The organism is Fluviicola taffensis DSM 16823 (assembly GCF_000194605.1).
In the GTDB taxonomy this organism is placed as follows: Bacteria; Bacteroidota; Bacteroidia; order Flavobacteriales_D; family Crocinitomicaceae; genus Fluviicola; species Fluviicola taffensis.
The window spans coordinates 3,690,973-3,748,643 of sequence record NC_015321.1 but is presented as its reverse complement, the minus strand read 5'-3'; the positions used below and the strand labels follow the sequence as shown (position 1 = coordinate 3,748,643).

The window sequence follows — 57,671 nt, the reverse complement described above, 5'->3', positions numbered from 1 at the left end:
TTATTTGAATATAACTAAAGGAACACTTCTAGCAGGAATCACATTGATTTCCTCACTTTCTTTTGCTCAAAAAAGAGTTGAAACAGATGCTGCATTGGCATTCGGCAAATCAGAAGCAGCACAACAAAGCGGCGATTTAGCAGAAGCAAAAAAGCAAGTTTTGAAAGCTCGAGAGTCTATTGATATTGCAGCTGTAAATCCTGAGACAGAAAAAAGCCCAAAAACACTTTTCTTCAAAGGTGAAATCTATACAACCATGCTCATGTTTAAAATGCTTGGTGATGCAGAATTCAATAAAAGTGTTCCAGAGGATGCAAAAGATATTGCAGTGAAAGCTTACAAGGAGTCTTTTACTTTGTCACCAAAGTATCATGATCAAATTAAAACGAGTGTAGGAAATATTCAGCAAATGCTATACGCTACTGGAAAAGCTGCATTCGATGCTAAACAGTATAAATTGGCAGAAAGTGCGTTCATTACTTCATCTGAATACACTTCTACTATCAATGTAATTGATACAATGGGAATTTTTTACGCAGGTTTATCTGCAGAAAATGACACCAATTGGGTGAAAGCTGCTGAGTACTACAAAAGATGTGCTGATTTAAGCTACATGCCGAATGAAATTTACAAAATGACTGCTTTGGCTTATATCAGAGGTGGTGAGAATGCAAAAGCAATCGAATTTTTGAAACAAGCAATCCAAAAATCTCCAAAAGATAAGTACTTGTATTTTGCTTGGGGGTCAATTGCTATTGATATGAAAGATGATCAAGCTGTGATTGATAACTTGAACAAAGCTGTTGAGATTGATCCTCAATATTCAGATGCTTATTACAACTTAGGAAGTTATTTCTCTGGAAAAGGATTGGAATTACGTGAAAAAGCAAGTGGTTTACCTGCAAATGCAACAAAAGAATCCAATGAATTATTGGACAAAAGCTTAGAGTTTTATCGCTTAGCAATGGATCCGTTGGAAAAATACATTGCAATTGTACCAAAAGACACAACAGTTTTAAGTAGTTTAATGAAAATTGCTCGTGCACTTAAAATGCCAGAAAAAGAAGCAAAATACAAGCAAATGCTTGAGGCTGCGAAATAATATTCTACAACTAAATGATATAAAAGCCTCGACAATAATTGTCGGGGCTTTTAATTTTCAGACTAATGATTATCAATTATATTGATACATATTTATCCCAAATCACTTCCGCACTAACCCCGTACTTAAGGGATCGCGATTTGATCTTCAAAAGCTATGCTCTATCCCAAATTATTTCCGCACTAACGTTTGTCATGATTTGATCTTCAAAAGCTATGCTCTATCCCAAATTATTTCCGCACTAACGTTTGTCATGATTTGCTCTTCAAAAGCTATGCTTTATCCCAAATTATTTCCGCACTAACGTTTGTCATGATTTGCTCTTCAAAAGCTATGCTTTATCCCAAATTATTTCCGCACTAACGTTTGTCATGATTTGCTCTTCAAAAGCTATGCTTTATCCCAAATTATTTCCGCACTAACGTTTGTCATGATTTGCTCTTCAAAAGCTATGCTTTATCCCAAATTATTTCCGCACTAACGTTTGTCATGATTTGCTCTTCAAAAGCTATGCTTTATCCCAAATTATTTCCGCACTAACGTTTGTCATGATTTGCTCTTCAAAAGCTATGCTTTTTCTTATTTTATTATCCCTATCTTAGCCATCCAATTTTGAACGTATGAGAAATTTATTGTTTTTAATTTGCTTGATTTTTTGTCTGGACCAATCAGCATCTGCTCAATTAAGCGCTGTGAAAGGAAAAACCTTCTACAACTTTTGGCTGAACCTTCCTGATACAAGTATCTTAAACAACAACCCTCCTATTCTCATTTTCTTACATGGGAAAAGTTTGAGTGGAACAGATTTAAACAGAGTTAAAAAATACGGAGTTATTCATGAAATTGAAAAAGGAAGAAACGTTCCAGCAATTGTCATTGCCCCTCAGGTTTCAAATGGCTCGTGGAATCCAGATAAAGTTCTAGAAATTTTGGAATACGTTCAGAAACTCTACAAAACGGATACGAATCGCGTGTATGTTTGTGGAATGAGTTTGGGTGGATACGGAACTATGCATTTTGTAGGGAAACATGCTGACAAAATTACTGCTGGGGTTGCTCTTTGCGGAGGTGGAAATCCGAAAGACGCTTGTAACTTGGCGAGTATTCCCATGTGGATTCAACACGGAAATAGAGATGAGGCTGTTCCTGTTCGTTATTCGAGGGAAATGGTTACCGCAATAAAAAACTGCAACAACGGAAAAAATTTGATTTATACAGAAATTGCTGGAGCAAATCACAGTGCGTTGGAACGAATTTTTCGCGGGGACGACATGTATAATTGGCTATTCGCACAAGTCAGAACTACAGCGGGAGAAGTCGTAATCACTCCTGCTCCAAAAAAGGTTGAAGTTGTAAATTCAGATAAAGTTCAAGAAACAATTCTTGAAAATAAGCCTAAAACTATTGCAGGAAGTAATTAAATACCTACAACACAATATTATTCACTGGAGTCAATGCAGGGGGAAGATCCGTTTCACCCAACATTTCACGCAAATCGATTTCAATCGTGCGGCTAATCTGTGAAATCGGAACATCGTTTCCATTTCCAGAAATCATTCCAGGAAGTATACCAAGCTGCTTCGTAAAGCAAGGGCGGAAGGAAAATCAAAAAGATAATCTCTGGATCTATTTTCACTTTGGGAATACCAGGAATAAGACTTATCCCTAAACCAGCCAAAACCAAAAAAATGGGATAAGCAATTTTAAAGCGTTGCGCAAGCATCACCAATAAGAAAACGCCAAAAAGCAATGCCAAGAAAAACAGAATAGAATGATGCATATTTTAACGAAGTAACGAATCAAAATTAGTGTTTTCATTCCACATTTACATCCTCAAGTGTCGAACATTATCACTACTTTTACCTTAAAATTCATTTCCATGAAATTGGTTTTAAATCAGCATCAAATAGAACAAAAAATCATGCGTTTGGCGCACGAAATAGTAGAAAACACCTATGGAATTCCCGAATTATTTATTGGAGGAATTACAGGAAATGGAGAAACGTTCGCGCAACAAATCACCGAAATAATTCTCAAAAACAGTGCTCAAACGGTTACTTACTTCAAAATTGAATTAGACAAAGACCATCCCTTAGATGCAGCAATTAGTTGCTCTATTGATCCAGCCTTATTTAATGGAAAAACAGTGATTTTAGTCGATGATGTGATTAATTCAGGAACCACCATGCAATATGGAGTGCTGAAAATTTTGGAACAACCTGTACGAAGCGTAAAAACAGTTGCTTTGGTTGACAGAATGCACCGCAGATATCCCATTAAATGTGATTTTGTAGGAATGACTTTAACTACAACTTTGGGAGAACGCGTAGAAGTAATACCATCAAATGGTTCACTAGAGGCATTTCTTGTATAGTACACAATAGTTCAATAGTTCAATAGTTCAATAGTTCAATAGTTCAATAGTTCAATAGTTCAATAGTTCAATAGTTCAATAGTTCAATAGTTCAAAATTAAACTCTTTGAACCTTTTGAACACTCTTTTAACCTTTCAGAATGAAACGAATAACAGAATCAGAAAGCAATCATCACGATTTAGAGACCAAGTCTACTCGGGATTTATTGATTGGCATAAACCAAGAAGATCATACCGTTGCTTTAGCTGTTGAACTAGAAATTCCGCAAATAGAGAAATTGGTTGATGGTTGTGTAGAACGTATGCAAGAAGGGGGTCGACTGTTTTACATGGGAGCTGGAACAAGCGGTCGTTTAGGAATTGTTGATGCCAGTGAATGCCCTCCTACTTTTGGTGTTCCTCACGGAATGGTGATTGGAATCATTGCTGGTGGAGATAAAGCTATCCGAAAAGCCGTTGAATTTGCAGAAGATGATCGCGAACAAGGCTGGAAAGATTTGGAAGAATTCAATATTACTGAAAAAGATATCGTTGTTGGAATTGCCGCTTCAGGAACAACGCCTTATGTGCTGGGAGCATTGGAAACTGCCAAGAAAAACGGAATTTTAACGGGTGGAATTTCCTGTAATCCAAGTTCGCCCTTGAGTCAATTGGCTGATATAGCAATAACACCCATGGTTGGTCCAGAATTCGTTACTGGAAGCACACGCATGAAAAGCGGAACGGCTCAGAAACTCGTTTTAAATATGCTTTCTACTGCAATCATGATTCGTTTAGGAAAAGTGAAGGGAAATCGCATGGTTGATATGCAACTTTCCAACGATAAACTAGTTGACCGTGGAACTAAAATGGTGATGGAAGCAACAGGGCTGGAAGAAGAAAAGGCAAATGAATTGTTGTTGAAACACGGTTCTGTGAGAGCGGCTGTGGAGGCATTTAATCATTAGTTCATTGAAGATTATCAACCAAACAAATCTGACGCTTAATCGCCCAGAACCGATTACAGAAACGATTCCCGTTTTGGAGTATTTCAAAGAAATTGATCCCAAACACGCTGTTAATGAACTGCTGGAAGGAAACCACGTATTGATTTCTGATCAATTTAGTAGCGGACTTCTAGTCTTGAATGCCTTAAAGGAACGTTTATCCAAAAACGCCAATAAACAAACTTTCGAAGGACAGCGAAACTTTCGGGATTCGTATCGAAAAGCCAGTCAATTGTTGTTGATTGAGATTAGCAACTATCGTTTACAGGTCAAAAAAGCGCCCGAGATTGGTTGGTTTAAAATCTTGTACGCTGAAACACCTGAATTTTTGCTGCCATTTACGGATGTTCAAGGCTTAAACAGTTCTTGGCAATGGTATGAAAAAGGAATTCGAATTCCAGGATTAAAACAACTGCTTCATCCGTTTTATGGAACCTACTTTCCTACTCGTTTTGAGCACATTGAATTGTTTGTAGATTACCTGAGAAAATATAAGGGAGCAAAAGAAAACGCATTCGATATTGGAATTGGGAGTGGTGTTTTAAGTAAACTCTTTCATCAATTTGGTTTTAACGAAGTTCATGCTTCTGATATCAATCCAAATGCATTGATTGGGACATTCGAATCTGAAAAGGAATCTAATCAAAAAACCAATTTATATTTCGGAGATTTGTTTGCCCATTCAAAGATAAAATCAGATTTGATTGCATTCAATCCACCATGGATTCCACTTCCAAAAGAAGTTTCTGGAATAGATTTAGCGATTTATTACGACAAGGACTTGTTTCCACGGTTTTTCGAAGAAGCTCACAAGCATTTGAATTCAGAAGGAAATGTAGTTCTATTATTCTCCAATTTGGCTGGATTAATGGATCCAAAATTCATTCACCCCATTGAATTGGAACTGAAAAGCAAAAAACGTTTTGAATTGGTTGAAAAAACGACTAAAAAAGTGGCGGCCGCATCTTCTAAAACAAAACGCAAAGCGAACTGGCGAGATCACGAATTTGTGGAGTGTTGGGTACTCGGTTTAATTTAAAATTCATTATTTCCCACCGAGGAACGATGAACACAGAGGATAATGATTCGTTTTTTTTCTTTAACTATTTAATAAGGAGTTATTTGTTTGTGCTCGTCTGTGGCATAAAAATAACTGATTGTAACATCTTTTAAAACAAAACGCAAAGCGAACTGGCGAAATCAAGAATTTGTGGAGTGTTGGGTACTCGGTTTAATTTAAAATTCATTATTTCCCACCGAGGAACACGGATGAACACAGAGGATAATGATTCGTTTTTTTTCTTTTACTATTTAATAAGGAGTTATGTAATTGTGCTCGTCTGTGGGATAAAAACAACTAATAACTGATTGTAACATCTTCTAAAACAAAACGCAAAGCGAACTGGCGAAATCAAGAATTTGTGGAGTGTTGGGTACTCGGTTTAATTTAAAATTCATTATTTCCCACCGAGGAACACGGATGAACACAGAGGATAATGATTCGTTTTTTTTCTTTTACTATTTAATAAGGAGTTATGTAATTGTGCTCGTCTGTGGGATAAAAAAACTGATTGTAATATCTTTTAAAATAAAACGCAAAGCCGAGATAATCCAACCATCTCAGCAGAAAAGGAAATTCAACCAACAAAAAAATCCTTCCACCAAAGCGAAAGGACTTCATTTTATCAAGAATCAATTTCTATTTATTCTCAGCAAGTAATTTATTCGCCATTGCAATATAATCATCATTTTTAGCTGTTTTAGCTAATTCGATTGTTTTCTCAGCACTTGCTTTTCCTGCTTTTTTATCACCCAATTTGTATTCAATTCTCGCTTTCAAGTAGAACATGTAAAACGCTGTTGGATTTTCAGCTACTGCTTTGTCTACCCAAATTAATGCTTGTTTCAAATCTTTATTATTGTCGAAATAATAACCAGCTGCTCTGAAGTAATCTGGTTTTTCAGATTTCATAGATTCATCAATGCTTTTCATCACTTTCGCATCGATTTCAGTCGTTACTTTGAAAGAAATCACCGTGTTTTCCCAAAGCAATGTCATTACTGCTTCTGCAGGAGCTACATCTCCGATATTGATCATCAAAGATTCAATCTTCATAGGGATTTTGTTCGCTTTCACTTTGAAACGTACTACTTCATTTTCTGCTTTGTAATCTGCAACATTTCCTCCTAGTGTTAGGTCAGAATACAACATGATTTCCCAAGCATCTTTGTTTGGAATGGAATACAAAGCATACGTTCCAGCTTTTACTGCATTACCGTCTAATTTTACGTCATCTGAGAATGTAACTTTTGTTGCAGCATTTGCACCAGTTCTCCAGATTTTTCCGAAAGGAACAACGTCTCCAAAAATTGTACGATCTTTTACCGATGGGCGGGAATATTCAATAGTGATTTCCCCTACTCCAAATTTTTGAACAACTGTTTGCAAAGGACTTGGAGCAGGCATATTGATTTTTTGTGCTGTCGCTTGGATGGAAAGCATTCCAAATGCTAAGAATAAAATGGAATTTGTAACTGTTTTAATTTTCATACTTGAGAATATTACTGTAAATTTTTAAATTTTGTGTGCTAAAAATAGCGCTTATTTGGCTTGAGGAATTCTTTTTAACGTTTTATTAAGGTTAAACTTTCCTAATCTTTTTTCTTGGAAATTGATATTATTTAGACTTCATCTCTATCTATCAATTCAGTTTTTGCTTTTTTACGATTTATTTTATGAAAAAGACGAATCAGATAATCGCCCACTAAAAATGGAATAATCCAAAAAAGGCATTTGTAAAAAATTGACCGAATCATATCACTTACTGTTAGGTGACAACCTTCATTCAAATACTCCCAAAAGGTTTCATAATTTGCTTCTATCATACATTCTGGAACATTTTGCATGTCTCCAATCGACAATTCACGATTGACTTGATACAAATAAAACTGATTTCTAGTTTGTAATACATTGAACACAACAAAAACAAGTACAATTAAAATAATAACTCGTTTTTTCAAATTAAACTTCCTCACGAACAACAAACTAACTAGTGAAGCAATAACAAAAAGGAAGAATTGAATGGAATACGATCTAATCCAAATATTCAATAGCTTTTCAATCAATTTAGACAATCCGAGACTTATTTCGCCAACATAAAACGCAGAAAGTACAGCAATGATTATTAGAATGACAATTGGAAGTATTTTATTGAGTTTCATACACTAAAATTATCTCAAATAACTTATTCTGAATCTCAATACATTTCATTATTTACAATCACTATTTTTTTTCTGACCGTGAAATTATTTCCTGAAATTTGGACAATATAATTCCCCTCATTTAATTGAGAAATATCTATAAATTGAATGTTGTCGCTTTTAGTTTCTTGAACCATTCGACCTCTCATATCTATGATCTTGATCTCTGTGATAATTTGATCGTCTGCTTTCAAATACAAGCGGTCAGAAGTAGGATTGGGCCAAACTTTTGCTTCATTCACTTCATTTTCTGTTACAGATACAGTAGCGGGTAATTCATATTGACTAAAGAAACGCCAAAGCTCCTTGCCCGCATTAAAATCCAAACAAATATTACCGTTCAGAGTAAAAACAGAAAAACCAGGCCAAGTGTGTCCGCCATCAATTACTTTGAATAATTCAACTGTATTTCCATTCGTTCCTCCTGAATAAAGGTGACGTTCTGCCGTGCAATCATCTGTGGTATTAATATCTGGAATTGGAGTAATTGTTGGTGTTGTATTGCAATTATTCTGATTTACCCAATAAGTCGTTACTTCATCAATTCCCTTACTGGTTGAATTTCCAGCATACGGATTAATAGGATCAGTGGTCCCATGAAAATGAATTCTTGGCGTTGGGTGTGAAGGATTACAATTGTTGAACATGTCTATTCCCATTGTGCCTGTAATGGCTCCAATTGCAGCAAAACGATTTGTTTGACACCCCAAATAATACGCCATAAAACTTCCGTTCGACATTCCCGCAGCGTAAATTCGATTCTGATTGATGCTATAATGTGCTGAAATCGTATCAATCAATGCTTCCAAAAAACCAACATCATCTACCGTTGAACCCATGATGTTTCCATAATTCCAAAACCTTTGACTCGTAATTGGTTCGATTGTTCCATCTGGGTAAAGAGCAATAAAATTAGCAGTATCGGCTATTGGCATATAATGAGAACTCGCCATATGAGCAGTGCCACTACTTGTAAATCCATGAAGACTCATTACCAATGGAACTGCTTGACCAGGCACATAAGATGCTGGAATATAATAACTATACGTTCGCGAAATTCCATTGTGAACAAATGAACCATTCAGTGTCGTTTGAGCATGATTAACTCCCACAATAAACACAAATAAGAATAAACAGAATTGCTTACGCATAGTAGTAAATTTTACTCCAAAATAATACTTTTTCAGCTATTTGCATTTCTTTAACTCTAATGGTATCATTTTTCCAACATCCTCATCAGAAAAAACAATTCATCCTTTTCATTGAACCAATTGCTTAAAAGCTTGTATCCTTCATTATGTTATTGAACTTTGCTTTTATTTTTCGTCAACTAGCGATTTGGACTTTTTTGATCTTTAGCTCCACTTCACTCGCTCAAGAACAATGGCCTGCATTACCTTCCGAATTACCCTTAACATTCAATGATTTAGGGAGATTTGGTCTTGCACCAAAAGTTATCCTTTCACCAGAAGGGCACGTTCAATCTTATCAACGAAACATACAGTTACAACGAGAAAACGAACTCAAAAGAGGATTTAACAACATGTTATTTAAACTTAAGAAGGCTAGAACAATAACTAATGAACCTTTGCTAGATAAACTTTTTTTGTTCCAAACTCGAGAAGCAGGAAAAGACATTGCTCTTATCAATTCAAGTATTTACCCGCAGATATTGAATGATTCATTGGTATTGGTAAATCCAAAAGTAAGCTCAATAATTTATGACGGTGTCTACCAGCGGGATATTCTGCGTTCATCGTCCAATGATTCCGTGCAGATTTCTAATTGGTATGTCAAACGATTTTCAGCGATTGAAATAGCTGAAATCAGTAAAGAAAGACAATTGTTTGCCTCAAAAATAGAAGTGTTGAATAGACAAAAGCTACAACGAGAGACGAGTCATCAAAACTGGTATTCAGCACATACCGAAATTGAGAATTTGGAAAAGCAGATAGATCCATTGATGCATCTGACCGATAGCATTGATTTTCTCCTTTATCCATCCATTTATCTAGAATTAGAACCTTGGTACAAACAACGATTTCCAGGAGCAAACAACAGTGAACAATTCGATCCATTTCTTTACTTTACTTCGAAAAAGTGGTTTCTAAATTCTGTCAATTTGAGATTGCACTCGGATCCTTTTTTGAAACAGAAATTTGTCTTATCTCACGTTTTAGTGGATGATCCATACGTTAGAAAATTCATTTATCTCGGTGATTCAACAGCTATTCATGGGCAATCTATTTTCGGTTCACTAGATATTGAAGCAGCATACTCATTTTGGGATGATCCGCATTGCTCTTACTTTTCACTCCACAATACCTACTTGATTATAGTTAAAACGGAAAGCAATATTGGAGAAACATACGAAGATTACAAGTTTAGTTATTATGTCTATGAAGTGAAGAGGTAATATAGTTCCCTACAAATTCAGGATTTTCTGTTTTCGAATCAGAATTGGAAAACCAATGAAGTCCAATTCCACAAGCAATTAATATCGTTCCTAAAAAAAGGCAAAAGATTCTAACCGACTCATCAAATTTGGGAACTGTAAAGCTATACAACCCATAAATGAGTAAGATTGCACCAGCGAGAAACATCCCAGCTTCCAAAATCAAATAGAATAGTGCGCCAATTAAATCAAACATCGAATCTAAAACTAAGCTATTTCCGTATTGATTTCAATTGAATTACTGAGCATTTTATGGACCGGACAAGCATTCGCTATTTTGAACAGGCGATCCCGCTGTTTTTGGTCCAAATTGCCAAATAACTGCATTTTACGGTTAATGACCGTTTTACTTGCTTTTTCATCCCAATCTAAATCTACCTCCAACTTCACTTCCTGTAAATCCCATTCCTTCCTATCGGCATACATTCTGAGTGTTGCACTCGTACAAGCTGCCAAAGCCGAAGCCAACAATTCCGTTGGTGAAAAACCTAAATCCTTCCCTCCCATTTCAAGAGGTTCATCTGAGATGACCACATTTCCTGAGAGTGATTCAATTTCAACTCGGTACAATTCTTTTTGGATAATCGAAGAAATATTTGTCATGCTTTTCTGTTTTGGATGAGAAGGAAAGATACAAAATCTAACAGCTTCTTTTGTTAGAACTGTATTTATTTCTGTAACCTAAACCTATTTTATTTCCAAAACATTACTACCATTTATTTTTTTGAAGTACTTATCGAAATTTTCGGGAGTGATTTTTTGTAGATGCTTGTTTTTAAGTATTTCTAATTCTTGCAGATTGAAAACTCGACCATTTATAAACTCTTGTTTAGGACTTCTATAACGATCGTTATTCAATTCACCAAAAACCACTGCACAATTAACTGGTATTTCCAATTGAATTCCAGCTGAAGAAGTATCCAAGTCTATTGGGATTTGTTTCGTATCCCAGTTAATTTCATTCGAGTCATCAAGCTTATAGATTACTGGTTGATTGGTAAAGATTGGAAAACCCTTTTCTACATGGGTTAATTGATACTGAATAATTGTTGGATGTGAACTCTGATTACTAACCATGAAATATTCATTCCATGAACAAGCTGATACACTCATGAGCATCGCAATGCCAACAATCACTTTAACGAATCTATTCATATTAATCCAAATTTGTTTTTAATTCCTTATTATTCCTGCTCCATTCACTCCATGAACCTACATATAATTTGGGAATATCCAGTTCTGCATAAGCGATTGCTAAAAGCGTATGACAAGCTGTAACACCTGAACCACAGTGAATAATTATTTGATCGCTTTTTATACCCCCAAAAATCTTTTCATACGTCATTTTTAATTCTTGTGAATTCAAGAATAAGCCGTTTTCATCCAAATTACGAGTAAAAGGAACATTTATTGCTCCTGGAATATGTCCTGCAATCAAATCAATTGGTTCTATTTTTCCAGTATATCGTTCCTCATCACGAACATCAATTATGAGGTGATTTTCATCTTTGGAAGCTTTCTCTACTTCAGAAATGGTTGCCAAAGGGAGTTGCCAATCTTCTATTTTATAGGATTCTGCAGAAATGGGAATTTCTATATTTGAATTGATTGGAAAATCGACTCTTTCTGCTTCTTGAAAACCACCATTCAGCACTTGTACTTTTTGATATCCTGCAGATTTCAACATCCACCAAAAACGTGCTGCTGCATTCGATCCGTTCTTATCATCGTAAATGACTACATGACTTTTGATGGAAACACCCAAATTTGAAAGAGTTTCAGAAAATTGCTTGAGACTTGGTAATGGATGTCTGCCTCCATTTGAAAGATCATCTTTAATATCTGCCAATTGCGCATTCATATCAACGTAAAACGCTCCGTCTAAATGTCTTTTTTCGTAGTTAGCTTTGGCATCTTTACCATTACTGACATCTACCAATATCAAATTTCCTGATTGGTGAAGTCTCAGCAATTCAGCAGCTTGAATAATCGGAGAAATTGTTGGTTGATTCATTTCACTGACCAATTTTATCCAAACCACCTTCAATCGTATATTCACCTAAATTTCCAGTGACACACGGATATTTTCTAACGTCGACTTGAATATATTCGGTATCATAAAACACCTTTGAAAATGATTTTGGTTTCATCTCATTTACATTCTGACCTTCCACGTCTTCTTTGTTCATAACACTTTCCATCAACTTTCCTTCTGAAGAGGTATTCGAAATAAACGTGGTTTCCGGGTCATTCAAATCTGATTGAAAAAAAGTAGTAACTAATACATTTAGAGTATCTCCTGTTCGTAACGACTTTACGACTACCAAGTTGTAAAAATCAATTTTATGTTCCTCTGTAAGATTGCCAGAAGATCCTAAAATCAGAACCTTATCTCCGTCTTTTAGCAAATCATTATGAATCTTAAACTCAGAAATATCAACCATAAACGGCTCCAAATCTTTCGGAGAATTATCACTACATCCCAAAAGTAGTGTTGTTGCTAAAAATAGTCCTGTAAAAATCTTATTCATCGGTAATTTTTTAATAGTTAAATATATATTCTATTTGACATCAACGAATAATTAGATACGTGTTTTTAGACGAAATCGTACCCTATCAAATTCATCTATCATTTCATGACGTTCATATACTTTGATAAGTTCCAATTCACCAGTTTCCACAAAATAATTCAGGTCTTCCGATGAAATATCATTTGCAGTAAAGCTGAGTGAAGCACCCGAATAAAATTCCATAAACCAAGGATACCACATCACGCCCCAAATTTCCCAATAATAATCAAATTCATAGATTTGTTTCTCTTCGCATTGCTTTTTTAGCTCAGCAAGAATCAATTGTCTTCTTTCGTCCATCAGAAATAATTCTACTAACTCTTTGTAGGGATCTCCCTTCAATTCTAAAGCAATTCCAAATGCAGGTTCCGTTTTATGACCTTGTTTCTTTAATTCTATGATTTTCAAACGAAAAGATTCTCCTTTTTCGACCAGTAGTTTATATTCAATAAGCATGTGCCGATATCCGTTTTGGTGTTTGGTAGGAATATCCTGAGCAAAAATTTCTATCTCAAAACCATCGAGCCAAAAATGACAGACAATTGCATCGTATTCCGATCGTTTTCCGACTAAAAACCCCTCTTTATTTCCAAATAAACCCTTCATTAACTCTATGAACGAATTTTTGTCTGAGTACTTACAAATAATATCTAAATCACTGGTTTCAAGATCAATGTTTATTGGAATAGTTCCCACAAGAATCGGGTTGAATGCTTTCAAAAGAGTTATAATCTCATACTTCGTAAGAATTTCATAAGCACTTCTTTGTCGTGCGTTTCCCGATTTTAAATAGTCAATATTCTCAAAGTCTCTAATCATTGTTCTTCTAGTGATTTCCTATAGAAATTAACGTTCCCACTTTTCTTTGAAGAAATGCTTCAGCTGATTCAATTCGTGCTGATACATCGTGTTTTTTCGTGATTGTTTGAACGATCACGGAAAATACAATTTTAACTAGTCTAAATAATGCCAATCTCGGGTTCCTCCCATTCCCAATCTTTTCAAAGTTACTCCACTTTCAGTAAATTCTAAAACAATCATTGCCCCCACTTTCTCTGATAGTTTTTTCCATTTGATTTCCTGATCAATCCAGGTTTTCAGATTCAGTTTTTTAGTTTTAACATTGGTCTTGTTTTCAATACTCAACAAACAAGAGTTCCCTTCCAAATCAACAATTATCTGGAGTGATAGTTTACCTCTCAATTTACCCATTGCATCTGCTCCCAAATAATCTCCAAGCAATTTCAGAAATTCTATTGAATTCAATTTGGCAGTTGTTGTGTCATGTTCCAAGGCAAAACCATCTGTATTGCAACCTTTAAATTGCTCAGGGAAAACATTCTGAGCGAATGAATTACTCATTGTGAAAACCAGAAATACAAAAATAGATAAACTGTTTCTTTTCATTTTATTGAACTATTAATCCTTGTTTTGGAAATTATTGTTTCAGTTCCATGACCTCTGCAAGAAGTGGCGCCAATTTATTGTTTTTAACCCCATTATCATCGGTATATTGGCTCATAATACAAGCAACATAGCGTCCTCGAACATTTGCGAGCACATAATATACAATCAAAACATTACTTCCTCCCATAATCAACTGAGGTATGTGAACCTTCACTACTTGATGAATAGCAGTTACTTCCTGCCCTTCAAAAACAACATTTACCACCTTTTCCGACTGGATAGTCATATTATCATTCATTGAATTAATGAATTTTTGATTCACAATTAGTTGACTTGCTCTCAAAGAATCACTAAACTCGGACCAATTCATTTGACCATAATTTGGACATTGCAAGTTTCTTGGTCCCATCCATTTGCAGATAGTGCTTAAGTCAAGTTGACGTCCTGCAAAATAAATGGTATCAATTTCCATCGAAGTCATTATACTTTTCGGAAAACTATGGGTAATCATTGCCCTATAAAATTCTTTTTCAAAACTTGGAATTCTGCCACTACTCGTTCCGAAACAAACAACTCTCGTAAATCCATATTTATGGGATGATAAGTAATAAACATAATTCGTTGCAGCATTCCCTTCATGAACTGCATGTTCAATTATTTTGACTTTTGGGAAATCGGGACTTTCAGAAACTAGTGTTCCTTTTGGAATATCCAATTTATTCATCAGCTTTCGAATCCCTTTCTCATCAAACATTACTTCAATATCCTCTTGAGAGATATCATATCCTTCCGAATTGAAATAGGCATTACTTCCTTCTCCCAAAATACCTTGTGTATTCTGAAAAAGTGCATTTTGAGCATTCAAAGAAAATATCATGAAAGAAAAAATACCGATTAACGTAATTTTCAGATTCATATTAGCTGGCAATAATTAGTTAAGTCCACAAATTTAAACTTTATATGTCGTCGAAGGTTACTAAATCAATCAAATTCAAACCATAACTAGCATGAATTCTGTAGTAAATTCATTCATTTTAGTATTCAAAAAGCCCATCGTCTTTGGTAAAAGAACAATGGGCAGAGAGGATTTTGTGGCGGAATATCTTTATTTTAGCAAAGAAAAAGTAAAAAAAAGTACTGGGAAATAGCTAGTACTAGTGATTTTTTGATCAACGCTATGAAGAAAAATGATTTGGTATTTTATGATTCCGCGCATTCTATCTGGAAAAAAAGTGCCAATAATACATCTAAAGGTGCTGTAACAAAGCGCGATCAAATTGAAATCCTCAAAAACTCCATTTTTAAAGTGGGTGAAAGCTATTTTTTCACGTTTGATGTCAAAAATGGAGCGTTTACTTCAGTTAGTAAAGAAATTAAATCCATTTTAGGATACGATCCAGAAAATATAAGTGCCGCGTTTTTCTTAAATCAAATTCATCCAGAAGATCAACCATATTTCTTGAAGTTTGAAGCCAAGTCATCTGATTTCTACAAAAATTTACCACTTGATAAAATTGATCAGTACAAGATTCAATACGACTTCAGAATTGCTGATAGTCAAGGAAACTGGAAACGTATTTTACATCAAATGCTGATTCTCGAATTTGATGACAATAAGAATTTCGTTACTTCACTCGGTATCCACACAGAAATTAGTCATTTGAAACAGCAGGGAATTCCAATCCTTTCGTTTATTGGCTTAAATGGAAATCCTTCGTTCTACAATTATGATCAACTAGAAGATCATTCAAGCTTAGAAAAACCCGATTTCACCAAACGAGAACTAGAAATATTACGCTTAATTATAGCTAGTAAAACGAGCGCTATTATTTCAGAAGAATTGTTTGTGAGCATTCATACGGTGAATTCACATCGGAAGAATATTTTGAAGAAATCAAATTGTGCTTCTGTTACAGAACTTCTCGTCAAGGCAATTTCAGAGAGCTGGATTTAATTCTTTATTTTTCAATAAGTAAAAAATCGTATCCATTGGACTAACTGGCATTTCAGTTGGTAACGCTTCTCTTGGAATACAGACAAAATTATTTTTGGAATAAAATCTTTGGGCTGCTTTGAATTGTTCCATCGTTCCCAAATAAATGGATTTATATCCAAGTATTTTCGCCTCATTGAGTGCTATATCCAAAAGTCTTTTCGAAACATTTGACTGCGCTCCCCGATGTTCTTTCGACACAAATAAATGCCTTAAGAAAGCTGAATCATCATCAATTCGTGATACACCAATTGTACCCGCAACTTCATTTCCATTGAGAGCAATCCAAAACAGATTTTCTGGCCCAGCAATATCAGAGATTTGCTTTCCATCTGGGTTTCTGAACAGAATTTCAAATTCATCTTGAATTCCGGTCATCATCTCGCTTATTCCTTCCTGATACTTTTTTTCAAAGGGAATGATTGTATACATAATCTATTTAATCACGTTCGCTGATAAACATATTTCACCATCCGATCATCTTGGTCATAAAATACAAATAAACGGCAATCATCATTGATGATAATTCTACCCATATCAATCTGACAAATAAAAGTCATTGGTTTTCCTTTCGAATTTTTAGGAGTTTGATCGTATTGCCACCATTCTGGTTTTTCTGGCATTTCAATAAATCTCGAAATATTCCCTTCCGCCTTCAATTTTTTATAGCTGTCAAAATCCTCTTTAAAATACTCTTTAAAATCATTTCCAATTACAAGAGCGGATTTATCAAAAGTAGGCTGATACTTTCCATCCTTCATTATTTTAAATGAAAAATCATCCATATAATCTTCTCCGGGAAATTCTTTCTCTCCATCAATACCAGGATCAAAACAAACATACATAATGTGTATTTTGTCTTTAATTCCTTTCTTGATAAGATTAAGTGTTTGAATTGGAAAGAAGTTATCATAATGCGAAAAATCCGCACTCAAAATCAGTTGTCGTTCAATAGCAATAGTATCTTTCGGAGTACATCCCAAAAGTAGAATTGCGGAGATAAATAATGTGAATCTCATCTTATTTTTTCTCTTTCAAATATTCCTCCTGAAGCTTCGAAAACATCACCGAATCTTCAAAAGTACCCGAAATGTAGTAGTGATTTCTCAACACACCTTCCCATACAAAATTATTCTTTTCCAGTAATTTCAATGACGCAGCATTTTGAGGAGCAACAAGTGCCTCAATTCGATTTAGATTCATTTGTTCAAATCCATAAGCGATAATTGCTTCCACAGCTTCCGACATCAATCCTTGTTTTTTATAGGTCTCATCTTCCATTCCGTAACCAATTTCTGCACGGCGATGATCCACATTCCAATTATGCAATCCGCAACGGCCAATGATCTTATCTGATGCTTTGTCAACAAGTAGGAACAGCATGAAACTCCGGTTGTAGCTCGCATAGCCATTTTTGTATTTATGGTATTCCTTCTCATAATCCTCGTCTGAGCGATGTCCCAAAAGGATTTTGATCTTCGGTTTTAGATTCCGCTCAAAAATGGCCGTCATATCTTCGGTAGAAAGGCCTTTAAGCAATAGCCTGTCTGTTTCTATGAGTTTGAAATTCATTTCATTCTAATTTATTTGATCGTATTTCTGTGATGAAGTTATTCCTTCACAAACTCCAAAATATCTCCTGGTTGACAATCCAACACTTTGCAAATGGCTTCCAATGTACTGAAACGGATTGCTTTTGCTTTACCAGTCTTTAAGATAGAAAGATTGGACAAAGTCAGATCCACTTTTTCGGAAAGTTCATTCAATGACATTTTCCGTTTAGCCATCATAACATCCAAATTTACAATAATCGGCATCGCTTATACGGTTAATTCGTTTTCTGTTTGAATTTCAATTCCTCTTTTAAATATTTGCGCAATCACAAAAAGGATTACTCCCATGAACAGCCAAACATCCGCTCCTCCTAAACGCAAATACTCCAAATCTGGCATTTCGACTCCTTTTTCCACAAACCACTTCGCAAAATTAGCACCCATTGATGAAAGTAAACCTATACCCAAAGACAAATAAGATATGCTAAAGATAAAACGTCCCACCTCTTTATTGAAAGGCTGAAGCAGATTTAATTTTTTATCGTGAAGCAATTTCACAATCAGGTAAAAAATCCAAGCTCTCATGATTGCTACAAGACTCATCAACGAAGTTTCTACCAGATAATACCCATGATCGTAGTTGTATAGATTTGTTAGATTCACTTCCTGCCAAAAAAAGGAAGCATTAGCAGGATTAATAAACAACCTAAAAACCGTATTAAAGATAAATGCACCAGCCTCGATACATACACCAATAAAAATGATCCAAGAAAGGATATACAGGAATTTTAAAATTTGTGTCGTGTTACTTTTCATCTCGAATTATTTAAAACCACAAGACAATAATACTAAATATTTATTGATAAACAATAAATATTAGTTTTTTATCAAAAAAAATATTTCTTTTTCATTGTGAGATTTTAATCCATCGATGTCCAAATAAACACCCGATTTGAACAAATCCAAACTACCGCAATACAATCGCTTATTATTTTATAAATTCTTTGATTCATCATTTCAGTTAGCATCACTTTTATTTCAGATAAAAAAAGACTGGCGCCGCTTTTTAAACCTGATGAACCGATGCGATAACCGTTGTTATCATTTTGAATTTTTCTTCGGCCTTAAAGCAATGTAAAGTGGCTGCTGGAATGACAATTCCTTCTCCCAAACTGAGTTCGCGATCGATATTGTTAATCGTAACGGTGGCTTTTCCATCAATGATTTGAACATAAGTATCAGATTCGGTGGTTTTTTCACAGAGCTTTTCTCCTTCATCAAAAGAAGTGGCAGTAACACCACCTTCCGACTGTTTAATGACCGTTCTACTTACGAGGGAATCGGGAACGTACTCTACAATTTCAACAACCATGTGTGGTTGCGATTTAGGTAATCCACTGTTGATTACTTCTTCATCTGATATGATATTCTGTGTCTGCATTTCACTTGTAAGGTCGCAAAGTTTACTCGTTAAAATGTAACATGTGAAAAAGTTGTATCATTCACATATTTATTCAGTCAATGAGAAGATCATAGTCTCAAGAAAAAACGACTTTTTTAATAAACGTTCTAATTTTTCAACCATCCAGCAATACTATTTCTACTTCGAGTAAAAGAAGGATTAACCTCATGCTCCATCTCATCACTTCGAAACAAGACCATTCGTCCTCCAATTGGAGAAATATTTATTTGCTCTCCCACTTTGGGGTACAAAGACAGCGTCCCTCCATCTTCCTTTTTCCAAGCCTCATTGAGGTAAAGAACGATGGAATACTTTCGTCCCTTTTCATTTTTGAATTGATCGATATGTCGTTTATAAAAGCTATTCTTTTCATAAAAGGAATAGTGACTTTCAAAACTTTTTATAGCAGTGAAACAGGTTTGATTCAAATACAGAATAAACTTCTCAATCTTTTGTAAGTAGATGATTTCAAACGGATTTATACTTTGTTCTTCAATCCAAGTGATTTTATCGCCTCTAATTCTATCGTCTTCCTTGAAATCTGATTTGTTCCCAAAACCAGAAGACTTCAACTTTTCTGATTCACTCAAAAGCTGAATATTAGCACTTAATCCATCTACCGTACTGGGCAGTATAAAATCATCGCAGCAACCATATTCATTATCAATAAGCCCTTGGATTAACCCTTCAAATTGGTTCAATTCATCTAGTTGATTTTGATCCTGAATCTCTTCCTCATTCATCACATACTTTGTTACGTTTAGTAGCCTAAGTGCATGTTTTACAAAGAGGTTTTATCAAAGAACGGGATTATATTCCAACTCGTGGTAGAAACTACAATCTTTATTCTTCATCTTATCTACTTCGATTCCAATTCTTTCCTTAACTCTTCGATTTTTGCGGGTGTATTCAATCCTTTTTGCAAATCCTGCAAAGTCAAATTGTTCGATCGACTTTTGAAAAGATACGTTTTAAAGGATTTCTTATTCGCTTCCAAGGTGAAATTATCTTGGTGAATCTCCATCAGCTCTTTGGTGTACTTATCAATTTCGTCTTTGATTGTTTCAAATGAATTTTGGATGCCTTCTTTCCATGTTCTTATTTCCAGAAGGTAACTCACCACTTCCTCCTCTTCGATATAAGCCAATTTATTCAACTGTTTATCGATTTCTGAAAACCGCATTTCGTTCCAATTCTTTGCTTTTAAAACCGGAATCTGACCTTGTTTTTGTTCGTCTTTCCAATAATCTCTTTTCGCTTTCACCTGATGAATGATGAATCCTGGAAGCTCAATTGCTGTCAAATAATCTCCATGGCAAGCTCCTGTATCAATTCCATACGTATTGTTGAAGATTTTGGGTGTTGTTCCTACCACATGATGTCCATAAATAATTGGCTTTGAACCGGTGTAGAAATCGGACCAATATTTTTCACCCGGATATTTCTTTTCCAAATAACGATCTCCAGATGTTGATCCTGATAAAACTTCTTGCTTTTGATCGGCAAGTACTTTGTCGTGTTCGAAAAATGCATGAACAATGATTGCGTCTGCTGTTTCGTAGTAATAGCCAAGTGTATCCAACCAGTTTAAAAAAGATTCATACTCGTCTCCAAATTGCACTTTTACAATTTCTTGCGAATAGCTCAGTATTTTATTTTGATGTTTTCGTTCGTGATTTCCAATCAGAACAAGACTATTAGGGCGGGATTTAAAATAGTCATACACTTCTTTCGATTTGTTTCCTCTATCCACTATATCTCCCAGCGAAATTAACAAATCATCCTCTTTCAACTGAATTTTTTCAGTCAATTCTATTAATTCATCGAAGCAGCCGTGAATGTCTCCAATTACAAATGTTCTCATGTTGATTTATCTGGTTATAAGTAACTTTTCGGGTCGCCTAATTTACCAAATAAATAAATCATTTTCCTATCTGAAAATCAAATCAATTCCAATTCCCAAAATGATCGCCATAAAATAAAACACAAATGTTCCAAGTAGATAAGCACTCAAGGCTTTCAGATAACTTGTTACTTTATATTTATTATAAAACTGGCCAATGGCCCAACAAGAATAGATTAAGCTAAGTATTTGAATGATTACAAAAAGATGAAGTCCACTTAAACCCTCAATAATAGTAGCAACAGCAAAGGTCAACATCCCTATTCCCATTGTAAAACACAAAAGAATCAGAATTTCAAAAAAATTATAATCATATTTCATGAAAAACAACTTTAACCAAAGCGCAATGAACATTCCCATAATGATATTAGAATATCCATAATGATTTTCAATCCACTTAAAAATAACAACCAAGGCAGAACCTCTTACCTGTTCTTCAAGAGGTTGGACTGGTTCTACATGAAACCAATGAGAAATGATGGTATAAATCAACGAAGTTACGATGACAAAAATTACTGGTTTCACCAACCTGTTTCTGTTTTCAGCAATAAAATGCTTCACACTTTCTCCTGGCCGTATAACCAGTTCTTTTATGGTATACAAGATTCCTTTTTCAAGATGCAGAACATGGACAATTTCATGTAAAATATAGTGTCCATCAATTCGTTTAAGCTTTGTAGGTTGTCCGCAATTGCTGCAAAAATTATCGGTAATCGGACTTTTACAATTGGGGCAATTTGTCATACTATTTAGCATAATGGATAAAACTACGAGTTCTTCAAATCGCGGAATTTGATTTCATCCCTGATATTTTTCAATGAAACGAATAATGGAATCCAAGTGATGGGAAGTACAATTAAAGGAATAAATGTAATCGACTTAGCCTTGAAAAAATAGATGTAACAATAGATTAAAACCAGCAATAGGGTCATTATTGCCAAACCAATCAGAGCGCTTTTTAACTTTGCTTTATGTTTGATTAATTCATCCAAACTTAATTCCGACAGTTGTTTCATCATAAAAAAAAGATTCATTGCAAAAATGAAATAAGGAATGCTCATAACAACTACACTTTAGTGTAAATTTGTGACTCGTATCGAACCAATGAAAAACAGTATTCATTCCAGTCTACTTACCAAAAACAAAGTAGGAAACATATCTCAAGAAGATCAATTGCTCCAAAAAGATTATTTGGAAGCTGTAAAGTCTTTTGCGCGTCTAACTTACGAAAGCGTTTATGTCATCGATTACGAAAAAATGACCTTTGAGTATGTTTCTGAAAACCCCTTATTTTTATGTGGTTATTCAGCGGCGGAAGTGTTGAACCTAGGATATGAATTCTATTTCAGGAATGTTCCCGAAAAGGATTTGGAGTTGTTGGCACAAATCAATGAAGCTGGGTTTGATTTCTATGAAAAATTACCAACAGATAAGAAGAAAGAATATAGTATTACTTATGATTTTCACCTGATAAACAAGAATGGAAAAAATATTCTGATCAATCACAAGCTTACTCCTTTATTTTTAACGAGTGAGCAAAAAATTTGGAAGGCTGTGTGCATTGTTTCCATCTCGCACCATCAACAAGCGGGTAATGTTTTCATCAAAAAGCAAGGTTCGGATGAAATCTGGGAACTTGATTTAGAAAATACCATCTGGCGTAAATCTGCCAAACCAACATTGACTGAACGAGAAATTGAAATCTTACGCTTACACGCACAAGGTTTGACGATTAACCAAATTGCGGATAAAATATTTGTAGCACCCGACACAGTGAAGTATTACAGAAGACGCATTTTTGAACGATTGAGTGTAACAAATATCGTTGAAGCCCTTGCCTATGCAGTGAATAGTAAGATTATTTGATTGGTATGGCGATAGCTTTACGAATTCATAAAATCTTTAAATGCTGGATGTTTCAATAATTTATAGAGAAATAGTATAAGGCCAATTACCTTAAAAAGCATACCAAAGATTAATAATTCTTTTCCTCCAGGATAATGCATAATCTTTAGTAATGCTCCAATATAGTCTAAGACAAATCCTGTGATTAATAGTATAAGTGCATGTTTTGCTTTCATCAAGTGTGTTGTTTTGTTTGATTTTTAGGTTGAAACCATTTTGCAAAAAGGCAAAGTCGCCTTTCAAATATAAGAAGAAAAAGTAACTAGCTTTTGAAAAGTCGATTAGTTAGAACGAGTTGTTTTTGCGCATTTGTTTATTGGTTGTTAGGTGTATCCATTTTCACACCTTATTATTCGTTTATTAACTATTAGGAGACCAATGAGGATCTAGAGATTTACCATGCCCTTGTGGACATTTTCCATATCCTTGTGAACTAGTATTCCAATGTTTACTGCAATAAAAATTCTGGCATTCTACACAATAACCAGCCATATCATAAAACTGTTCTCTAATATTCACTTCATTAAATGGCGCAGTAAAGGCATTTATTAACTTTGTTTTTCGTTCTTCATCAATTGCATCCCCAATATTTCCATTACTTCCTCCAGGACCGGAATAGATTAAATAATTAGAATCAAAATTCCTGTATTTTTCATAGTCAGATAGGTCATCCAAGCTCCATTTTACAGCTTCATTTGGGTACCCATTTGGTTCTACAATTAAAATTTTTGCCGCCAAGCTATCGCATACAGAACATTCCTGACTTAGATTAATTGACTTTATATCTACTGGCTTATTCATGTTTAATTGGTCTTTATTCACCCATGTTTTTTCCAATATCCTTTGCCATAGCTGCAAAACAATTCTTCGTTTGCTTGGATATTTCTTAGAGCTTGAATGCAAACATTATCGTTCAAGTCTAGGGTAATACGGGTATTGTTTTTATAGTTTGAAGCAGAAAATCCTTCAGCATCATTGGCATATTTTGCAAAGCATTCCACGTTCTTGGAATCTAGGATAGTTCCATCTATTAAATTGATAAAATACCCATCATTTCCGGCTTCTGCTCTTGTTTTTGCTTCTAAATCGGTGAGAATTTCTCCTTTAAAAATAGCAATCGTTTCATCTTTGTAGATCTTGATTACTGTAAAAAGTCCATGTCCAGAATTGGGTATTTGAGATTGACTTTTGTATAAATAATCTGATTCTGACGCTTCAATTTGATTCGTTGAATTTTTCAATGTGTTTATTTTGAGAGAATAAAAAGGAGGATCTCAATTTTGTTCTAAAATGCGATAGCTGATAACAAATATTATTTTCAAACCGAGGAAAACAAGTAAAAATATCCGCGCAACTTTACTGGGAATAATGATGATGAAAATAATCAGAGCTATAAGTGCAAGAATGTCCATGGTCCAACCAAAATGGGTGTATAAATCGCCCACTTTTGACCAATCAGTACTTCCATCTTTTTTAAAAAAGACTGGAATAACTATTTTCTGTAAAAGAAGCCAACTTATTGATATGACATATTCTATGGCCATTAAAATCAACAGTTGATATACTGTTTTGATTGCTTTTTGACTATCCGTTTTTTGTGAATCTGACAATTCGATTTCTTGAAAATCTTTCATACTAGAATTGATAAGTTTACTTAATTAATTTAAGGAGTTTGGAAATTGAAGAATGAAAGATACTGTTTTTTTTAAGTGCTTCTAGCTTTATATCTTTCAATACTTTGAACTTCATTTAGAAAATACTATCTGGCACAAATCGGCCAATCCAATATTTACTGAACGAGAAATTGGAATCTTACACTTACAAGCTCAAAGATTAACAATTAGCAGCAATCAATATCGTTGAAGCACTTACTGATGCGATGAACCATTTATAATCTTAAACTGTTTCCAAAAAACTGATTTTTCTATTGATCTCAGCCGCCTCCTTTCCCCATTCCGCCATTGCTTTCAACAAAGGAATTAAGGTTCTACCGAATTCGGTCAATGCATACTCCACTTTCAATGGTGGTTTAGCTGCATAGACTGTTCGAGTAATTAATCCGTCGGATTCCAACTCTTTCAATTGCAAACTCAACGTTCGTTCCGTTACCATTGGAAGTTCTTTTCTCAATTCATTGTAGCGTTTTTTTTGCACTAAATGAATTAGAATGACCGCTTTCCATTTTCCACCTATATACCTCATTGTGAGACTTGTACTACATGGAAATTGCTTATTATCGATACAATACATCTGATACTATCCTTTTTGACCGTTCTTGCAAAGTTAAGTGACTATTATTATGTTTGCAACTATAAAAATGATAGTAACAATAAATTTTAGAAACAATGAACTTCTTAGACCTTGCAAACAGTAGATACACTACTAAAAAGTACGACTCAAACAAAAAAGTATCAGCCGAAAAAATTGAACAATTAAAAGAAATTTTACGCATGAGTCCTTCCTCCATCAATAGTCAACCTTGGAAGTTTACGGTTGTTTCAGATGAGCAAGTAAAAAGCCAATTAGCCGAAGTATCATATTTCAACGAACCTAAAATAAAGGATGCCAGTCATTTGGTAGTATTCAGTTCAATCGATGACATTTCAAGGTTTGAGAAGCAGATTAACGATCATCTGCCAGAAGGATCTGTAGGATATTACAATCAAATGCTAAAACCTTTATCAGAAGCAGAAATTAAATCATGGCTGCAAAATCAAGTTTATCTTTCTCTGGGCTTTTTCCTGAGTGCATGTGCATCTATGGATATTGATTCCTCACCAATGGAAGGGATTCAACCTGATGAATATGCTAAAATTCTAAAACTGGATGGATATAAAGCCTTGTTTGCAGTGGCTATTGGTTACAGAAACCCAGAAGATGCGAATCAGCCTTCTTTGAAAGCAAAATTCCGTTTACCACTAGAAAACGTGATTGAATCTATTTAAACAACGGAATTTGGAAACAGCTGTGAATGTTTTACTAACTACAAACATTCACAGACTGCTATTCCGGAATAATCATTAATGAGTTATCTTCTTTATTGTCCAAATAGAACCATTTTTGGTCGTCAATTTTCCCAAAATTCCTTTAGAAGTCAATTCGTTCAGTTTTTGTTCGCTTTCACTTCTTGGAGTGCCCGTTAATTCTGAAAATTCTTTCGCTGTTAAAGAAGGATACTTTGAAAAAGCAAATTCCCAACTTTTTGGGTAGGTGCTTTTTGCAGTTGCTGCGTCCAATTTCAAAATAGCATCTTCATACGAAGCATAAGGTTTGGAACCGTATACTTTTTCCGTTTTTCCTGTGGAATCTACAAAAAACAAGGTTGGAAATCCGCGTACTCCTAATTCTCTTCCGAATTTCAAATCGTCATCAAACAATGCTTTTGCTTTGCCTTCGTAATCAGTCTTGAATTGTTGGAGATCCAAACCAGCATTTTTGGCTGCTTGTTCCAAATATTCCCACTTGGTAATATTCTTTTTCTCCAAGAAAACCATTTCTCTGATTTCGCGAAGAAAGACAACTGCTTTGTGCTTATCCTGAATTTGAGCAGCTTTAAAAGCGATTGATGGCGGATAAGAAGAAGATAAAGGATCTACTAACCAAACGTCTCCATCTATCGGCATGTCGTAATAAACACTCACTTCATCCCAGTGATGTGCCACATCGGATGGTTTGCTTATTCCTCCACTGTTGTAATTCCAATCGGGCAATAAACCTCCCATTCGGTATTCAATTTCGATGCTGTTGCCGTATTCTAATTTCAATTTTCGCAACTGCGGTTCAATTCCCCAACAAGAGGAACAAATGGGATCTGTGTAATAAACGACTTTAATCGGTTTTTTGACAGATTGAAAAATTCCTGAGGCTGAAGTGTCTTGATCGTTTCCTGGCATTTCACATAATCCTGTTTCAATGTCACACAATAAGGGATTTGTTTTTTCTTGCATTGTTTTTGTTTGTTGAGAATTACAATTGGCTGTGCAAAAAGCGAGCACCACCACTAAAATTTGTTTTGTCAATTTCATCGTTGTCTGTTGTCAAGTGCAAATTGTTTTACTTTTGTGTAAAGTTCCGTAAAATAAACTCCAAGCGCAATAAGTCAGTTTTTTATGACTACAAAAAAAGTACAAGAAGAGAATGAAACATGTCCTGCACAAGGTCTTTTGAAGATGTTGTCGGGAAAGTGGAAACCTGAGATTTTCCGGCTGGCAGTTGATGCCCCATTGCGATTCAGTAGTTTACTTCGTCAGATAACTGGTTCGAATAAACAAACGTTATCGGTTGCTTTGAAAGAGCTGGAAGAAATTGGATTGCTCGAAAAAGTGGTGATCAAAGAAAAACCCTTACATATTGAGTACAATCTCACAGAAACCGGGAAGTCTTTGATTCCGATTTTTCAACAATTAGAGAGTGTGAGGTGATTTTTAAATGAATTTCATTGCTAAAAAAAACATATCAATAAATCTACCTCAACAATCGATTTATATTTTCAACAACAAGATTTGGCTCTTCCGTATAAACAAAATGACCTGATTTATTCGTTGTTATGTGGGTAAATTTCGTGACCCCATTTCCTAAGGAATGATGCGCTTTTATCCAATCTGAAACATTCTCAGGAGTCATTTCGCTATCTGTTTTCGTGGAAGTTATTACTGTAACAGGAATATTTGGTAAAGATGAAAGCTTCTTTAAAAATTCCCTGTTCTCAATAAGCTGAGAGCATTCATTAGCCGCTCCATTTAGTTTTTCAATTGTAAATTGTTTAACAAGCATGTCTTCGTGTTCTTGAGACATTAAGGCGTATTGCTTGAAATTTTCGTTGGTCGGTTCGATAAGTAATAATGCCTTCACTTTATCAGGATACTTAACTGCATAAGCACGAGCAATTGCACCGCCTAATGAGTGACCGACAAGTACAACTTTCCCGTTTTTTGATTTTTTAGTGATTACAACGTGAAGGTCGTTTACTAGCTCAGGTATTCCTCTCTTCTCGCTATTTTCTGTTGATTTTAGATAGCCAGAACGATTATAAGCAATAACCTGATTATCGCTTCCTAATGAATCAAAAATTCCAGATTCCAGCCAAGTTTTGCCATCAACACCTAAACCTGATTCGAAGACAATTGTATTTGCTCCTTCTCCACCAACATAGACTTCTATCTTTTTCGTCTCAATATCTAAGAAAGATGTTACACTCTTAAATGGCCTCTTATTTTCTTTGCACGAAATAAAGATCATTATAAAAAAAAGAATGGCGATGCTTTTTAAAAAATTAATAATCATACTGTTACCATTTAAAAGAAGATTCAATAATAGTTAAAACACATTATTCTTATTTAAATTCAATCCTCAATCGCTTCAATTCCTTGTTGTTTCAATCGTTCTAAATTGTCTTTCATTGCTTGCAGCTGTTCAGGGGCATGTCCTTGCCAATCCAAAACCTCTCCAATTACCTTAAATGCATATTGAGAACAGTATGATTTCGTGGGGTTTCCTGGAAATTTTTTGTCTGTTAAATTGGGATCGTCTTCAATGGAACCAGTTGGCTCTACGATATAAATCCGACCTATTCCTTCTCCCAAAGCGAGCTCTGCTCCCCAAATAGCTGCATCCAAAGTAGCAGTGAGATAAATGTATTTCGCTTTTTTATTGTTGCCGTAATTTGAGTTGAAACCAGGTTGAATTAAATCTCCGTGTTTCAGATCCGCTTTTGTACCATGATAAAAGGTTTCTGAAGTCTGATTATTCATATTTTCTTTTTTTGATTTATCAGTTCGACTTTTTGCTTTCCCAGTGTATCCTTTTCAATTCAAACCAATCTGTCGGGTCGCCTTCATAGTCAAATGTCTCTTGAAAATCAAAACCGAGTTTGGATAACACTTTTTTAGAGTTCAGATTTCCTGAATCAGTAATCGCAAATATCGAATCTACATTCAAATGCTCAAATCCATAGTCTAATATCGCCCTAGAAGATTCCGTAGCAAATCCTTTTCCCCAATGCTTTTTCTTAAACCGATAACCCAATTCATAAAAATGGATATGCTCATTTAGAGGTTCATTAAAATACTTTAATCCTGACCACCCAACACATTCGTTTGTTGTTTTGTCAACTACAGCCCAACGTGCAATTCCATTTTCCACATATTGCTTTTTAAGGATTCCGATTACTTTTGTGATTTCCGCTATTGATTTTACAGGATTATTTTCAATATACAAATGAACTTCTGGATCAGAGTCCATTTCGAATAAATCGTTTTCGTCCGTGTATTCCAATTCTCTTAAAATTAGTCGTTCCGTTTCTAACCTAATTTTCATACTATTTTCAGTTATTTTACCACTCATTCAACTCAACATCCTGTTGGTGGAATAAAATGGAGGTTCAGTACAACCAATTTTCCAGTATCAATTCTCTTCCCTGTTATACGCAGGTCAAGTCTTGAAACAAAAATTTCGCAAGGCATTTCATGAACCGATTTTAATTCACCTAAAGTGTTGGTTCCACACCTCTTAATTAATTCGTTTTTCACTTCTTCTAGTGGAATGTTAAAAAATTGCTCTTCTTTATCGCTATATGCTGAATAAGTAAACTGATTCAACGAATTTAACTTTAAACTTCTCCATTTTGAATAGTCATTTTTCCAATCTTCCAAGGAACAGGATCCAGCCTCACCGTCTTTCATGTAAACTCCGATAGATGTTTGAATACGTTGTTCTATCTTCAAATTATTTAGCGAATTTTTAGTAATTGAAACGATCTGATTTTCAATCGGATCACTGTCATACCCTAAATAAATATACAAGGTGTTTTCTTGAACCTGACTGAAATCTATTTCACTTTCTTCAGAAATGAATGAATGGATGGATAAACTAATGTCTGTAAAATAAAGACTTGTAATCGATTCACTAGAAGTCGTTTTAGGTTTGTTTTCTTCTTTTGAGTAGTCCTCGGAGTGTTTATTTGAAGAACCAATAGATGAGTCGCTTAATTTCTTGCGACTCTCATTATTGGTTTGTGTATTGCACGAAAGAATAAGAGTCGTTGTCAGTACAAATCCTGTTTTTAGAAAAACCTTCATAATTTGGATGTTTATTATTCTAATCTAACAATCAAATTGGATTGCAATTTCAGAAACTTTTTGAATAATTCCTCCTTCCTTTGCTTTGGATGAAAGATACAAAACCACTCGCTTCTCTTCGTAATCTCTACTCGCATCAAAAATAAAATCCAGCTTTCCATCTCGATCGATATCTCCTACAAAAAGGAGTTCCACAAAGCTATCATTGAATGATTCCTCTTCTAAAAACAAAATTTCTGAATCATTGTTTGTAGAAATATAGAGCTTGTAATTTTTGACATCTTGAAGAATCTCTTCTCCTTCGTCTGATAGTATTTTATCCGATGAGACGAAATCACCTTCGGCACGTATTGAATAATTGATATTGTTATACTGAAACGTGATTTTTTCTTTGGGCCAGATTTTGGATTTATCCAATTTCAATGCGTCTACTTCTCCCAATTTCAGATCGGAATATTCGAGAAAAAGCACTGTTTTATTTTTTGATGTTACCATTCGAGTAGATTCTCCAATGCATTCATCGTATCCTTTTTCAATAGTAAAATCTGCTTTTCCCAAGTAATATTTATCGCCTCGCTTGTATAAATCAAACCAGTCTTTTGTGATTTTATTTGCTGGGTTTTCACCTTCCCAATAGCGATAACTATTAACCAAAAGAATCTCAAAATCATTTTTAGAGACAACCTTCTCACTGGAAACAATTGGATTTGGAGTGATTTCTTGAGAAACGGTATTCACGGAAGCAATCTTTTTCACTTTAGTTACTGATGAATTTCCACAAGAAATAAGGACAAACGTGAGTAAAACAATACCTATAATTTTCATTCTATACGAAGCATTTATTCTTTAATGATTTTTAGAACAGTTTTTTGATTTTTCTGATCAGATATTTCTAATAGATACACACCGCTTAATTCATTCATTTGGATTTCTACTTGATCTTTTGTTCTTATACTAGTCACATTCACTATTTGCCCCTGTATGTTTCTAAGAACAATGTTCACATCCTTCTGTTCATCTTCAAATTGAACGACAAATTTTCCGTCATTTGTTGGGTTTGGATAGACTTGAACCTCCTCTTTCAAACTAGTTGAATGAAGTCCTAAAACACTATTTAGACTTAATTTATGGATAAAAATATCATAACCTATAGCTGGACTAACTAGATTAAAAATCGCAGAAGAAGGATCAAAGTCAGCTGTTTCATTAAAATAGCCCGCTGTATAAATATTATTATTCATGTCTACTGCTATGGAATTGGTCCAAACTTGATTTGTTCCTGTTAATAGACCAGCCCAAACGAAATTACCCAATGAATCCAACTTACTTATGAATGAATCAGAATCTCCTCCTGTAAGATTAAAAACTCCCAATCCTGGATCGAAGTCATTTGTACCAAAACAAAGTCCTGTAGTGTATACATTTCCCATATTGTCAAGCGCTATGGATTTTCCGTTCAATCCACCATGTTGTTTAGCCCATAACAGATTGCCAGCTGAATCATGCTTATTGATAACTGGTACATATCCAGAAGGAACCCAAGCACTCGAATAAATGTTATAATTACCGTCTAATACAATGGCAGAACCCTCACCTGGTCCCATTGCTTTTGCCCAAACGAAATTACCCAGCGGATCTAATTTACTCAAATAAATTTCCGTTTGAAGAGAAGCTGATGTTGTCAAATAAAAAGTACTTGGACTTGGATCAAAATCTACTGTTCCACCAATAGTTCCAGTGGAATATACATTCCCGCTTCCATCTATAGCTATTCCATAACCAACTCCACCTCGCATTTGCGTACCCGTAAATTGTTTCGCCCAACCAAAGTTGCCGTCAGTATCTAGTTTACAAACAAAAATATCACTCGCATTATATTGAGAAGTCATATCGAAAACAGAAACTGGATGCGGATCAAAATCTATTGTTCCATCAAAATAGCCTGTTAGAAATATATTTCCACTGGCATCAACTGCCATGGCATTGCTATGAGATGGTGTTGCATAAGTAGGGACAAATGGTCCGCCTATTTGTCTTGCCCAAATAAAGTTGCCGTTTGCATCTAATTTTTGAACAAAAGCATCTCTATCCATTCCTTGGGAAGTTAAAGGAAAACTTCCTACTCCAGGATCAAAATCTACGGTACCTAAAAACGAACTAGTAATATAGAGATTTCCTACAAGATCTATTTCAAGAGAACTTTTGTCAATAAAAGCACTGTCTCCATATTGTTTCGCCCAGACAAAATTACCCGCAGCATCCAATTTGCAAATAAAGACGTCATTTTCTCCAACAGAAGTAAGATTGAAAACACCTATTCCAGGATCAAAATCTACCGTTCCAACAAAAAGACCTACTGTGTAAACAGCATTATTTTGATCCGTTTTTATAGAAGTTGCTTCGTCCCAACCAGCAGCACCTATCTGTTTTGCCCACTGAAAATTTTGACCAAAAGAATTTGAGCTTAACCCAGCAAGAATTAAAGTACTTAGCCCAATAAAAAGAAGATTTTTTAGTGACATAGTTGTTATTTTAAAAAGTTAGAAGAAATGAGAAATGGTCAACAATTAGCGGAATTCAATTGTTCATTTTATGATTCAACTACCTTTTTATTGTCAATAACGCTTTCCAATTGTACTATATTATCTGCAATATCAGAAAGTGTTTCGATTTGTCCTTCATTATCAAGCATTTCAAACAGAATAAATTTAGTGAAATTTCGATGAATATACTCCAATGCGTTTTTTAGTGTTGTTAATTCTTCTTTTGTTGTTTCAAAAATCAGAGTTTTAGAGCCGTAAGCATTTCTTAAATCTGCACTTCCATTCAATTCGCTTTCGGTAACAATTGCCGTTAATGCAATTACAGCATCTTCATAATGAACAAACTGCTCAAAATCCGAATTCTCAAGTTTCACATTATTGTCTGTACGTTGATTTAGTAACTCTGGTTGATCAAAGTACTTTTTTAAGTCACAACGTTCATAAATATCTGTAAGTGTTAATTTAGCTTTCGGAATCTTTTCCAAAAAGGTTTGAAAGTCGGCACCATAATCACTTCCAAATGCGGTGTCTTTCCATTTTTCGATAAACATATTTTCGTGTTTTTTGTTAGTGCTGTTGCTTTGGTGTGAATCTAAAAAAAGGGCTATTTGTCATAAAACGCCTTGAATTTCAAATTACTGATATATCTTTAGCTGATACACTTTCCTCGGTTTAGAAAAAGTATGGTGTTCTATTATCTATTCAAACAATTCCTCCAACCCACTAGCAGGTGGATAACCTAACCTCTTGCTTGTTTTTAGAAAATCAACACACAACTTTGCAATAACTGTATTCTGTTCAAAGAAGGCATCTTCAGTTTTCAGTTGCATTAATTTCTCAAGTTGTGGATGACGTCGTAAATCATAATGAATACTTGAATACATTCCATCCAGCTCCCAATACAAATCTTTAATGTTCAGTTGTTTTTCTAATGCCTTTTCTTGGTAATGAAGAACAAAATCGTGCTCGATTTCTTCAATGAACTTGTCCTTTTTTACGTCGTCATACTTCACCCATGCGATGAGTAAAAAACAAACTGTAAAGAAACTTACCACGCCCAGTGAAAGCTTAGCGGGATCTGCACTTCCATTATTCTTAGCAAATCGATATATAAGAATTCCCATTCCAACAAAAACAATCCAAACGCCTATTCCACCTATCACAAATCCTTCTTGATAACTCATAGAACGGCCACGAACCCAACCAAGATGAAAATATGCTCCAGCTAAAAAGCTCCACACCGCTACTAATGCGATCCAAAATATATTTCTGATTAATTGCTTGTTCATCCTAATTCATTTTTCCGAACATTTTGTACTATTTTGAATACTCATCAGAAAATGAGTTTATTTTCAATCTTATTTGGAACGTTATGACTTTTGGTGTCCTTATCGATTGAAAACTTCCTATCTATATACCAAAGTCAACAAAATTTACTGGACAGATTCCTGAAACCGCTAAAAATTCATCCAGGATCTTTTTTTAATCTTATTAAGTGCTCTTATTAAAACTCTCGTTCGTAAGGCACTCCGTTCAATACCATGGTGAATTTTGAGGGATCTTGGGAATCTTGCAAAGGTTCCTGATCAATACTGAATTTCTTCGTAAAGATTTTCATTGTTCCTCCATTAATTTTGGCTTTTCCTTTTACTGAAACTGAAACTTCTCCGTTAAACGTTTCGTAAACAGCCTTACTATTCGATTCAATCGATAAGGAGTAATCTTTGTCAGAATCATACCCAGACCAATAACCAACATAATTCTGGTTAACATCTGCTGCTTTCTTCTTGCACGACAAGGAAAGTGAAAGCATTAAAATCATACTGAATGTGTAAATGATTATTCTCATAATTAATAATGTAATAAAATAATAAACTAGAGAATTTAAAGGTGGTTATTCAAATTCTGGACTCAAAGCTAAAAACTTTTTTCAAATAGATGAGAGTGTTCAATGAACAGTGTCAATCTTCCATTCTGATCCGTTTACATAACAGTATAAAACGGCAATTCCGCCAATAATGAAATGAGTGTTGTTAGTCATAAATGTTTATATATTAATTATTTGAGTGATTTTTGACAGTTTTAATCTAATCCAATTCCGTCGAATTCTCCCAAACATAATAAAACATTGCAGTGGATTACCCCGAAAACACTGTGTTTTTAAACAATTTTGATCGTGTTGTTGATTTTTTCATTTATTTTTTTGTGCCCGAAAATTATTTCTAAATTAAAGTTTATTCATAAAAAAAGAGACCAGCACGTTCATACGATCAATAGTTTTGAATCTTGATAGTTATCGTGAAAATTAAAAAACGAATATATTCTGTCTCTAGACGAATCTCAAATAAATCCTATCTAATATTAATTCATCAAATATTACTGACACCTGCCCCTTTGAAAGGTTTATTTTTGTCCTAAGTGATAGGAAAAATCCTAACCAAGAGCAAGTATGAGCCGGACAAGAATAAATATTGAAAGAAAAGAAAACATTTTCTAGTCAGATCTCCCCAAATTGGTATCGCAATTTCTCTATTAAGAATCGTACTTTTGCACGATTTATTTTTAAAATTAAACTTATTACCTCCCGATGAAACACTCATCCTTTATTAAACTATTCCTTATCTTTTGCTTGATAATCAGTTGTGCAAATTCATTTGCAGCAAGAATATATGTTAAACAAAATGCAATAGGTGCTAACAATGGTACTTCCTGGACAAACGCTTACACGAGCTTAGAATGGGCCCTTGCCTTTGCTGCCAGTGGCGATGAAATCTGGGTTGCTTCTGGAACCTATTACACGTCCGATATGAATGACCCGAATAACAGCTTCGTATTGGGTGACAACGTGAAACTTTACGGGAATTTCGCAGGTACGGAAACGAATATCAACCAAAGAGTTGACTTAACCCCTGCGACTTCTGGAGCGAACCGTACAAACGAGACTATTCTTTCAGGAGATATTGGTGTGGTTGGTAACAATTCGGACAACGCTTACCGTGTTATGTACCTAGTCGGAAACACGACTTCTGTTTTTATAGACGGGATTAAGATTGTGGGGGGGTAACTCGCGTGCCGGTGTGGTACGTGGAAAAGGTGCTGGAATTTTCATCCAGAATGGAGGAACTGTTCAGTTGAGCAACTTAATCATTGCAGACAATAACTGTTTATCAGAAGGAATGACAGGTGGTGCAGGTGCAGGTTTATATATCGAGAGTAGTGGTGCCCTAACTTTAACAAATTCAGTTGTCCGCAACAATAAGCTGGTAGAAGCCAATGTTTATTACAATGGCGCAGCTTTCCTTGGAGGTGGCGGGATTTATTGTGGTTCAGCTTCTGTTCAGATTACGAATACTATCGTTTCGAATAACTCTGTAACATCAGGTGGTTATGGTGATGTTTACGGAGGTGGGATCTGTCTGAACCGCACTGGTGTTTCCAACGTGTTTGTGACAAATTCTCAAATTCTAAACAATTCCATTGCAAAGAACGGATCACTGGGTACTTATTCTTACGGAGGTGGGTTCTACTGCAGTGGAACAAATGCGAATACCTTATTACTAACTGGAACAAAAATCAATAATAATTCAAACCTAGCAATTGCTGCGAACTCCTCTTATGGTGAAGCAAATGGCGGTGGGCTTTATTTCTATGGAGATACCCTGCGTATCTCGAACAGTGAGTTTCTGACTAACTCTGCTACAGGAGGAATTACTACATCGGGTGGAGGTATCTATACTACTCAAACCAAAAAAGCTTATATCTCAAACTCTCAATTTAATTACAACACGCTGAATTCAGGCAGAACGAATTCCGGAGCAGGAGGCTTTCTCGGAGGCACTTCTGGTTCGTTGCCCTTTGAAGTCAGCAACTGCGAATTTTCATACAACTCCATTCTTTCTACTAAATACACTGTCACTGGAAGAGGAGCTGGATTAAACGGAAGCGCTCCCTTAACAATTACTGGTTCTGACTTCAGTAACAACAACATCTCAGTTACCGCTAACAATAACACCACTACTTCAGCTGCACAGGCCGCAGGATATGGAGGGGGAATCTGCACCGGAAGCACACTCGACGTGGACAATTGTACATTTAATAATAACGTACTGAATTGTACGATGAATTACGATGTGCAGAATACTCAAACATACAATAACCAACATGCAATTGCTTACGGGGGTGGAATCTATACAACTACTTATTTTAATGTTCGGAACTCCTCATTTTACAATAACAATAACCAGGGAAATGCGAATGCAATGTATACTGGTTATTCTGTTCAGGGATTAACCAAAGGCGGTGGTTTCTGTTCCGAATTCTCATCAGCACCTTCAATAGGTCCGTCCAAACTCCTGAACTGTGAATTTGCAGAAAACCAAGTATACTCAGCAGCTTATTCCGACATCAACCAAAGTGCTACCAGAGGTGGAGGTGTTTCAATCGAAACCACACCAACAACTTATCAGGTTCACATTGATGGCTGTACCATCACAAACAACACTGCCTACATGGGTAATCCCAATTCTCCTACAACTTATGGAGGTGGAATCTACTTTTCCAGCGCAGGACACATTTTCCGCACGAAAATCTCCCTGAATACTGCACAGGCAAGCAAAGGTGATGTTTTCGGAGGTGGCGCTTACACAACTGGTACAGGATTCGTTTCCAACTGTCTGATTACGGGTAACCATGTAATTAGCCCCAACAAAGCTTACGGAGGTGGAATCTATAATGCAGCAACAACTACCATGTCGAGCCTTACGGTTGCAGAGAACAAATCTACCAGCAGCGTCAGTGCAGACGACAAAGGCGCCGGGGTATACAACAATTCCACCAAAAGCCTTTACAACTCTATTGTTTACTACAATGAGGCAACAGACAATTACTTTGGACAAGCTTCTTACTTGCCCTTCAACTCGATTATCCAATATTTCCCGAATGGCGCAACGAATTACAACCTCCCTCCTTTCTTTGTAGATACAGCGGCAAATGATTTTCACGTGGCGGCGAACTCTATTGCTATCAACCATGGAAACAATACCTATATCCCAGCTGGTGTAACCCTTGATCTAGACGGTAATACGCGCATTCAAAATACAACAGTAGACATCGGTGCTTACGAGTTGGATCCATGTATTAACCAGACAATGGTTACAGCGTCTATTTGTCCTGGTGGTTCCTATTCTTTTAACGGAATGACCTTAACGGTTGCTGGAGTTTACAAAGACACCTTATTAAATGTATCAGGGTGTGACAGTATTGTTACTTTGAATCTGACTATAAGCACTGGAACAACTTCCAATACGATCCTTGCAGTTTGTAACAGTTACATCTGGAATGGTACAACTTATATAAATTCAGGTACATATACTTGGTCTGGCACGAATGCCAATGGATGCGACTCTACTGCAACACTGAACTTGACCATCAAGCAACCAACGACTTCCATAGCTACAGTGAATGCTTGTACAAGCTATTTATGGCATGGGACAACTTATACTTCCAGTGGAACTCATACTTGGACAGGAACAAATGCTGCAGGTTGCGATTCGGTAGTAACATTGAACTTAACTATTAAGCAAGCAACAACATCTAATAGCTCTCTATCAGCATGTGGAAATTATACTTGGCATGGAACAACCTACACAACCTCTGGTTCATACACTTGGACAGGAACAAATACTGTAGGCTGTGATTCAGTGGTAACATTGAATCTTACGATCAAACAAACAACGAGTTCAACCACTACAGCTAATGCGTGTGATAGTTATACATGGCACGGGATTACATATACAGCTTCCGGTTTGTATACCTGGACAGGAACAAATGCTACTGGATGTGATTCGGTAGTAACGTTAAATTTGACGATTAATCAATCGACGACATCAAGTAGTTTCATTACAGCATGTGGAACGTATACGTGGCATGGAATATCGTATTCAACCAGCGGTACTTACACTTGGATTGGCACCAATGGATCAGGCTGTATTGTAACGGAAACACTAAACTTAACAATCAAGCAGCCAACAACATCAAGTAGTTCTCTATCAGCATGTGGAACGTATACGTGGCATGGAACAACATATACTTCCAGTGGAACTCACACTTGGACAGGAACAAATGCTGCAGGTTGTGATTCGGTAGTAACATTGAACTTAACTATTAAGCAAGCAACAACATCTAATAGCTCTCTATCAGCATGTGGAAATTATACTTGGCATGGAACAACATATACTTCCAGTGGAACTCACACTTGGACAGGAACAAATGCTGCAGGTTGTGATTCGGTAGTAACTTTGAATCTAATTATTAAGCAAGCAACAACATCTAATAGCTCTCTATCAGCATGTGGAAATTATACGTGGCATGGAACAACCTACACAACCTCTGGTTCATACACCTGGACGGGAACAAATGCTGCAGGTTGTGATTCAGTGGTAACATTGAACTTAACAATCAAGCAGCCAACAACATCAAGTAGTTCTATTTCAGCATGTGGAACGTATACGTGGCATGGTACAACGTATACTTCCAGTGGAACTCACACGTGGACAGGAACAAATACTGCAGGTTGTGATTCAACAGTAACATTGAACTTAACTATTAAGCAAGCAACAACATCTAATAGCTCTGTATCAGCATGTGGAAATTATACGTGGCATGGAACAACGTATACTTCCAGTGGAACTCACACGTGGACAGGAACAAATGCCGCTGGTTGCGATTCGGTAGTAACATTGAACTTAACAATCAAGCAGCCGACAACATCTAATAGTTCTATTTCAGCATGTGGAACGTATACGTGGCATGGAACAACGTATACTTCCAGTGGAACTCACACTTGGACAGGAACAAATGCCGCTGGTTGCGATTCGGTAGTAACATTGAACTTAACAATCAAGCAGCCGACAACATCTAATAGTTCTATTTCAGCATGTGGAACGTATACGTGGCATGGAACAACGTATACTTCCAGTGGAACTCACACCTGGACAGGAACAAATGCTGCTGGTTGTGATTCAGTGGTAACATTGAACTTAACTATCAAGCAGCCAACAACATCAAGCAGCTCTGTTTCAGCATGTGGAACGTATACATGGCATGGTACAACGTATACTTCCAGTGGAACTTATACATGGACAGGAACAAATGCTGCTGGTTGTGATTCAGTGGTAACATTGAACTTAACAATCAAGCAACCGACAACATCTAGTAGTTCTATTTCAGCATGTGAAACGTATACTTGGCATGGTACAACGTATACTTCCAGTGGAACTCACACGTGGACAGGAACAAATGCCGCTGGTTGTGATTCAACAGTAACTTTGAATCTAACAATCCTATCAGTTAATATATCTGTAACTCTAATAGATGGTACAATGACTGTAGGGGAAACTGGTGGAACGTATCAATGGGTGAAATGCAACGGTTCATTCTCTCCAATTGATGATGCAACTTCCCAAAGCTACACCCCACAATCGAATGATAACTATGCCGTAATCGTTACTTCAGCTAATGGTTGTACAGACACCAGCGCTTGTATAAGCATCATGAACGTCGGATTGGAAAGTAATTCTTTTGGACCGGAGCTCAAAGCATACCCCAACCCTACTTTGGGCCCTGTAAAAATTGACTTAGGTGAAACTCATCGTGGCATCACTGTTACATTGCGTGATGCACTTGGAAGAATGGTTGAGCAATATCATTATGAAGAAATGAAGTTGATTAACCTTCATATTATACATGCACGTGGTGTTTATTCACTTACGATAGCAACCAACGAAGGCAAATCTGCTACACTGCAAATTGTGAAGCAATAAGTAGTATTTCAATCCGATAATCATCATGAAAGGCATTCCTGTGGGATGCCTTTCATGATTAATTTAAGTTCATCAGGAAATTTTCATGGCCCAAACATGTTTATTCTGTTACAAACTCTATATCTGTAACTATCTCAAAAAAACACTAAAACAACAAGCCCATCAAAACTTATGAGTCTTGTTTAGTCATCCAAACAAGAGAACTTTCGAACTTTTTGATTGAAAGTTTAAACAATAGTACTCATAGTGAACTGTTTAAAAAAAAAATGTGCGTGCATAAGGAATTATAAAGTTAGTTTTTAAACGTAAAAAATTAGGCCAGCTCTATAAAATGTACGTATTTTTGTGCCCTACAAAACGAAGAAAAAATAATGATTAGAAGGGCAGCATATTATTCCTTTCACGTATCTGAGTTGGTTTATCTTTTTCAAATGAAGAAAGAATTTAAACAATTCAAGCCTTCAGAGTACCGTTTGAAAGATTTATCCAAATCCACAGATGATTTAAGTTATTGCTATGAAGCGCTTAAAAAAGTTTCACGTTCCTTTGCTGTCGTTATTCAGCAATTGCCAGAAGATTTGAAAAACCCTGTTTGTTTGTTTTACCTCATTTTGCGAGGCCTTGATACCATTGAAGATGATATGAATATCGACAATACTGTCAAGAAAGACATGCTACTAACGTTTGCTGACCGCATCAATAAAGAAGAATTTACACTTGAAAATGTTGGAGATACTCAGGACTATCAAGATTTAATGCTTCATTTTGACAAAGTAATTCGTGAATATCAAAAGCTTGGATCGGAATACAAAGCCGTTATTACTGAGATAACCAATGAAATGGCAATCGGGATGAACAAGTATGCGCATAAAACCGTTGAAAGTTATGAAGACTGGAACGATTACTGTTATTACGTTGCCGGATTGGTTGGAATTGGTTTAAGTAAATTGTTTCTTGCCTCCAAATTAGAGACAAGTGTGAAGCTCTCTGACAAAAGTCTGAGTAATGAAATGGGATTGTTTCTTCAAAAAACAAATATCATTCGTGATTTTGCAGAGGATTTGGAACAAGGACGTATTTTCTGGCCAGAGGAATCCTGGAAAAATAAAGCAAGAACATTAAACGAGTTGCAAGCGGATGAAAAAAGCGGGCTTTCTGCATTGAATGAAGTGGTAGTCAATGCACTTGGGCATGTTCCTGCCTGTCTTGAATTTTTAGACTGCTTAGACGATCAGAAAGTTTTTCGTTTTTGCGCAATCCCGCAATTAATGGCTATCGCAACATTGAAAGAATTGTACAATAATCCAGATGTCTTACACAAAAATGTGAAGATCAGAAAAGGAAAAACTGCTAAATATTTCATTGCAATTCAGGACTTCAACAATACGAAAAAGGAATTCATCTCTATTCTCAAAAACTTAGAGAAAAAAGACCATACAGGTAAAATCAAATCAATATTAGCCGAAATTCAAAAATGAGCACCCATGAATTTGATATCATCGTTATAGGTGCTGGAGTTGCCGGAGGGGTATTTGCTGCTTCTCAACCTGCTAGCACACGTATCCTTGTAGTGGAACGAGACCTTTCAGAACAAGAAAGAATAATCGGTGAATTAATGCAACCTGGAGGAATTCAGGCTTTAAATGAACTGGGACTTTCTCATTTATTGGAGGGAATCGACGCACAAGAAGTCAATGGCTATAATCTGATTAAAGGAAACGAACGCTTCACAATCAACTATGATGAAGTTCAGAAAGGAATAAAGGGAATTGGTTTGAGAAACGGAAAATTTCTGACAAATATTCGAAAAGAGCTTGAACAAAGAGAGAATATAACCTTGGTTCAAGGAAATGTTTCCCAAATTTTGGAGAACAATAACACCATTATTGGTGTTAGCTACGTGCAAGAAGACGGAACCACTATTTCACAGTTTTCAAAATTGACAATTGTTTGTGATGGACCAATGTCCGTACTACGTGATAAGTTGAGTAAAGTAAACAAGAAAGTAACTTCCTATTTTATGGGATTGGTTCTAAAAGATTTGGAATTAGAATTTCCTTCTTATGGCCACATGATTGTTACTGGTGATTTTCCAATCTTGGTTTACCCCATTCACACCAACGCATATCGGATCTTAATTGATTATCCCGGTGGAAAAGCTCCCAAAATGGGTAAAGAATCCATCGAGCGATTGAAGGAAGATGTGGTGAAAATATTACCTGAAGAAATGATTCCTGCCTTTTTAAAGGCAATCGACGAAGAACCTATAAAAGTCATGCCAAATCACTCCATGAAAGGTCAGGCATTTCGCATGAAAGGTGCTGCACTTTTGGGGGATTCATTAAACATGAGACATCCTTTAACTGGTGGAGGAATGACAGCAACTTTTTCAGATATTCTTTGTCTGAATGGCCAATTAGCAGGAATTGATTTTCAAAATGAAACCAAACTGGAATATGCCGTTAATGAATATTATACCAACAGAGGAAAAGATGTTGAAACAATCAACATTTTGGCAAACGCTTTGTACAAGGTATTTACAAATGATGAATTAAAAGAAGCATGCTTTGAATATTTGCAGAAAGGAGGAGAACAAGCTACTGGCCCACTCTCCATTCTTTCAGGAATAAACAAAAACAAAAAATTTCTGTTGAAGCACTTTTTTAAAGTGGCGATGCAGCACCCGATACATTTTATTACTAAGCCAGCGAAACAAATTCGCTTATATAAAAATGCAACAAGAATTCTTCGTCCTATATTAAAAGATGAAGAAGTTTCAGCAATGATCTAATGGAAAAAATTGAACACGAATCGCTTGAAGCGGCAGACTTAAGGAAACAAAATCATTTGGATTTGGCTTTTGCTTCGCAAAGTGCTTTATCAGATGGTCGTTTTTATTACGAACCGATGTTAGAGGGACATCCTGAACAATCGGACATGTCGATTCAACTCGGAGAGAAAACGATGCGTTATCCAATCTGGATTTCAAGTATGACAGGCGGTACGTCTGCTGCTGGTCCACTCAATAAAATGTTGGCAAAAACGGCCAATAAATATGGTTTTGGAATGGGCTTGGGTTCTTGTCGGGTTATTTTGGAGGACAATACCTATTTCGATGATTTTAACCTGCGTCCAATCCTTGGGGATGCTTCTCCTCTATTCGCCAACGTAGGAATTGCTCAGATTGAGCGATTAATCGATAAAGGTCAGACCTCTAAGTTAAAAGCGCTGGTAGATAAGCTGGATGCGGATGGTTTGATCGTGCATGTTAATCCATTACAGGAGTGGTTACAGCCAGAAGGTGATTTAATTCAACGCTCTCCGCTTGTCACAATCAAACAGTTGTTGAATGAAATTGACACAAACATCATTGTGAAGGAAGTTGGGCAAGGATTTGGTCCTGAAAGTATGAGAGAATTACTGAAATTGCCGATTTTGGCAATCGACTTTGCAGCAAATGGTGGAACAAACTTTTCAAAATTAGAGTTATTGCGTAACGAGCCATTAAAAGCTCATTATGAAGATGTGATTGCTTTAGGGCATTCTGCTTACGAAATGGTCGATTTTTTAAATAAATCAATCCAAGAACTAGGGTCTGAACGTAAGTGTAATAATGTGATTATAAGTGGCGGAATAAAAAACTTTTTAGATGGTTACTACTTAACCTCCAAAGCAAATATCCCTGCAATTTATGGTCAGGCAGCGCCATTCTTAAAACATGCAAATGAGTCTCAGGAAGCCCTGGATACATTTGCTGAAATACAAATAAAAGGATTGCTAATGGCGCAAAAATTTTTAAAAATAAGGTAGATGGTACAAATAGAGGGGTTCTCAAAAAAGAGCAAGCAGGAGAAGTTGGAAGCGATTACAAAATTTTTTAAATCGCCAGAGAAAACGATGGAAACTTTTAAAAGTTTTGACCACCGCGAGGCTGCTGTTCAAGAAGTAATTAATGAGTTTAGTGAAAATACCATATCAAATTTCCACTTACCTTATAGTATTGCTCCAAACTTTTTAATCAATGGAAAGACATTTGCAGTTCCAATGGTCATTGAAGAAAGTTCGGTTGTTGCTGCTGCTTCAAATAGCGCGAAATTTTGGTATTCATTGGGAGGTTTTCATACAGAAATTGTTGATACAGAAAAAGTAGGACAAGTTCATTTCTTATGGCACGATGATATTGAAAAACTGACCAATCGGTTTGATGAATTAAAACAGATTTTCTTGAACGGTTCAGAAGATATTACTGTAAATATGCGTAACCGTGGTGGTGGTATTAAGGATATTATTTTAAAAGATCTTTCAGATAAAGAACCAGGATTGATGCAGTTATTTGTCACTTTTGAAACGATTGATTCAATGGGGGCAAATTTCGTAAACTCCTGCTTAGAGAGATTCGCTGGATTATTTAGAAGCTGGCACCAAAACCAACCAGATTTCAAAAAGGATGGATTGGAAATCATTATGTCGATTCTCTCTAACCTCACACCTAATTGTGTAGTGAAATGTTGGGTAGAAACGGATGTTAAAAACTTGGATGGAATTGTTTCAGGTATTTCTGGGAAGGAATTTGCAAAAAAATTCCATACTGCTGTAAGAATTGCACAAGTAGATCCTTATCGTGCAACGACACACAACAAAGGAATTTACAATGGTGTTGATGCGGTCGTATTAGCAACAGGAAATGATTTTAGAGCGGTTGAAGCCTGCGGTCATGCTTATGCAAGTATCAATGGGTCTTATTCTTCTTTAACGAATTGTACGATTGAGAATGATATCTTCCGTTTTGAGCTAACTTTACCAATTGCATTGGGAGTGGTTGGCGGATTGACGAACTTACATCCTCTGGTAAAACTATCGCATGAATTGTTAGATTTCCCCAATGCAAGAGAATTGATGGGAATAGCAGCAGCAGCAGGATTGGCAAACAATTTTGGCGCGGTTAAATCATTGACAACAACAGGAATTCAACAAGGACATATGAAAATGCACTTGTTCAATATCATGAATCAATTAGAAGTAAAAAAAGAAGACCGCGATAATGTAGTAGCTTACTTCAAAGACAAAAATGTCTCTGTATCTGCAGTTCGTACGTATGTTGAATCTCTTCAATTAGCTTGATTGACAGTTCCGGAAAATACAATAAGGACCTATAAGGCATCAGGAAAACTGATGCTTTTTGGCGAATACTTGGTTCTGAATGGATCAGACTGTCTGGCTTTTCCCCTAAAATTCGGGCAAACACTTTCAGTGACCAAGTCTGATGAACTCATCTGGGAAAGTTATTCGAAACACGGAATCTGGTTTTCTGCTTCTATGAGCAGCGATTTCACCATCTTGGATACCAATAACGAAGAAGTAGCAGAAACTTTGAAGCAGTTATTCCTGGTGATTCGAGCAGAAAAACCTGAGCTTGATTTCAACCAAAGGTTCAAAGCTGAAGCGAATTTCGAATTGAATTGGGGACTTGGTTCAAGTTCTACACTAATCAGCTTATTGAGCCAATGGTCGGGTGTAGAAACAAAGAAGCTTCTCGATGTGTCTTTTGGGGGATCGGGCTACGATGTAGCTTGTGCAACAGCAGAAGGCCCGATTATCTATGCGAATGGAAAAGTTAAAAAGGAAGTTCACCTTCCAGAGTCGATAACCAATAAACTATTGTTTATCTATTTGGGGAATAAACAGAACTCACGGGAAGAAATTAAGCGCTTTAAGAAAAAAGAAGTTACTCAAGATCAAGTCGACACCATGGATACGATCATCTCAAATGCCTTGCAAACGGATCAAATTGAGGTGTTTGAGCAACAATTGGATCATTCGGAAGAGTTAATTTCTTCCATTATAGAAACTAATCAATTAAAACAGCGTTTATTTGCCGATTATCCCTATAGCATCAAATCGCTTGGCGCCTGGGGAGGAGATTTTTTTCTTGCAACAGTTAGAGATCTAAAAACGGCAAAAACCTATTTTGAAGAAAAAGGATATGATACATTATTTACGTATCAAGAATTCATAAAATAAATGGAAACAGATAAGGAACTGATGAATAAAGTAAAAGTAACGTGGCGCTGCCCGTCCAATATTGCTATTGTTAAATACTGGGGAAAAAAAGGGAATCAAATACCTTGTAATTCTTCGTTAAGTTTGACTTTGTCAAATTCATTTACAGAAGTTGAGGCCGAATTATCAGAAAAGACATCTGATGAAGCAGTTCAGTTATCCTACTACTTCGAAGGAGAAATAAATGAACAATTCAGTCAACGAGTTGCTAAATTTTTATTTGATAATCGTGAATACTTCCCATTTATAGGTGAAAATGCGATTACAATCCAATCCTCTAATAGTTTTCCTCATTCAGCTGGAATTGCTTCATCTGCATCTGCATTTGGCGCAATTTCTTTGGCCCTTTTGGATATCGCTTATGGCATAGAAGGAAAAGAGAAAGATGAAACTTTTTATATGGAGGCAAGTAATTTGGCCCGATTAGGAAGTGGAAGTGCATCACGCAGTATGTTTCCAGGATTTGCTTCTTGGGGAACCAATGATCAAATCCAAAACTCATCAAATGAGCATGCGATTGAAATAAAAGAGGTACATCCCGTATTTCATAACATGAAAGATGCCATTTTGATCATCGAAGATGAGCCTAAGAAAGTATCCAGTTCTGTTGGTCACTCCTTAATGAATAATCATCCTTATGCAGAAAATCGTTTCAAACAAGCAAATGAACGCACTGCTGAGCTAGTGGAGATTCTAAAGGCTGGAGACATGGAAGCATTTATTCACATGTGTGAATCAGAAGCATTGACATTACATGCCATGATGATGACGTCTATGGATTATTATTTATTGGTAAAACCCGGAACAATTACAGCCATTGAGAAATTGATGGAATTCCGTAAGGAAAGTAAGGTCCCTGTTTGTTTTACACTGGATGCAGGTCCGAATGTTCACGTTCTTTATCCGAAAGCGTATGAAGTACAGGTAGAAGAGTTTATCAATAACGGTTTACGTGATACCTATAAGAAAGTCATTTTCGACGAAGAAGGCAGTGGTCCAACAAAAATGAATAGTTAACAAATGGAAAGCGTTCATTCAAAAATTTTGGTATTTGGAGAATACGGTGTTTTACACAACGGTATGGCTCTGACAATTCCATTCAGTAAATTTTCAGGAAAACTGTGTTACCCTGAAAATGTAGAAGAAAGTGCCATTGCAGTATTATCTAACAAAGGTATCAGAGAATTCTTCAAGCATATTTTAGAAAATCACCCAGATGACACATTCAAATTGAATGTGAATGAGCTATCTCGAGAATTAGACAAAGGATTGTTTTTTAGGAGTGATATACCACAAGGTTTTGGCTTGGGAAGCTCTGGTGCGCTTGTTGCCGCAATATTCTTACGCTATCTCGAAAAAGCTGGTGATTTCAAAGACGAATTGAAACATTTAACAATGGAGCGCATTCAAAGCTTAAAAAGCTCTCTAGGCGCTTTGGAAGGACATTTTCATGGAAAGAGTTCAGGGATTGATCCATTGAGTATTATTATCAATAAACCATTATTATTAAAAGCCAACAAGGAAATTGTAAAGGTGGATATTCCTGTTTACAACGAAACTGGAAAGAACGTTCTGTTTCTGTTGAATACTGGAGTGGCTAGAAATTCAGAGAAGCTGATTAAAAAATTTAATAGTGCGTGCGAAAAAGAAGGCTTTCAGCAAAAATTGGAAACTGAATTAATTGAATACAATAACGCTGGAATTACTGATTTCTTGAAAGGAGATACCGAGAATTTTTATCTTAACCTGGAAAAAATAGTACGATTTCAATTACAGGAAATGGATTATCTAATTCCAGAAAAATACCAAAGCATTGTTCAGCAAGGTTTGGATAAGAAAGATTATTACTTGAAAATTTGTGGAGCTGGTGGTGGTGGATACATGATCGGATTTACGCAAAATTGGGAAGAAACACAGCAATTATTAAAAGACGAAGATTTAGAAGTCTTCTATAGATTTTAAATTATGACAACAATATCAACAACAATCAAACAGGATTTAGAAATCCATAGAAAAGCGATTATCCAATTTTTGGAAACAGAAGCATTAGAAGGTTTTCCCAGTAACTTAGCTGACTCTACCTATCATATAATGACACTTGAGGGAAAGCGTTTGCGCCCTATTATGGTGTTAATGGCTGCTCAAGGGTTTGGTGTAACTACTGAAGCGGCTATGTCTGCCGCAATCGCCATTGAAGTATTCCATAATTTCACACTAGTGCACGACGATATCATGGATAAAGCTTTGGTACGCAGAGGTACGATTACTGTCCATGAAAAATACGGAGTAGATAAAGCCATTGTAACAGGAGATGCTATGTTACCCCATTCTATGGGTTTATTAATCAAAGGAACTGAAGAAAAGTCTGCAGTTTTAATGAAAAGTTTCCTGAAAATGGCTCAGGAAGTGATGGAGGGACAACAATATGATATGGAATTCGAAACGCAGGAAATTGTGACTGTGGAAGAATACATGAATATGATTCGTCTGAAAACATCTGTTCTATTTGGATGTGCTTGTGAGATAGGAGCTATTTTAGGTAATGCCTCAATCGAAGATCAGAAAAAACTATATGATTTTGGCCTTTATACTGGATTAGCATTCCAAATTATGGATGACTACCTGGATACATTCGGTGATGATACATTTGGAAAAAGAATCGGAGGTGATATCTTACTGAATAAAAAGACTTTCTTGTTAATCAACGCTATGCAAAATGCCAATGGGGATCAAAAAGCACGTATAGCGAAACTATTTGATGAAAAAGATGAAGAAGCGAAAATTAGTGGATTCCAGGATGTTTTTAAAGAAATCGGAGTAGCTAAAATTGCTTTGGATAAAATGGAAGAATTACATGATAAATCAGTAGAAGCTGTTATGTCATCTGGCATTTCTGAAGAAGATAAACGGAAATTGATTGAATTGGGTGAAATCATGCTTAGCAGAACAACTTGATTCACCATGAATTTTGATCAAAAAGCCCCCTCCTATTTTTGGGATACATGCAAGTTTTCTTCAAAAAACGGACAACAATCCTGGGATTTTGAACTTCCTGAAGATTTAAAAGGAATCATTCAATCAGAATCCGATTGGGATAAACCGGAAGGAGTAGCTTTTTTAGAGGCATTTGATCGTGCATTTATCTTTGACAAGAAAGTCAATCCAAATTCCGCTGACCGTGTATTGCGTTATTCACGTAATAAACAAGTTGGTGAACCAAAGATCAGTCCGTCAGATGATTCTCTTTCTCTCAAAGAAAGAGCTCGAATCAGCCTATTGAATGGTTTTTCATTTTATGAGACATTGCAGGAACCCGATGGAAATTGGGCTGGTGACTACGGTGGTCCGCTTTTTCTGATTCCCGGATTAGTCATAGCGTCTTATATTACCGAAACACCTTTTGAAAAACCGATGCAGGTTTTAATCAAGCGTAATTTATGGAATCACCAAAACGAAGACGGTGGTTGGGGATTACATATTGAAGGACATTCAACCATGTTCGGAACCGTCATGCAATATGTGACCTTACGCATTTTGGGAGAAGATCTTTCAAATCCTCAGATGAAACGGGCACAAGACTGGATTTTAAGACATGGTGGCGCTATTAAAGTTCCGCAGTGGGGTAAGTTCTACTTATCTGTCCTGAATGTCTATGATTGGAAAGGAAATGACGCCCTTTTACCTGAAATGTGGAAATTCCCAAAATGGGTTCCCTTCCACCCTGGAAAATACTGGTGTCACAACCGCATGATTTTCTTACCAATGACTTATTGCTTCGGTAAGAAAGTGAAGGCAGAACTGACGCCGTTGGTACAAGAACTAAGAAAAGAACTCTATACTGCAGATTACGATTCCATCAATTGGAAAAAAGCACGTCGAGAAGCCTGCGAAATTGATATCTATCATCCAGTTAACAAGTGGTATTACCGTTTGAGTAACATTATCAATGGATATGAGCGCATCCACTCGAACCGATTTCGGAAGAAGGCGCTCAAGTATGTGGAAGATTATATTGATTTTGAGGATACTTATACGCGATATATCAATATTGGTCCCGTAAATCAGGCCATCAACTCCATTTGTGTTTGGCATAATCACGGAAGAGATTCCGAACAATTCAAAAGTCACGTGAAGCGATGGAAAGATTATCTGTGGATTGCTGAAGACGGTGCTAAAATGAGTGGTTATAACGGATCGCAGTTATGGGATACCGGATTTGCTGGTCAAGCTTTAATTGAAGCTGATATGGAAACTGATTTTCCAGAAATGGCCGAGAAAATCTATCGTTTCATCGACAGCACACAGATTGAACGCAATGCGAAGGATTATTCCAAATACTGGGGTGATGTGACACTCGGGTGCTGGCCGTTTTCTACCATCGATCACGGATGGGCGATAACCGATTGTACGTCGGAGGGAATGAAAACTGCAATCTTGTACAACAGTAGAGAGCACATCCAAAAGAAAAATCACGTCCATATCGAGCGTTTAAAGCCCGCTGTTGATTGGTTGTTAAAGATGCAGAACAAAGACGGTGGTTGGGCTTCCTATGAAAAGCAAAGAGCCCCGAAATGGATTGAAGTCTTGAATCCGGCCATGTTATTCGAAAATATCATGACGGAAGCGACCTACACGGAATGTTCTTCTGCTACGATTCAGGGATTAAAGGAATTCACAAAAGAACACGATTATCGCCAAGAAGATATCAAAAGGGCTATCGATCGTGGAGCGAAATTTTTGGAATCCAAACAGGATCCCGATGGCTCCTGGTATGGCTGTTGGGGAGTATGTTACACCTATGGAACTTGGTTCGGTATCGAAGGTCTGTTAACCGCTGGTCATAAACATTACGAAAACGGGACACCTTCGCCAGAGATTCAAAAAGCGTGCGATTTCTTATTGAGTAAACAACGTGCTGATGGCAGTTGGGGAGAATCTTTTCAATCTTGTGTAGAACACCGATATGTTGAACACGAAGATGGTCAGATAGTCAATACGGCATGGGCACTTCTTGCTTTAATGAAAGCAAAACATCCAAATAAAGCTGTCATTGAAAAAGGAATCGAGTTTATCCTTTCCCGCCAGGAATCAACTGGTGATTTCCCTCAAGAAGGAGTTTCCGGGATTTTTAATGGAAACTGTGCGATTACGTATACTTCTTATCGAAACGTTTTTCCTTTGTGGGCGATTGGGAGATATTATAAAATGAATTAAGATTGAATACCATTAGATAGATAGTCGTACTGTGAATTCGGTACGACTTTTTTATTCATTAAAATAACACAATAGCTCGGAGTGCCGAATTCTAAAATGACAATGAATCTAGGAACAGGATGAAGATGGTTCTTTCCAAGAAGGATGTAACGAATCTTGGATACAGAAGTTATCTATGTTGTAAATCTCTACCTTATGAAATACGCTCCAAAATTCCCATCAAAGGTCACGTTTTTGTTCTCTACATTGTTTATTGCTGTTCTGTGCATTTGCAGCGCATTTAATGTCACTAAAAAAGAATCAAATCCGCAGTTTATATCCATTCAAGAGCTGATGAATAGCGGCAAGCTTGAAGTTTCTATCAAAAGTCTTGGAGGACATCAACAAGAATGTGTAGCCTTCGTTATCAAAAATCTTACGGGAGATACCGTTCTAGCGAGGATTGAGCCAGGTAGAAGATTGCATTGTGAAGACACCACCATGCAGGATATCTTTCTTGTTAAACATAAGAATGTGCTGGTTTTACCTCATGAGAATCTGATGGTTAACGGTTACGGTTTTTGCTGTAAAAGTCACCATCGTAGTCCTGTAAAGCAAACGGCATTCTCAATTGGAGCGATGGCTCCGGAAGGTTGGCAAAAGTTGGCAAAGGTTATCGATGAGAACAACTTTCCCGTCAAAGCGATACAAGATGCCGTGTGGTGTTTATCAAATGATCATGCTATCAGCGCGATAACTGATAAAAATCCAAATTCCGTAGAGTTACTAAGAAGAACAGTAGCAGGAATTAAAGGGTTGGAAGTTCCTTGGTACACGGTGATTTACGCTCAGCCAGAAACCGAAAATCAGTTATTTTCCAATAAACACGAAACGGTCACCGGGCAAATCAATTATCATACAAACGGAAACACGATCATTTCAATTGTGGTTAAAAATAGGAAAGGTCAGGTTCTGAAAACATTAATAAAATCAACATCCAAAAGCTCAGGAAATCATACTTACGATTTGAACTTGAACGTAGCAAATTGGCCAACTGAGGAATATTTAATTTACATCTACGAAGATTACTCGAATCTGAATACAAGAGTGAAGTTTAAGTTATAGTACAAATTCGATAACATCAGTGATTTTCCTCAAGAGAGAATTTCGAGAATCTTTTACCCGATATCCCCAAAATCAATAGTTAAGGTATGGTATTTTTTGAGCTAGCTCAAATATTTGTAAATGTATCCGAGATACAAACTGTCGTGAACGAGTCATATCTCGTCGAACCTAAAATCAAGAAACAGCTTTTGGTTTAATAGAGCATTATCAAAATGAGAATGAAGAAAAAGAGTTTCGAGAGCGAGTAAAGAGGGTAAAAAAGAAAACCCCAATCCTGCCTGCGCAATACCGGGGTTTCCTTCATCAAATTTATACTTATCGTTTCAATACAATAGGAACAATATTTTGCAAAGCATTTGCTGTTATTACCTTTACGGTATAGGATCCGTTAGCCATTTCGGAAATGTTTATTTTCAGAGCAGCACTTTTGGAACCCTCAATTTCACGCACTACCCTGCCTTTGCTATCGTATATTGTAACATTTTCTATAATCAACTGTCCTACGTCAACCGTAAATATTCCATCTGATGGATTTGGATAAATGGAAACAAAAGACAACTCTTTTTCTTTAATTCCTGCACAATCATCCACTTCTACATCAATTGATGCAGTTCCTGAACAACCATTTCCATCTGTAAATAAATAAGTGAGCGTAGTTACACCAGTTCCAGCCATAGCCGGACTGAATTGCCCACCACTTACACCATTTCCACTATAAATCCCTCCTGCCGGAGTACCTTGAGTAAGGGCAAATGCGCCACCATCCAGACAAAGATTTGCAATCGCTGCAAATGTGACCGCTGGATTCGGAGTAATTACCACTGTTGTCCCTATGGAAGGAGCTGACACACAGGTCCCATTTGAAGTATTTACAGTATAGGTCCCTGCAGCCAAAAGGGTGATTGAAGGTGTTGTTTCTCCATTCGACCAAGTATTACCAGTTGCAGCTGATGATGTCAATGTTACACTATCACCTGAACAGAATGTTGTTGGGCCATCTGCACTAATGGTTGGCGTTGCGGGTGTTGCATTCACAGTAACAGTGTGAGATATTGTTCCACCACCATTAACGGTTAGTGTAATTGTTTTGGTTCCTGCTGTAGAATAAGAAATTGTATGAGGTCCTGCGCTAGTAGCAGTTGCAGGTGTAGCTCCTGGTCCAAAATCCCAGTTCCATGAAGTAATCATTCCAGTAGAAGCATCTGTTACTGTTACATTTTCTCCGGTACACACTGCTGAAGGTGCTGCTCCAAAATTAGGTCCAGGAGGTGCGATAACACCTGTCAGATTAATATTATCAATATATATATTTTGTCCGAAATGACCTCTATTTTGAAAACTTATCATCACATTTTGGTTCCCAATGTACGGACTTAAGTCTACCGTTTCTGTGCGCCATTGTGAAGGTGTTGGTACAAATCCATCAGGTGTATAATCTCCAGGGACTGTTGATAATGTATTTCCTCCTTTATAGTAAACCGTAGTAAACGATATGCCACAATTTGTTGAAACCAGCACTGCCAGAGAATCTGAATTAGCACCTGAATACCTTCTAAATGCAACATCAAAATTTAAAGTAGCACTTGATATTCCTGTGAAATTGTAAGTACTGCTTCTCATTTCATCGCGGTTGCCATTGTAGTGATCAAAGTTGCGGTACTGCATACTTTGTGTTGAACCCTGGGACCCAACAACTGCATTACGTTCCCATAATTCCGAAACATTTGCTACGTTAACCTGACTCCAACCCATTGGTGGAAACGCTGCAGAAACAAACCCTTCCGTTAACGGTAAAGCAAGCTGTGTGTTCACCTGAACAAATACAGCAATTGTTTTCGTTGATGTATTATTCAATGCATCAGTTGCAGTTAATGTTACATTATAGGTTCCGGTTGAAGGGTATGTTACATTTACACTGGCTGCAGTTGAAGTTGCCGGTGTTCCTCCTGAGAAACTCCAAGAATAAGTAATGGGTGTATTATTAGCTCCTACACATGCCTGTGTATACAGAACTGATGAGTTATCACAATCCATTACACTATCGCCAACCACAATATTTGCACTAAACGGTCGCAAGTTGTCAAATGCACTTTCCCAAATAGCCCGACCAAAAGTTGCGTATCTAATTCGTGATTGATTGGTACCATCGTCATACATGGAGAACTCAGTTGGAGATTTTCGTGAAGGCAAGCTTGTACTATAATTGGTCCAGTTTACTGCACCGGCTTTTTTGTAATAAACTGCATTGTTTGTTGCTATAAATACTAATTCTTCCGTTCCGCCGAATTGTTCCGCCAAAATGCGTCTGTGGTTCACATTGGGAAGGTTGTAAGTTACGTTGGTCCAGGTTGCCCCGGCATCCGCAGATCTGTAAACAGCATTATTTTCCGATACAAAAACGATATCCGCATTATTGGCTATGGCAGCAACACTTCCAAGTGAACTTGCTGATCCCGGTGGAGTGCGCAAGACAAATGTCGGACTAGCAGCTAAGGCATTGGATGATACATAGACATCTCCATTGGAAACCAATACATACAATCGGTTCGGATCAGCAATACTGCTGTGAATATCAACGATTGTTTGATTAAATGTAGATATTTGGGTCCAGGTTGGCGTTCCAGCAGTCAGATCAGTGGTACGATAAACATTCGTTACGCCGACAAATCCTAAATTGACATTGGTGCGGTTAAATCCGAATGCATTCCAGTTGGTTGTTGGAAGACCATATTCTACCATGGCTCCGGTGTGATTGAGTTGTCTTTCTATCCCATCAAAATAAATATTCCCATTGTAGTCACATTGCCGCTTAGCGTAATCATCTCCGCCTCCGGTTGTGAACCACCCATTGGCATTGGCAATAACGCGGCCGTTATCCTGCGTTCCGATGGAAATGAAATCTTTGTCGACCTGGCTGCCAATTCCACATTTGTTCCCTATTTCATAAGCGTAAAGACCGTTACTTCTTGGAATCCAATTATTACCTCCATCGTTACTTATCCAAACACCTCCATCATTCATGCTATACAGGTTGTTTCTATTGAATGGTGCTTGCTGAATTTGGTGCATATCCGTATGACATTTTTCCCACCAGTGGGTTAGCAACGTCCAGGTAGCCCCGCTATTTGTTGAATACCAGGTACAATGTGACTGTAACCATAATTTAGACGGATCCACAAGATCTACCGTAATGCAGTGATTGTAATTTCCCTGCCCACCTTCTGTTACATCATCGTCGTAAAAAGTAATGTATGGACTTCCCTCCGCTTTTTGGGTAGTGAAAGTCAATCCACTATCAGTTGATTTCAGAATAATACCTCCGCCACCAACAACTGATAAGTATACAATGTTCGGATTGGCAGGAGTTACACCAATACGTGAGCCCGACTGTATGTTTGCTGTTGAAGCAATCACTCCGCTGGTTATTTGTGTCCAGGAAGTTCCAAAGTTTGTTGATCTGTAAAAGCGTGGGACATCTTCTTCAGTAGATGCGTATACAATTTGAGAATTTGTCGCGGTATTCACCTTCATGTCTGTAAAAGGAATATTTGTCGCGGTAGATGCTGTCCAGTTATTTCCACCATCAGTAGACTTATAGATTCCTTTATTGGTGGCAGCAATGTATTCCAAAGAATTTGTTGAATTTTGAATAATTTCAATGACCAAACAGTTCGTCAAACTAGTAGCAGTAAACGTTGTACCACCATCATTTGATTTTCTTAATCCAGCAGAACTATTTGAATAATAATTAGCATCACCCGTTCCTAAAAGCAAATGCTGATCATTGGTATAATCAATACAAATCGAAGCACAGTTATTCGTTAGCACATCGGTTCCGGGCGCCACAATCCAGTTGGCTCCCTGATCGTTTGAGAAGAATAATCCGCCTTCACCAGTAACAGCATAGTATTTATTGGTGTCGGAAGCATGAAATTTTAGTTGGCTGATTCTGCAAAAACCGTGTATTTGCCCGGAATTGTTCGTCGGGAAATTCGTTCCGCCGGGAACAGGTGTCCAGTTTGCCAATTGCGCATAAGAGGAGATACTCAGCAGCATTGCACAAATAAGTAGTATTTTTTTCATCGGAAATTACTTTTGGGGAGTATTGAGTTCTTCTATTTTTTTTCGTTCTTCGGATTGAGCATCAATTATTCTCTGCTGTTCCTCGGGAGAAACAATACTGCCATCCTCACGAACCCAAGGTTTAACGGCTTTCATCCATCCTTTAAATGCACGAACTTGAGCAGCATAAAGCATTGTTTCGTCCGGTTTCCCTTTTCGTTTTCTCTTTTTTTCTTTGCGGGCATGTTCGCGTTTACGCTCCTCTTCCGATTCTTCTTCCTGCTCTAAACCGACTTCTCTTTCGAAGGTATCCAACTCATGGTTTTCAAAGGGTTCTTCAGGTAATATACGGCTCTTCCAATATTCCCTAAAGGCTCTAATGGTTAGATAGTAGTTTGCATTCGGATCATTCATCATTTCAATCCAAATCGGTTCTTTTCGAAATTGTCTCGGTTTGTATTTCTTCGCTGGTTCTTGCGCCAGACTAGTGAAATTGATACAAATCATGAGCAGGAATGTAAGTAGTATTCCAATTTGAAGTTTGCCGTTCATAAGTATTTAGTTTTATTGGTTTATTCCTGTTGTTTTCTAAACGTATAAAAAACAACATTTTTCAGGAGTGAAAGTTAATAAACTTCTTTTCTCTATTCAAAAAACAAACAATTGTATTAAAGCAAGGGGTGTCTGTTGTATTTCCAACTTAACAGCTTATTTTGTTCAATTTCCGGGCTAATTGATTTTTGGTTATATATTTTCATTTTAAATCCTTCCAAAAGCAAAAAAATTACCTACAACTGAATATTCATCAAAACATTAAAACA

The 57,671-nt window shown here is 36.5% G+C and carries 61 protein-coding genes (1 of these 61 running past the window's edge); 22 read left to right on the top strand and 39 right to left on the bottom strand.

Features of this window, described 5'->3' with window-relative positions; translation table 11 throughout:
- Both FLUTA_RS16360 and FLUTA_RS16355 read left to right on the top strand, forming a co-directional pair.
- Positions 1–1,102, top strand: the 3' portion of a protein-coding gene (locus tag FLUTA_RS16360) for a tetratricopeptide repeat protein (RefSeq protein WP_013688012.1). Its footprint begins 5 nt before the window's first position; only the last 1,102 of its 1,107 coding nucleotides appear in the window; its start codon lies off the left edge, out of view; it ends in the stop codon at positions 1,100–1,102.
- A 620-nt stretch (positions 1,103–1,722) separates the two neighbouring features.
- Positions 1,723–2,523, top strand: coding sequence for a carboxylesterase family protein (locus FLUTA_RS16355; protein WP_013688011.1), 801 nt, complete (start codon positions 1,723–1,725; stop codon positions 2,521–2,523).
- 92 nt (positions 2,524–2,615) lie between these two features.
- Here the strand turns inward: FLUTA_RS16355 and FLUTA_RS16350 are convergent, their stop codons facing one another.
- Positions 2,616–2,882, bottom strand: coding sequence for a cation:proton antiporter domain-containing protein (locus FLUTA_RS16350; RefSeq protein WP_043023890.1), 267 nt, complete (start codon positions 2,880–2,882; stop codon positions 2,616–2,618).
- Between the two features lie 99 nt (positions 2,883–2,981).
- Here FLUTA_RS16350 and FLUTA_RS16345 point away from each other — a divergent pair, with 99 nt between their 5' ends.
- The 3 genes from FLUTA_RS16345 to FLUTA_RS16335 all read left to right on the top strand — a co-directional run bounded on the left by FLUTA_RS16345 (position 2,982) and on the right by FLUTA_RS16335 (position 5,501).
- Complete coding sequence (locus FLUTA_RS16345) at positions 2,982–3,476, top strand: phosphoribosyltransferase family protein (RefSeq protein ID WP_013688010.1); 495 nt, start codon at positions 2,982–2,984, stop codon at positions 3,474–3,476.
- 140 nt (positions 3,477–3,616) lie between these two features.
- Positions 3,617–4,423, top strand: coding sequence for an N-acetylmuramic acid 6-phosphate etherase (gene murQ / locus FLUTA_RS16340; protein ID WP_013688009.1), 807 nt, complete (start codon positions 3,617–3,619; stop codon positions 4,421–4,423).
- 4 nt (positions 4,424–4,427) lie between these two features.
- Positions 4,428–5,501 carry a methyltransferase gene (locus tag FLUTA_RS16335; protein WP_013688008.1) on the top strand — a complete coding sequence of 358 codons (1,074 nt, stop codon included), beginning with the start codon at positions 4,428–4,430 and terminating at the stop codon, positions 5,499–5,501.
- A gap of 660 nt (positions 5,502–6,161) precedes the next feature.
- Here FLUTA_RS16335 and FLUTA_RS16325 read toward each other — a convergent pair.
- From FLUTA_RS16325 to FLUTA_RS16315, 3 genes are all read right to left on the bottom strand, one after another.
- Positions 6,162–7,013: a DUF2911 domain-containing protein gene (locus FLUTA_RS16325; protein WP_013688007.1), complete on the bottom strand. Its 852-nt coding sequence runs from the start codon at positions 7,011–7,013 to the stop codon at positions 6,162–6,164.
- 131 nt (positions 7,014–7,144) lie between these two features.
- A complete protein-coding gene (locus FLUTA_RS16320) occupies positions 7,145–7,684 on the bottom strand; it encodes a hypothetical protein (RefSeq protein WP_013688006.1) in 540 nt (179 codons plus the stop codon).
- 35 nt (positions 7,685–7,719) lie between these two features.
- Positions 7,720–8,874: a T9SS type A sorting domain-containing protein gene (locus FLUTA_RS16315; protein WP_013688005.1), complete on the bottom strand. Its 1,155-nt coding sequence runs from the start codon at positions 8,872–8,874 to the stop codon at positions 7,720–7,722.
- Between the two features lie 146 nt (positions 8,875–9,020).
- On the opposite strand from FLUTA_RS16315, the gene FLUTA_RS16310 reads away from it, so the two are divergent.
- Positions 9,021–10,139: a hypothetical protein gene (locus tag FLUTA_RS16310; RefSeq protein WP_013688004.1), complete on the top strand. Its 1,119-nt coding sequence runs from the start codon at positions 9,021–9,023 to the stop codon at positions 10,137–10,139.
- Here FLUTA_RS16310 and FLUTA_RS16305 read toward each other — a convergent pair.
- The 8 genes from FLUTA_RS16305 to FLUTA_RS16270 form a co-directional block, all read right to left on the bottom strand.
- Positions 10,108–10,374, bottom strand: coding sequence for a hypothetical protein (locus tag FLUTA_RS16305; RefSeq protein ID WP_013688003.1), 267 nt, complete (start codon positions 10,372–10,374; stop codon positions 10,108–10,110). The genes FLUTA_RS16310 and FLUTA_RS16305 overlap by 32 nt on opposite strands.
- Before the next feature lie 11 nt (positions 10,375–10,385).
- Positions 10,386–10,781: an OsmC family protein gene (locus FLUTA_RS16300; RefSeq protein WP_013688002.1), complete on the bottom strand. Its 396-nt coding sequence runs from the start codon at positions 10,779–10,781 to the stop codon at positions 10,386–10,388.
- Between the two features lie 84 nt (positions 10,782–10,865).
- Positions 10,866–11,333, bottom strand: a complete 468-nt coding sequence (locus FLUTA_RS16295; protein ID WP_013688001.1) for a hypothetical protein — start codon at positions 11,331–11,333, stop codon at positions 10,866–10,868.
- 1 nt (position 11,334) lies between these two features.
- The gene (locus tag FLUTA_RS16290) at positions 11,335–12,192 is read right to left on the bottom strand and encodes a sulfurtransferase (protein ID WP_013688000.1); all 858 of its coding nucleotides are present in this window, start codon (positions 12,190–12,192) and stop codon (positions 11,335–11,337) included.
- 1 nt (position 12,193) lies between these two features.
- Complete coding sequence (locus tag FLUTA_RS16285; RefSeq protein WP_013687999.1) at positions 12,194–12,709, bottom strand: hypothetical protein; 516 nt, start codon at positions 12,707–12,709, stop codon at positions 12,194–12,196.
- 51 nt (positions 12,710–12,760) lie between these two features.
- Positions 12,761–13,567, bottom strand: coding sequence for a DUF4269 domain-containing protein (locus FLUTA_RS21220; RefSeq protein ID WP_013687998.1), 807 nt, complete (start codon positions 13,565–13,567; stop codon positions 12,761–12,763).
- Positions 13,568–13,702: 135 nt separating this feature from the next.
- Positions 13,703–14,155 carry a hypothetical protein gene (locus FLUTA_RS16275; RefSeq protein ID WP_013687997.1) on the bottom strand — a complete coding sequence of 151 codons (453 nt, stop codon included), beginning with the start codon at positions 14,153–14,155 and terminating at the stop codon, positions 13,703–13,705.
- A gap of 31 nt (positions 14,156–14,186) precedes the next feature.
- Entirely contained in the window at positions 14,187–15,032 is an 846-nt protein-coding gene (locus tag FLUTA_RS16270; protein WP_148235455.1) for a hypothetical protein, read from the bottom strand.
- A 300-nt stretch (positions 15,033–15,332) separates the two neighbouring features.
- Here FLUTA_RS16270 and FLUTA_RS16265 point away from each other — a divergent pair, with 300 nt between their 5' ends.
- Positions 15,333–16,109, top strand: a complete 777-nt coding sequence (locus tag FLUTA_RS16265; RefSeq protein WP_013687994.1) for a LuxR C-terminal-related transcriptional regulator — start codon at positions 15,333–15,335, stop codon at positions 16,107–16,109.
- On the opposite strand, the gene FLUTA_RS16260 is transcribed toward FLUTA_RS16265, so the two are convergent.
- The 10 genes from FLUTA_RS16260 to FLUTA_RS16215 all read right to left on the bottom strand — a co-directional run bounded on the left by FLUTA_RS16260 (position 16,092) and on the right by FLUTA_RS16215 (position 22,085).
- Entirely contained in the window at positions 16,092–16,580 is a 489-nt protein-coding gene (locus FLUTA_RS16260) for a GNAT family N-acetyltransferase (protein WP_013687993.1), read from the bottom strand. The two genes, FLUTA_RS16265 and FLUTA_RS16260, sit on opposite strands and share 18 nt — an antisense overlap.
- Positions 16,581–16,591: 11 nt before the next feature.
- Positions 16,592–17,167, bottom strand: coding sequence for a hypothetical protein (locus tag FLUTA_RS16255; protein ID WP_013687992.1), 576 nt, complete (start codon positions 17,165–17,167; stop codon positions 16,592–16,594).
- Position 17,168: 1 nt separating this feature from the next.
- Positions 17,169–17,720 (bottom strand): GNAT family N-acetyltransferase, encoded by a 552-nt coding sequence (locus tag FLUTA_RS16250; protein ID WP_013687991.1) that lies wholly within the window; start codon positions 17,718–17,720, stop codon positions 17,169–17,171.
- Positions 17,721–17,758: 38 nt separating this feature from the next.
- Entirely contained in the window at positions 17,759–17,965 is a 207-nt protein-coding gene (locus tag FLUTA_RS16245) for a helix-turn-helix domain-containing protein (RefSeq protein WP_013687990.1), read from the bottom strand.
- A 3-nt stretch (positions 17,966–17,968) separates the two neighbouring features.
- The gene (locus tag FLUTA_RS16240) at positions 17,969–18,517 is read right to left on the bottom strand and encodes a DUF2975 domain-containing protein (RefSeq protein ID WP_013687989.1); all 549 of its coding nucleotides are present in this window, start codon (positions 18,515–18,517) and stop codon (positions 17,969–17,971) included.
- Between the two features lie 250 nt (positions 18,518–18,767).
- On the bottom strand, positions 18,768–19,142 hold the full coding sequence (locus tag FLUTA_RS16235) for a cupin domain-containing protein (RefSeq protein ID WP_013687988.1): 375 nt from the start codon (positions 19,140–19,142) through the stop codon (positions 18,768–18,770).
- Between the two features lie 128 nt (positions 19,143–19,270).
- The gene (locus FLUTA_RS16230) at positions 19,271–19,906 is read right to left on the bottom strand and encodes a 2OG-Fe(II) oxygenase (protein ID WP_013687987.1); all 636 of its coding nucleotides are present in this window, start codon (positions 19,904–19,906) and stop codon (positions 19,271–19,273) included.
- A 116-nt stretch (positions 19,907–20,022) separates the two neighbouring features.
- Positions 20,023–21,027: a metallophosphoesterase gene (locus FLUTA_RS16225; RefSeq protein ID WP_013687986.1), complete on the bottom strand. Its 1,005-nt coding sequence runs from the start codon at positions 21,025–21,027 to the stop codon at positions 20,023–20,025.
- 66 nt (positions 21,028–21,093) lie between these two features.
- Positions 21,094–21,810: a DUF3667 domain-containing protein gene (locus tag FLUTA_RS16220; protein ID WP_013687985.1), complete on the bottom strand. Its 717-nt coding sequence runs from the start codon at positions 21,808–21,810 to the stop codon at positions 21,094–21,096.
- Positions 21,811–21,833: 23 nt separating this feature from the next.
- A complete protein-coding gene (locus FLUTA_RS16215) occupies positions 21,834–22,085 on the bottom strand; it encodes a hypothetical protein (protein WP_148235453.1) in 252 nt (83 codons plus the stop codon).
- Positions 22,086–22,170: 85 nt separating this feature from the next.
- Here FLUTA_RS16215 and FLUTA_RS16210 point away from each other — a divergent pair, with 85 nt between their 5' ends.
- Complete coding sequence (locus tag FLUTA_RS16210; protein WP_043023887.1) at positions 22,171–22,932, top strand: response regulator transcription factor; 762 nt, start codon at positions 22,171–22,173, stop codon at positions 22,930–22,932.
- A gap of 17 nt (positions 22,933–22,949) precedes the next feature.
- On the opposite strand, the gene FLUTA_RS16205 is transcribed toward FLUTA_RS16210, so the two are convergent.
- From FLUTA_RS16205 to FLUTA_RS16185, 5 genes are all read right to left on the bottom strand, one after another.
- Positions 22,950–23,147, bottom strand: coding sequence for a GldL-related protein (locus FLUTA_RS16205; protein WP_013687982.1), 198 nt, complete (start codon positions 23,145–23,147; stop codon positions 22,950–22,952).
- 184 nt (positions 23,148–23,331) lie between these two features.
- Positions 23,332–23,772 (bottom strand): hypothetical protein, encoded by a 441-nt coding sequence (locus tag FLUTA_RS16200; RefSeq protein WP_148235452.1) that lies wholly within the window; start codon positions 23,770–23,772, stop codon positions 23,332–23,334.
- A gap of 17 nt (positions 23,773–23,789) precedes the next feature.
- Positions 23,790–24,212 carry an SET domain-containing protein-lysine N-methyltransferase gene (locus tag FLUTA_RS16195; RefSeq protein WP_013687980.1) on the bottom strand — a complete coding sequence of 141 codons (423 nt, stop codon included), beginning with the start codon at positions 24,210–24,212 and terminating at the stop codon, positions 23,790–23,792.
- Positions 24,213–24,245: 33 nt separating this feature from the next.
- A complete protein-coding gene (locus tag FLUTA_RS16190) occupies positions 24,246–24,605 on the bottom strand; it encodes a hypothetical protein (RefSeq protein ID WP_013687979.1) in 360 nt (119 codons plus the stop codon).
- Between the two features lie 262 nt (positions 24,606–24,867).
- Positions 24,868–25,221 carry a winged helix-turn-helix transcriptional regulator gene (locus FLUTA_RS16185; RefSeq protein WP_013687978.1) on the bottom strand — a complete coding sequence of 118 codons (354 nt, stop codon included), beginning with the start codon at positions 25,219–25,221 and terminating at the stop codon, positions 24,868–24,870.
- Positions 25,222–25,316: 95 nt separating this feature from the next.
- Between FLUTA_RS16185 and FLUTA_RS16180 the strand changes: the two genes are divergently transcribed.
- Positions 25,317–25,916, top strand: a complete 600-nt coding sequence (locus FLUTA_RS16180; protein WP_013687977.1) for an NAD(P)H-dependent oxidoreductase — start codon at positions 25,317–25,319, stop codon at positions 25,914–25,916.
- Positions 25,917–25,991: 75 nt separating this feature from the next.
- Here the strand turns inward: FLUTA_RS16180 and FLUTA_RS16175 are convergent, their stop codons facing one another.
- A complete protein-coding gene (locus FLUTA_RS16175) occupies positions 25,992–26,918 on the bottom strand; it encodes a ClpXP adapter SpxH family protein (RefSeq protein WP_043024391.1) in 927 nt (308 codons plus the stop codon).
- 162 nt (positions 26,919–27,080) lie between these two features.
- Here FLUTA_RS16175 and FLUTA_RS16170 point away from each other — a divergent pair, with 162 nt between their 5' ends.
- Positions 27,081–27,392, top strand: coding sequence for a winged helix-turn-helix transcriptional regulator (locus FLUTA_RS16170; protein WP_013687975.1), 312 nt, complete (start codon positions 27,081–27,083; stop codon positions 27,390–27,392).
- Positions 27,393–27,435: 43 nt separating this feature from the next.
- Here the strand turns inward: FLUTA_RS16170 and FLUTA_RS16165 are convergent, their stop codons facing one another.
- From FLUTA_RS16165 to FLUTA_RS16125, 9 genes are all read right to left on the bottom strand, one after another.
- Positions 27,436–28,254 (bottom strand): alpha/beta fold hydrolase, encoded by an 819-nt coding sequence (locus FLUTA_RS16165; RefSeq protein WP_013687974.1) that lies wholly within the window; start codon positions 28,252–28,254, stop codon positions 27,436–27,438.
- Positions 28,255–28,313: 59 nt separating this feature from the next.
- Entirely contained in the window at positions 28,314–28,721 is a 408-nt protein-coding gene (gene arr, locus FLUTA_RS16160) for an NAD(+)--rifampin ADP-ribosyltransferase (RefSeq protein ID WP_013687973.1), read from the bottom strand.
- 19 nt (positions 28,722–28,740) lie between these two features.
- Positions 28,741–29,286 carry a GNAT family N-acetyltransferase gene (locus tag FLUTA_RS16155; RefSeq protein WP_013687972.1) on the bottom strand — a complete coding sequence of 182 codons (546 nt, stop codon included), beginning with the start codon at positions 29,284–29,286 and terminating at the stop codon, positions 28,741–28,743.
- Positions 29,287–29,318: 32 nt separating this feature from the next.
- Positions 29,319–30,047: a hypothetical protein gene (locus FLUTA_RS16150; RefSeq protein ID WP_013687971.1), complete on the bottom strand. Its 729-nt coding sequence runs from the start codon at positions 30,045–30,047 to the stop codon at positions 29,319–29,321.
- A 24-nt stretch (positions 30,048–30,071) separates the two neighbouring features.
- Positions 30,072–30,872, bottom strand: a complete 801-nt coding sequence (locus tag FLUTA_RS16145; protein ID WP_013687970.1) for a hypothetical protein — start codon at positions 30,870–30,872, stop codon at positions 30,072–30,074.
- Positions 30,873–30,886: 14 nt separating this feature from the next.
- Positions 30,887–32,569 carry an SBBP repeat-containing protein gene (locus FLUTA_RS16140; RefSeq protein ID WP_013687969.1) on the bottom strand — a complete coding sequence of 561 codons (1,683 nt, stop codon included), beginning with the start codon at positions 32,567–32,569 and terminating at the stop codon, positions 30,887–30,889.
- Between the two features lie 68 nt (positions 32,570–32,637).
- Positions 32,638–33,141: an imm68 putative immunity domain-containing protein gene (locus FLUTA_RS16135; RefSeq protein WP_013687968.1), complete on the bottom strand. Its 504-nt coding sequence runs from the start codon at positions 33,139–33,141 to the stop codon at positions 32,638–32,640.
- 147 nt (positions 33,142–33,288) lie between these two features.
- Positions 33,289–33,879: a hypothetical protein gene (locus FLUTA_RS16130; protein ID WP_013687967.1), complete on the bottom strand. Its 591-nt coding sequence runs from the start codon at positions 33,877–33,879 to the stop codon at positions 33,289–33,291.
- 215 nt (positions 33,880–34,094) lie between these two features.
- The gene (locus tag FLUTA_RS16125) at positions 34,095–34,439 is read right to left on the bottom strand and encodes a hypothetical protein (protein WP_013687966.1); all 345 of its coding nucleotides are present in this window, start codon (positions 34,437–34,439) and stop codon (positions 34,095–34,097) included.
- A 738-nt stretch (positions 34,440–35,177) separates the two neighbouring features.
- On the opposite strand from FLUTA_RS16125, the gene FLUTA_RS16120 reads away from it, so the two are divergent.
- The 12 genes from FLUTA_RS16120 to FLUTA_RS16065 all read left to right on the top strand — a co-directional run bounded on the left by FLUTA_RS16120 (position 35,178) and on the right by FLUTA_RS16065 (position 52,788).
- The gene (locus tag FLUTA_RS16120; RefSeq protein ID WP_013687964.1) at positions 35,178–35,654 is read left to right on the top strand and encodes a hypothetical protein; all 477 of its coding nucleotides are present in this window, start codon (positions 35,178–35,180) and stop codon (positions 35,652–35,654) included.
- Positions 35,655–35,667: 13 nt separating this feature from the next.
- Positions 35,668–40,410 carry a T9SS type A sorting domain-containing protein gene (locus FLUTA_RS16115; RefSeq protein WP_013687963.1) on the top strand — a complete coding sequence of 1,581 codons (4,743 nt, stop codon included), beginning with the start codon at positions 35,668–35,670 and terminating at the stop codon, positions 40,408–40,410.
- A gap of 371 nt (positions 40,411–40,781) precedes the next feature.
- Complete coding sequence (locus tag FLUTA_RS16110; protein WP_013687962.1) at positions 40,782–41,888, top strand: squalene synthase; 1,107 nt, start codon at positions 40,782–40,784, stop codon at positions 41,886–41,888.
- The gene (locus FLUTA_RS16105) at positions 41,885–43,201 is read left to right on the top strand and encodes an FAD-dependent monooxygenase (RefSeq protein WP_013687961.1); all 1,317 of its coding nucleotides are present in this window, start codon (positions 41,885–41,887) and stop codon (positions 43,199–43,201) included. Before FLUTA_RS16110 ends, FLUTA_RS16105 begins: the two co-directional genes overlap by 4 nt.
- Entirely contained in the window at positions 43,201–44,220 is a 1,020-nt protein-coding gene (locus FLUTA_RS16100; protein WP_013687960.1) for a beta/alpha barrel domain-containing protein, read from the top strand. The genes FLUTA_RS16105 and FLUTA_RS16100 overlap by 1 nt, the downstream gene beginning before the upstream one ends.
- Positions 44,221–45,531 carry a hydroxymethylglutaryl-CoA reductase, degradative gene (locus tag FLUTA_RS16095; RefSeq protein ID WP_013687959.1) on the top strand — a complete coding sequence of 437 codons (1,311 nt, stop codon included), beginning with the start codon at positions 44,221–44,223 and terminating at the stop codon, positions 45,529–45,531. It abuts the gene before it with no gap.
- Complete coding sequence (locus FLUTA_RS16090; protein ID WP_013687958.1) at positions 45,532–46,431, top strand: GYDIA family GHMP kinase; 900 nt, start codon at positions 45,532–45,534, stop codon at positions 46,429–46,431. It begins immediately after the preceding gene.
- Positions 46,432–47,487, top strand: a complete 1,056-nt coding sequence (locus FLUTA_RS16085; RefSeq protein WP_013687957.1) for a diphosphomevalonate decarboxylase — start codon at positions 46,432–46,434, stop codon at positions 47,485–47,487.
- Between the two features lie 3 nt (positions 47,488–47,490).
- Positions 47,491–48,432 carry a mevalonate kinase family protein gene (locus tag FLUTA_RS16080; protein WP_013687956.1) on the top strand — a complete coding sequence of 314 codons (942 nt, stop codon included), beginning with the start codon at positions 47,491–47,493 and terminating at the stop codon, positions 48,430–48,432.
- A 3-nt stretch (positions 48,433–48,435) separates the two neighbouring features.
- A complete protein-coding gene (locus FLUTA_RS16075; RefSeq protein WP_013687955.1) occupies positions 48,436–49,425 on the top strand; it encodes a polyprenyl synthetase family protein in 990 nt (329 codons plus the stop codon).
- Positions 49,426–49,431: 6 nt separating this feature from the next.
- Positions 49,432–51,684 carry a terpene cyclase/mutase family protein gene (locus FLUTA_RS16070; RefSeq protein ID WP_013687954.1) on the top strand — a complete coding sequence of 751 codons (2,253 nt, stop codon included), beginning with the start codon at positions 49,432–49,434 and terminating at the stop codon, positions 51,682–51,684.
- 195 nt (positions 51,685–51,879) lie between these two features.
- The gene (locus tag FLUTA_RS16065) at positions 51,880–52,788 is read left to right on the top strand and encodes a hypothetical protein (RefSeq protein ID WP_013687953.1); all 909 of its coding nucleotides are present in this window, start codon (positions 51,880–51,882) and stop codon (positions 52,786–52,788) included.
- A gap of 315 nt (positions 52,789–53,103) precedes the next feature.
- Here FLUTA_RS16065 and FLUTA_RS16060 read toward each other — a convergent pair whose 3' ends face one another.
- Positions 53,104–56,871, bottom strand: coding sequence for a PKD domain-containing protein (locus tag FLUTA_RS16060; protein ID WP_013687952.1), 3,768 nt, complete (start codon positions 56,869–56,871; stop codon positions 53,104–53,106).
- 6 nt (positions 56,872–56,877) lie between these two features.
- Entirely contained in the window at positions 56,878–57,402 is a 525-nt protein-coding gene (locus tag FLUTA_RS16055; RefSeq protein ID WP_013687951.1) for a hypothetical protein, read from the bottom strand.
- Positions 57,403–57,671 lie beyond the last annotated feature (269 nt).

Bases quoted from the DNA above. Each gene is read 5' to 3' on its own strand.
- FLUTA_RS16105 (WP_013687961.1), top strand. From the start codon at position 41,885: ATGAGCACCCATGAATTTGATATCATCGTTATAGGTGCTGGAGTTGCC.
- FLUTA_RS16275 (WP_013687997.1), bottom strand. From the start codon at position 14,155: ATGAAAAGAAACAGTTTATCTATTTTTGTATTTCTGGTTTTCACAATG.
- FLUTA_RS16065 (WP_013687953.1), top strand. From the start codon at position 51,880: ATGAAATACGCTCCAAAATTCCCATCAAAGGTCACGTTTTTGTTCTCT.
- FLUTA_RS16070 (WP_013687954.1), top strand. From the start codon at position 49,432: ATGAATTTTGATCAAAAAGCCCCCTCCTATTTTTGGGATACATGCAAG.
- FLUTA_RS16175 (WP_043024391.1), bottom strand. From the start codon at position 26,918: ATGCAAGAAAAAACAAATCCCTTATTGTGTGACATTGAAACAGGATTA.
- FLUTA_RS16215 (WP_148235453.1), bottom strand. From the start codon at position 22,085: ATGATGAAACAACTGTCGGAATTAAGTTTGGATGAATTAATCAAACAT.
- FLUTA_RS16210 (WP_043023887.1), top strand. From the start codon at position 22,171: ATGAAAAACAGTATTCATTCCAGTCTACTTACCAAAAACAAAGTAGGA.
- FLUTA_RS16255 (WP_013687992.1), bottom strand. From the start codon at position 17,167: ATGAGATTCACATTATTTATCTCCGCAATTCTACTTTTGGGATGTACT.
- FLUTA_RS16120 (WP_013687964.1), top strand. From the start codon at position 35,178: ATGAAACACTCATCCTTTATTAAACTATTCCTTATCTTTTGCTTGATA.
- FLUTA_RS16190 (WP_013687979.1), bottom strand. From the start codon at position 24,605: ATGAAAGATTTTCAAGAAATCGAATTGTCAGATTCACAAAAAACGGAT.
- FLUTA_RS16085 (WP_013687957.1), top strand. From the start codon at position 46,432: ATGGAAACAGATAAGGAACTGATGAATAAAGTAAAAGTAACGTGGCGC.
- FLUTA_RS16265 (WP_013687994.1), top strand. From the start codon at position 15,333: ATGAAGAAAAATGATTTGGTATTTTATGATTCCGCGCATTCTATCTGG.
- FLUTA_RS16310 (WP_013688004.1), top strand. From the start codon at position 9,021: ATGTTATTGAACTTTGCTTTTATTTTTCGTCAACTAGCGATTTGGACT.
- murQ (WP_013688009.1), top strand. From the start codon at position 3,617: ATGAAACGAATAACAGAATCAGAAAGCAATCATCACGATTTAGAGACC.
- FLUTA_RS16140 (WP_013687969.1), bottom strand. From the start codon at position 32,569: ATGTCACTAAAAAATCTTCTTTTTATTGGGCTAAGTACTTTAATTCTT.
- FLUTA_RS16205 (WP_013687982.1), bottom strand. From the start codon at position 23,147: ATGAAAGCAAAACATGCACTTATACTATTAATCACAGGATTTGTCTTA.
- FLUTA_RS16270 (WP_148235455.1), bottom strand. From the start codon at position 15,032: ATGATATTTTCTTTGAATGCTCAAAATGCACTTTTTCAGAATACACAA.
- FLUTA_RS16060 (WP_013687952.1), bottom strand. From the start codon at position 56,871: ATGAAAAAAATACTACTTATTTGTGCAATGCTGCTGAGTATCTCCTCT.
- FLUTA_RS16180 (WP_013687977.1), top strand. From the start codon at position 25,317: ATGAACTTCTTAGACCTTGCAAACAGTAGATACACTACTAAAAAGTAC.
- FLUTA_RS16325 (WP_013688007.1), bottom strand. From the start codon at position 7,013: ATGAAAATTAAAACAGTTACAAATTCCATTTTATTCTTAGCATTTGGA.
- FLUTA_RS16125 (WP_013687966.1), bottom strand. From the start codon at position 34,439: ATGAGAATAATCATTTACACATTCAGTATGATTTTAATGCTTTCACTT.
- FLUTA_RS16150 (WP_013687971.1), bottom strand. From the start codon at position 30,047: ATGAAGGTTTTTCTAAAAACAGGATTTGTACTGACAACGACTCTTATT.
- FLUTA_RS16095 (WP_013687959.1), top strand. From the start codon at position 44,221: ATGGTACAAATAGAGGGGTTCTCAAAAAAGAGCAAGCAGGAGAAGTTG.
- FLUTA_RS16345 (WP_013688010.1), top strand. From the start codon at position 2,982: ATGAAATTGGTTTTAAATCAGCATCAAATAGAACAAAAAATCATGCGT.
- FLUTA_RS16080 (WP_013687956.1), top strand. From the start codon at position 47,491: ATGGAAAGCGTTCATTCAAAAATTTTGGTATTTGGAGAATACGGTGTT.
- FLUTA_RS16250 (WP_013687991.1), bottom strand. From the start codon at position 17,720: ATGAATTTCAAACTCATAGAAACAGACAGGCTATTGCTTAAAGGCCTT.
- FLUTA_RS16075 (WP_013687955.1), top strand. From the start codon at position 48,436: ATGACAACAATATCAACAACAATCAAACAGGATTTAGAAATCCATAGA.
- FLUTA_RS16300 (WP_013688002.1), bottom strand. From the start codon at position 10,781: ATGACAAATATTTCTTCGATTATCCAAAAAGAATTGTACCGAGTTGAA.
- FLUTA_RS16245 (WP_013687990.1), bottom strand. From the start codon at position 17,965: ATGCCGATTATTGTAAATTTGGATGTTATGATGGCTAAACGGAAAATG.
- FLUTA_RS16165 (WP_013687974.1), bottom strand. From the start codon at position 28,254: ATGATTATTAATTTTTTAAAAAGCATCGCCATTCTTTTTTTTATAATG.
- FLUTA_RS16170 (WP_013687975.1), top strand. From the start codon at position 27,081: ATGACTACAAAAAAAGTACAAGAAGAGAATGAAACATGTCCTGCACAA.
- FLUTA_RS16315 (WP_013688005.1), bottom strand. From the start codon at position 8,874: ATGCGTAAGCAATTCTGTTTATTCTTATTTGTGTTTATTGTGGGAGTT.
- FLUTA_RS16290 (WP_013688000.1), bottom strand. From the start codon at position 12,192: ATGAATCAACCAACAATTTCTCCGATTATTCAAGCTGCTGAATTGCTG.
- FLUTA_RS16220 (WP_013687985.1), bottom strand. From the start codon at position 21,810: ATGACAAATTGCCCCAATTGTAAAAGTCCGATTACCGATAATTTTTGC.
- FLUTA_RS16130 (WP_013687967.1), bottom strand. From the start codon at position 33,879: ATGAACAAGCAATTAATCAGAAATATATTTTGGATCGCATTAGTAGCG.
- FLUTA_RS16055 (WP_013687951.1), bottom strand. From the start codon at position 57,402: ATGAACGGCAAACTTCAAATTGGAATACTACTTACATTCCTGCTCATG.
- arr (WP_013687973.1), bottom strand. From the start codon at position 28,721: ATGAATAATCAGACTTCAGAAACCTTTTATCATGGTACAAAAGCGGAT.
- FLUTA_RS16155 (WP_013687972.1), bottom strand. From the start codon at position 29,286: ATGAAAATTAGGTTAGAAACGGAACGACTAATTTTAAGAGAATTGGAA.
- FLUTA_RS16355 (WP_013688011.1), top strand. From the start codon at position 1,723: ATGAGAAATTTATTGTTTTTAATTTGCTTGATTTTTTGTCTGGACCAA.
- FLUTA_RS16135 (WP_013687968.1), bottom strand. From the start codon at position 33,141: ATGTTTATCGAAAAATGGAAAGACACCGCATTTGGAAGTGATTATGGT.
- FLUTA_RS16350 (WP_043023890.1), bottom strand. From the start codon at position 2,882: ATGCATCATTCTATTCTGTTTTTCTTGGCATTGCTTTTTGGCGTTTTC.
- FLUTA_RS16235 (WP_013687988.1), bottom strand. From the start codon at position 19,142: ATGCAGACACAGAATATCATATCAGATGAAGAAGTAATCAACAGTGGA.
- FLUTA_RS16240 (WP_013687989.1), bottom strand. From the start codon at position 18,517: ATGAAAAGTAACACGACACAAATTTTAAAATTCCTGTATATCCTTTCT.
- FLUTA_RS16110 (WP_013687962.1), top strand. From the start codon at position 40,782: ATGATTAGAAGGGCAGCATATTATTCCTTTCACGTATCTGAGTTGGTT.
- FLUTA_RS21220 (WP_013687998.1), bottom strand. From the start codon at position 13,567: ATGATTAGAGACTTTGAGAATATTGACTATTTAAAATCGGGAAACGCA.
- FLUTA_RS16305 (WP_013688003.1), bottom strand. From the start codon at position 10,374: ATGTTTGATTTAATTGGCGCACTATTCTATTTGATTTTGGAAGCTGGG.
- FLUTA_RS16260 (WP_013687993.1), bottom strand. From the start codon at position 16,580: ATGTATACAATCATTCCCTTTGAAAAAAAGTATCAGGAAGGAATAAGC.
- FLUTA_RS16145 (WP_013687970.1), bottom strand. From the start codon at position 30,872: ATGAAAATTATAGGTATTGTTTTACTCACGTTTGTCCTTATTTCTTGT.
- FLUTA_RS16185 (WP_013687978.1), bottom strand. From the start codon at position 25,221: ATGTATTGTATCGATAATAAGCAATTTCCATGTAGTACAAGTCTCACA.
- FLUTA_RS16230 (WP_013687987.1), bottom strand. From the start codon at position 19,906: ATGAATGAGGAAGAGATTCAGGATCAAAATCAACTAGATGAATTGAAC.
- FLUTA_RS16295 (WP_013688001.1), bottom strand. From the start codon at position 11,333: ATGAATAGATTCGTTAAAGTGATTGTTGGCATTGCGATGCTCATGAGT.
- FLUTA_RS16200 (WP_148235452.1), bottom strand. From the start codon at position 23,772: ATGAATAAGCCAGTAGATATAAAGTCAATTAATCTAAGTCAGGAATGT.
- FLUTA_RS16100 (WP_013687960.1), top strand. From the start codon at position 43,201: ATGGAAAAAATTGAACACGAATCGCTTGAAGCGGCAGACTTAAGGAAA.
- FLUTA_RS16320 (WP_013688006.1), bottom strand. From the start codon at position 7,684: ATGAAACTCAATAAAATACTTCCAATTGTCATTCTAATAATCATTGCT.
- FLUTA_RS16285 (WP_013687999.1), bottom strand. From the start codon at position 12,709: ATGAATAAGATTTTTACAGGACTATTTTTAGCAACAACACTACTTTTG.
- FLUTA_RS16225 (WP_013687986.1), bottom strand. From the start codon at position 21,027: ATGAGAACATTTGTAATTGGAGACATTCACGGCTGCTTCGATGAATTA.